This is a genomic window from Streptomyces capparidis (genome assembly GCF_054782095.1).
In genome coordinates, this window is the sequence record NZ_BAAGTD010000004.1 from 57349 (window position 1) to 114109 (window position 56761).

Genomic DNA, 56761 nt, shown 5'->3' on the forward strand with positions numbered 1-56761 from the left:
CGTCCACACCGCGCACCAGGAGTGGGAGGCCGCGGGGCAGCCCGCGACAGCGACGGACCGGCGCACCGGCCGCCCGCCCGGACCGCGTCCCGCGGCCGAGTGCGCCGTCAACGCGTGGTCGTGACGTACTGGTCCGACAACAACTCGAACACCCGTACCCGCCGACCGTAGGTGGGATTGACGGTCTCACGGACCGGACGCATCCCCAGTTTGGTCATGATCCGTTCGGAGGCGTCGTTGCCCACTTGAGCGATGCTGACGATCCGCTCCAGCCCTCGCTCCTCGAAGGCGAACCGCACGGCCGCCACGGCGGCCTCGGTGGCCAGGCCCTGCCCCCAGTGGGAGCGTCCGAGCCGCCAGCCGACCTCGACCGCCGGCATCACCTCCGGCAAGTAGTGGGGCACCGAGAGGCCGGTGAACCCGGCCAGCTCGCCGGTGGACCGGAGCTCCACGGCGAACAGGCCGAAGCCCTGTGACTCCCACTCGCTCTCCCATGCCTGGACCTTGCCGCGGGTCTGCTGTTCGTCGAGGACGCCGCCGTCCCGGATCCACCGCATGACCTCGGGGTCGGCATTGACGGCGGCCATGGGCGCGACGTCTTCCTCGCGCCAGCGACGCAGGATCAAACGGGGAGTCTCAAGCGTGACCATCCCATCATTCTCGATCACGCGTGGGCTCTCCGATCCCCCGGGTGGCAGCCGGCGCGGCAGCACCCCGCACCCCAGGACCCGGGTGGCGCGCGTCCACGCCCGGATGGCTTCAGGCTCGGCGCCGCGAGTCAGATGCGCGTGGGCACCTTCCCGGCTTCATCACCCGCCGCCTCCGTGACGGCCGTGCCGCTCCCCGCGGCGCCCTCGTCAGCCCCGGCAGCCGCCGACTCCCGCCGGGGCGCGGCGTCCGGCTTCGGCTTCGGCTTGGTGTACATCACCGACCCTTGCTGGGTGCTCTTCTCGATGCGACCCTTCTTCGCCAGCGCCTCCAGGGTGCTGCGGGTCACCTGGCCGGACTTCGCCCGCTCGGGATGAGACGCCTCCAGCTCGGCGTGGACCTCGCTGACCATGACGGGCTCGCCCGCGTGCCCGCTGAGGATGTCCTCGACCAACTGACGCAGCGTCGGTTCCGCGCGCTCCCTCCCCGTGGTGTCGGCGGCCGCCGCCGTCTTCGTGGGCGTCCTGCTCGTGCCGTCCGTGGCGGACGTCTTCCGGGACTTGGCGCCGGTGGCCCTCTTCGCGGCCGCCTTGTCGCCGGCGGGCTTGGACCTGCCCGGGTTCTGCCCCGCTCGCCGCTTCGCCGTCGACGCCCGGCGGCCGCTGCTCTCCTGCCGCGGCTGCGGAACACCCGTCTCGCCGGCCTCGGCGGCAATGGGGGAAGCCGCCGGCAGGGAATCCTTCATGCGGGACAGCCACTCCTCCTCGACCTTCAACTGCTCCAGCCGTCCCTGGAGCTCCGCCTGCTGCTGTCGGTTCCGTTGCAGGTCGTCGGCGAGCTGTTGGGCGTACCTGGTGTGGATGGGGGTGGCTTCGGACTCGTCGGCCATGGCTGCTCACGCTCCTGATCCCGAGTGTGTTGCTGGGCGGATGTTATCCAGCGCGCACGCGAAAAGCGGACAACTCGCCAGACTCCCGTCGCTGTCGGGTTCCCTCCCTCAACATCGAGCCCATGCGTCGCCGTCAGGATCGCCGTCGCAGGCGCACGCGGTGAGGCCCGCCACGAAGGTGGGGAAGCCACCGGCCGAGGCGAGTTCCGTGTCGAGCTTCGACCAGGTAAGGGGTGTCGTGTCGAGCAGAGAGGTCATCCGCTCACGTCGCCCGATGCCCATGAGATCGGGGAACGGCACGTGGTCCTCGCTCCACGAAGTGGACCGGTCGGTGGGATGGGTGTTGAGTCCAGCGGAGACGACACCACCGTTCCGGACACGAACAAGGTCGAGCATGGCGGACGGGAGCGCCGCACCGAGCGCCCGCTCCGCCTCCTGCACGGCTTCGTCGGTGAGGGGCGGCTGGACTGTCCGTCGAGGCCGACGAGCGCGGTACGGCCGCGGCGCGTTCGCGCAGTACCGCCCGTCTGCCCGTTCCGCTGCCTCCCGCGCCCGCCCGGTGCCCGTCCGCCGCGGCCGCGCCGTCCGGCTCCGCTCCGCCTTCGGGCAGCCGGGCCTTCCTCGGCCGGTCCGTACTCCTTGCCGCTCTCTGCCGTCCCTGCCACGGCTGGGCCGTGGTCCCAGCGCCACGAGGCCCGACCCGCGCGGTCGGAGCTGCCCTCGCCCACCCGTCGGACCCCACCGTCACTTCGACGATCTGCTCTCCACCCGCGATTCCCCGCTCGCGGCGATCGTTGGCCGATCGGACCGCTGGGGTTCCGCGCTCCGGTTGCGTCAGGGGTTGAGGGCGGGTGGAGTGCCGCCGACCGGGCGGGGGGTACTCGGGAGCTTGTGTCGGAGGTCGCCCGGTGCCGTGCCGTAGGCGGCGCGGAAGGCGCGGCTGAAGTCCGCGGGGTGGCGGAAGCCCCACCGCAGGGCGGTCTCGCTGATGGTTCGGTGCGTCAGCCGCGGATCGGCGAGGTCGGCCCGGCACCGTTCCAGACGTCGTCGCCGGATGGTGGCGGCGACCGTCTCCGGCTGCTGCCGGAACAGTTGGTGCAGGGTGCGCACGGAGATGTGGTGGTGGGCCGCGACGGTACCCGGCCGCAGGTCGGGGTCGCCCAGGTTGTGGTCGATGAACGCGTCGATGCGGGCCAGCAGTGCCCGCTCGCGGGTCTCGACGGGCAGGTGGTCGTCGCTGCCGGTCAGGATCGCGAGGAACGTGGCGGCCAGGTCGATGCCGATGGCGCCCATCCGGTGCAGCTCCGCGGGGTCGGCGTCGGCGGCGCTGTCCGGCAGGCCGGCCAGGAAGTGGCCGAGCAGCGCCCCGGCCGGGGAGCGGGCGGTGAGAGGGCGGCCCAGCAGGCGGTCGGTGCGGTCGGACGGCAGCGGCAGGGTGGCTCTGGGCAGCCGCAGCAGGGTCAACCGGGTCTGTCGGCCCTGGTCGACGAACTCGGCGGCCAGGGGGTGGGAGGTGTCGAACAGCGCCATGCCGCCGGCGGCGATGCAGGCGGTGCTCCGGGACTGCTCCACCTTGATCGGGGTGCCGCGAACCAGGACCAGGAAGTAGTCCTCCGGATCCTGGCGCCGGATGTGGGCGGGTCCCCGGCGGGCTGACAGCGGGGAGAACGCGAGCGCGGCGACCCTGGTCGCGGACAGCTCCACGGACTTGACCCGCCCGCGGAACCGGGCCGCGTGGGCGCTGGTCATCGCGGTCTGCATGACGTCGTGCTCCGTGAGCCCGCCCCACCAAGCGAAGCGGTCCCCTTCGGGCACCGCGTCCGTGGACACCGACACCACCGGGCCGTGCGCGCCGGTCCGCCGGTCCGGACGCGGGCGAGGGCCGCTCGAGATGGACACATGACCGATGATGCCCGCGGGCGGCGCCCGGGGACAGGCCATCCCCGGTCAACGAGCGGGCGGGCCGTGCCGCTGTCGCGCTGGATGTACAGGGACTCCGCGCTCTGCGCCAACGACAGCGAGGGGTCGCGCCCGGCACAGTCTCAGCAGTGCCGTCCGCGGCCTCGTGGATGCGGGCGGACCCCAGACATGAGAGGTGACTCGGTGACGAAACGCTCGGCACTCCTGTCGACAGCGCTGGGAAAGGTTGTCATCGCGCTGGTGACGACCCTCCTGGTGGGTGTGAACGCGGCGGCCGCGACGGCCGCCTCCTCCGGCGCCGGCAGCACTCGCCCCGGGTTCTCGGCACAGGCCGAAGCCCTCGGGCTGAGCGGCCCCGAGGCGGCGCGCCTCCAGCAGCGGGCCGACGCCTACCTCGCCAGGACACCCGGGATCCAAGTGGCCGTCAACGAAATCGCCCTCGAGGACGGGGGCGTGCTGCTGCTCGCGCTGCCCGGGGAGAAGCGGGCTCGCGACCTGTCCACGAGCGAGGTCGGAGGTGCGGCCCTGTCCTGCCCCTACACCTACGTGTGCGCGTACAGCGATCCGGACTTCACGGGCGACGCCCTGTTCCTGTTCACCTGCGATCGGCGGAATCCCATCATCTGGGCCGGAACGGGCTCGTGGATCAACAACCAGCGGTCCACCCTGTACGCCAGGTTCTACGACGTCAACGGCAACGTCGGCTGGACCTCGCCGGGCGGTTACAGCGAGGACCGGGCGGCGCCGTGGGGATGGGTCCACTGGCTCAGCCCCTGCTAGGGCCTGTCGTCAAATCCCCGTCTGCCCCGCGACGCCTGGCACGCACTCTCGCCGCACCGGGCGAAAGCCCGAGTACGACCCGGTACGAGGACTTCCGCCCGGCACGCCGAGAGCACGCACCAGACGCCGCGAGGCCGCCCTCCGGGCGACGACGGGGATGTGACGACAGCCCCTAGGGCCTGTCGTCAGGCGGCCGCCAGGGAGCGGCCTGCTCCGCCGCCGGGTTCCGGGCCGGCGTCCGGCCGCTGAAATTCCTTGACGGGTGGGGGGAGAGGACGGGACGGGGGCCGCCTCGCCCCTCTCGTCGAGTTGTCCGAAGTTGTGCGATGCCGGGGGAGGTGCGGGGTGGGAGCGATGAACGGCGCCTCGTGGGTGGGATTGGAGCATTCCGGTGGCCAGGGAGGCGGGACGCCCGCACCTCCGGCACCGGCTGGCTCCACAGGGCGGCGCATCGGCTCGGTGGCGGCTCCCCGTTCGGCCGGACGCCGGGAGGCGCACCGGGCCTCATCCGTGAGGCGTCCGCGACCACGTCGGAGGGCCGTACACCGCCGCCCGCCTCGTCCGCCCCGCCGACGCGCCCGCCGACCCCGCCGCCCGCCTCGACCGTGCAGGCGCCGCCCTCCGTGCCCGAAGGGTGGCGCCGGATCGCCGAGCCCGACCTCGCCGTGTCCTTCGCCGTCCCCGACGGCTGGTCGCGCAGGGTGAAGAACTCCATCCAGAGCACCTGGCGTTCCCCGGACGGCCGCCACGACCTCAGCGTCAAGCGCGACAACGCCTACGGGCCCACCCCGGCACAGGCGGCGGAAGGACAACTGGCCTGGTATCGCGACGCCGCGCAGTCCTCCATGGCCGACTTGGACGTGAGCGCCCACCCTGCCCGGCACCGTGGCGAGAAGGCGTTGTGGCTGGAGATCGACTACCACTACGAGGGCCAGAGCGCTCCCCGAAAACGCCTGGAGCTGTTCGTCGCCGGGCAGGCGGGATACGTCTACCAACTGCTGGTGGATACGGAGGCCACCCCGGAGCGGCTGGCACGGCAGCGACAACTGTTCACGACCGCCCGGGGGGAACTGCTGCCCGGCGCGGCTTGAGACCGGGCGCGCGACATCCACGGCGTCGGCCGTGCGCGGGCCCGGGTTTGGGCAGGCCCGGGCCGGCGCCGGCGTCCCCGGGCCGGTCCGACCGGGGCCGGGTGTTCCGTCGCGCCTGCTCCCGCTGTCCCAACGTCGTCACTCGCCCGACGTGCCCCCGAGCCCGGACCTGAGCACTCATCGGCCCGACCCGGCGCCGCGCCCACCGGCCCGCTCGCGGTCGCCGTTGTCCCGGAGCCGGGCCACGATCGGGCAACTCCCGCCGATAGCAGCCCTTCCCCTCTCACAAGAGTCATTCACCGGGATTCGCCGCATCCCTGCCTCCTCCGCGGTCTACTGTCGGGCACACCGCGCTGCCCCCCCGTGGTCAGGTCGAGAGAGAGGAACCCCCGTGCCATCACCCTGCGACCCCCGGCACGCTCCCGCCGGCGATGTGAGCGCGGCGCTCATGATGATCGATTCCCGGCTGAAAGCCGTCCACGACGGCAAGACCGCCCCCGACCCCGACCAGCAGGCGTTGAGCGACCAGGTCGCCGCCTCCCTGGGCCCCGGGGGAGTCGACGACGTGCTGGACGGCGTGTGCACCCTGATCTACATGTACGTGCAGTGGCTGCGCATGGCCTACGAGAGCCACGACAAGGACGTCATCGCGTGCGTGGTGCCCAACATCGTGGCCACGCTGCGCATGATGCCCAACAGCGTCCGCCCCGAGGCCGTCCCCACCATGGCCGGCCTGCTCGTCGCCGCGGGCACCGGCCTGAGTCCCGGCCTGTGGCGCAAGCAGTACGGTTACTGGACCGAGGACGAGATGACCCCCCTGGAAGCCACCGCCTTCCTGCTCGCCGAGCACATCAACCGCCTCACCGGCGACCCCGACTTCGCCACCCGCGTCATCACCGACGCGCTGTCCGGGGCGAGCGGGGACTGACGTCCCGCCTCCTCCGGGGAACCCACTCGGGCGGCGGCCGGCGCCGCCGGGCCGGTGGTCACTCCGTCCGCAGCGCCGTGGCCGTGCGGGTCCCGGCCGCCCAGCTTGCCGGGAGCAGCGCGCCCAGGAGCGCGATCGCCGTCCCGGCCACCGCGAGCAGCACCAGTTGCGGAGCGTCGTACACCTCCAGCACCGAGGGCGGCAGCTCGGTGCCCACCGCGTGCCCCATCTCGGGCAGCACACGGCCGTGCAGCGCGTACCCGGACGGTACGCCGATCAGCCCGCCGAGCACGCCGATCCCCGCCACCGAGGCGAGCACCAGGCCCACGGTCTGCCGTGGCGACATGCCGAGCGCCTTGCACACGCCCAGGTCGCGGACGCGTTCCCGGGTGTCGAGGACAACGGAGTTGAGCACGCCGAGGCCCGCCACGGAGACCAGCATGAGGGTGAGCAGCGCCGCCATCGCCTCCAGGATGAGGATGGTGTTCCCCGACTCCGAGGAGGAGTTCGCCATGACGTGGCCCCCCAGCGGCCGCACCGCGGCGGCGAGCCCTTCGGCGTACTCGGCGGGGGAGACGCCCGACTCCGGATCGATGAGGTAGACGCGGGGCTGCACCGCGGGGAAGTCGGCGAGGTCCGCGTGGATCTCCAGCTCGTCCGACGTGTCGAAGGCCTCGCCGACGATCCGCAGGGTCCTGGTGTCCCCGCGCAGGGCCACCCGCACCGTGTCACCGACCCTGGTGCCGGTCCTCTCCAGGAAGCGCGAGGGCACCACGACCTGGCCGGTGCCGTCGAGCCAGTGCCCGGAGATCATCGCGTAGCCGCCGGACCGTGAATCGCCCTGGTACAGGCTGGCCCGCACCGGGTCGGTGACCCCGGCCACGGTGGCGTCCTCCTGGGCCTTGCCGTAGTACGAGGCGGTGCCCGGCTGCGCCTCGACGGCGGCGCGCACCTTCGCCGGGTCGGCCGACGGGGGCCGCGGGGCGTTCCCCGGGGGGCGGGGTCCGGCGTTGACGTCCGGCGCGGCGACGGTGGCGGTGACGGCGGCGCGCTCCTCCGGGTCCTGCGCGTCGCCGACCGCGTTCAGGGACGAGGTGAGCCCCAGCGAGAAGGTCGCCGCGACCGTGCCGAAGACCACCGCCAGGAGCATCGCGAGCGCCCGGACCGGGTGCGCGAACGGGATCGCGAGGCCGTAGGTCACCGACCGCGGCAGCGGCAGCCGTCCCGCCGCCCGGTGCGCCCACTGGCCGCGCCCCGTGCGGGGTGCCCGGCCGACGGCGATGGCCTCGACGGTGCGCAGCCTGCCGGCCCGCAGCGCGGGGATCAGCGCCGCGGTCCCGACGGTGAGCAGCGCGCCGCCCGCCACCACGGCGTCCACCCACCAGGCCACCGAGAGCGAAGCGGTCCCGTACACCGACTCGGTGTCCGCCAGCAGCGGCGCCGCCAGCAGGTTGCCCAGCACCACCCCCAGCGCGACGCCGGCCGCGGCCGGGATCAGCGCCTGGGCCACATGGGCGCGTACGACCTCGCGCGGGGTGAAGCCGATGGCCTTGAGGATGCCGATCCTGCGCAGGCTGGTACCGACCGCGCCGCTGATCACACTGCCGACGATGATCACCGACATGACGATGCCGAGCACGCCGAACGCGAGCAGGAACGGGATCGTCGGCGCCGCGCCCTCGTCGGCGGCGCGCTTGGCGTCCAGCCAGGACTCGGTGCCCAGCAGCGCGCCGGACGGCACGGCGGCGGAGAGCTTCTCCCGGCCGGCGGTGATCCGCTCCTTCGTCCCCGCGGAGTCCAGGCGGTAGAGCATCTGGCTCGTGACCGGGCCGTCCTTCGACGCCAGCGCCGTGACCTGCCCGGGGGCCGCCCAGGCGTCGGCGGTCCCGGTGGCCGACGAGGCGAAGCCGACGACCGTCAGGCTCGGGCTGTCCGCGGCGTCCGAGACCTTCAGGGCGGAGCCGACCCGGAGGGCGGGTCCGGCGAACGACGCGGAGAGCACGACCTCGCCCGGCTTCGCCGCCCAGCGCCCGGACTTCAGGTCCAGGTCGTCCACCTCGCCCCGCGGAGCCGGCCGGCCGACCAGGGTCAGGCCCGGCAGGTGCCCGCCGTGCGGATCCACCGGGCGGATGATCGTCGAGGGGTACGGTCCCGCGCTCGCCGTGACGCCGGCCAGCCGCCCGGTGGCCTCGAGGTCCGCCGCGCTCGCCCTGGCCGGGTCGAACTGCGCCGTGATGTGGGCTCCGCGCTGCTCGGCGAAGGCGTGGTCGAACGGCGCGTCCGCGGCGACCATGAGCGATCCGGCGACCACGGCCGACGCCACGGCCATCATCGCGGCGAGGGCGATCACCACCGTCTGCACCCGTCGCCTGCCCACCCCGGAGCGCACGACCCGGCCGAGCGCGCCGGTGCCGAAGCGGCTCATCGGACGGCCTCCGCGTGGGTGTCGCGGGCGAGACGGCCGTCGACCAGGTGGATCCCGCGGCTCGCGCACGCCTCGGCCAGCGCCGGGTCATGCGTGACCAGCACGATGGTCTGCCCGCCGCGGTGCAGCTCCACCAGCAGGTCCCGTACGTCGTGGCCCGAGGCGGTGTCGAGGGCGCCGGTCGGCTCGTCGGCGAGCAGCAGCGCGGGCCGGTTGACCAGCGCCCGGGCGACGGCGACCCGCTGGCGTTCGCCGCCGGACAGCCGGCCCGGATACGCGCGGGCGTGCCGGGTGATGCCCAGCGCCTCCATGAGCTCCCCGGCGCGGGCCGCGGCCTTCCGCCGCGGGGTGCCGGTCAACTGGGCGGGCAGTTGGATGTTGTCGGCGACGGTGAGGTCGTCGAGCAGGTTGAAGAACTGGAAGACCATGCCGATCCGCTCGCGGCGGAACCGGGCCAGCGCGTGCTCGCTCAGCCGGTCGATCCGCTCCCCGGCCACGGTCACGGCGCCTTCGGCCGGCTTGTCCAGCCCGGCGACGAGGTTCAGCAGCGTGGACTTGCCGCTGCCGGAAGGGCCCGTCACGGCGAGCGCCTCGCCCTGCGGGACGGTGAGCGTGAGCGGTCCGAGCGCGGGCGCGGCGGCGCCGCCGTACCGCTTGGTCACGCCCTCCAGTTCGATCACCTGGGTCATGGGACGGTCCGTCCTTCGCTTGTCGGGAGGGGCCCGAGGGCCGACTGGCAGCGAACGTAAGCGCGGCCGCCGCCCGGGCACGTCCGCCCCGGCACCGACATCCGGCCCTTCCCGCGGAGGACCGGCCGCGGGGTCATCCCCGCGATGTACTCCCGGCGGACGGTGCCTCGGGTCGCGCAGGCTGATGCGGGCCGGGACGGGCGGACCGCACAATGAGCCGGTGGAAACGGATGACCTGCGCGTATGGCGTCAGCAACTGCGCGACGCGCTGCACCCGGAGGCGCGGCCCGCCCCGCTGTCGCGCACGGCGGTGCGCGCCGACGTGGTGCTGGCGGTGGTACTGACCGCCGTCGCGCTGATCGTGGCGGTGCACTACCCGGACAGCGGACCGGTCAACGTCAAGCACGACGCTCCCTTCCCGCCCCCGCCGCCGCCCCCGCCGGGCCCGGAGGTGTCGGAGGGCGAGGGATCGGCGGCGGCCTGGCCGCTCGTCGTGCTCTCGGCGCTGCCGCTGGCGGCCCGGCGCCGGTATCCGCTGGCGGCGTTCGCGGTGGTGATGGGCGCGACGCTGGCCATGGGCGACGACGCCACCTGGATGAGCGTGGTGACCTGCGTCATCGGTGCCTGCGGGGCCGTCGTCCACAGCCGTCACCAGATACGCGCGACGGCCGCGCTTGGCGTCGCCGCCGTGCTGGCCGGCCTGGCGTTCCGGGACACCGAACCCATCCTGCCGGGCTGGTCGAGCCCGGCCTTCGTGCTGCTGATCGCCGGGGTGCTGGCCAGCCTGCTCCGGATCTGGCGGCGGCAACTGGCCGCGGGCCGGGAGCGGTACGCCCGGCTGAAGCGGGCCCAGGAGGAGGCCACCCGCAGGGCCGTGGCGGAGGAGCGCTCCCGGATCGCCGCCGAACTGCACGACATCGTGACCCACAATGTGAGCGTGATGGTGATCCAGGCGGGCGCGGCGCGCAAGGTGATGGACGCGGCGCCCGAGCGGTCGAAGCAGGCGCTGCTCGCGGTCGAAGCGGGAGGACGCGCCGCCATGGCCGAACTGCGCCATGTGATGGGCCTGCTCGCCGCCCCGGACAACGAGCGTCCCGACGGCCTCGAGCCCCAGCCGGGACTCCGGCAGCTCGACACCCTGGTCGAGCGGGTGCGCGCCGCCGGGACACCGGTACGCGTCACGGTGGCGCTGCCGCCGGAGCCGCTGCCGCCCGGGGTGGACCTCGCGGCGTACCGCGTCGTCCAGGAGGCGCTGACCAACACGATCAAGCACGCGCCCGGCGCCGATGCCTCCGTCGCGGTCGGCTGCGCCGGTGACTGGCTGGCGATCGAGGTCACCGACACCGGCGGCGTGCGCGACGCCCCGGCGGCGGAGGGCAACGGCCGCGGCCTGATCGGCCTGCGCGAGCGGCTGGCGGTCTACGGCGGAGAGCTGACGGCCGGGCCCACCCTCTCCGGCGGCTACCGGATCACGGCCCGGATCCCCTGGCGGGCCGCGTGAGCCCGCCGCCGCTGCGCACCGTCGTCGCCGACGACCAGGCGCTGGTGCGGACGGGCTTCGGGATGATCCTCGCCGCCGACGGGATCGAGGTGGCGGCCGAGGCCGCCGACGGCGCCGAGGCCGTCGCCGCGGTCCGCCGCACGCGGCCCGACGTCGTGCTCATGGACATCCGGATGCCGCGGATGGACGGCATCGAGGCGACCAGGCGGATCCTCGCCGACGGCGGCCCGCACGGCACCCGGGTGATCATCCTGACCACCTACGACCTCGACCACTACGTCTACGCCGCGCTCACCGCGGGCGCCAGCGGCTTCCTGCTCAAGGACGTCAGCCCCGAACAACTGGTCGCCGCCGTGCGCCTGGTGCGGTCAGGCGACGCCCTGCTCGCGCCCGCGATCACCCGCCGCCTGATCGAGCGCTTCACCCACCGCGCCGAACCGCGGACGCCGACCTCGCACCGCGATCTGTCCGACCTGACCCCGCGGGAACTGGAGGTGCTCCGCCTGCTCGCGACGGGCCTCAGCAACGCCGAGCTCGCCGACCGCCTGTTCCTCAGCCCGACCACGGTCAAGACCCACATCAGCCGCATCCTGTCGAAACTGGACCTGCGCGACCGCGTCCAAGCCGTCGTACTCGCGTACGAGACGGGCCTGATGGCCCCGGGAGGCGGCGCCCCGCCCCACCCGCCGGAATGACCTCAGCAGCGAGGCGCGTATGCCACCCGCTCGAAGGGCCACTGGCGAGCCAGCCAGTCGCTGACCACGCGGTGGAGCTCGGCATCGAGGCAGGCGTGGTCCGCACGGACCCAGGAGCGCACGTCGACGACACCGGGCTCGTCGCGTGACCCGTAGATGTAGACGCAGCCGATGACGTCCCCCTCCGGCACCGAGAGGACGGTGTAGGTGAAGCCCACGCGTCGGTCGAAGTCCTCCGCGTGCTTGCGCAGGTCGTCGAGGTTGGCCTCCGGCGTCATGCCCTCCGGCGGCGGCCAGGAGCGGTCGGCGAAGCCGGGGGTGGCCCGGATGTGGTCGATGCTGGAGGTCCAGGCCGCGTGGTCGGCGGCATTGTGCCGAGGGCCGAGCGGCTCCAGGCGGAACCGGTCGGTGGCGGGCGGGGGCGGCACGTCGAAGTCAGGGGCGACAAGGGGCCGCTCGGGTGAGGTCACCGCGGGAGACTATCCCGTGGCCCCTGCCGATCGCTCGCAACATCAGTCCGAGCCGTACTCACCGGCCCCCGCCGCCTGCCGACCGCGGCCGCCATCGCACTGCGCCCTTCGGTGCGGTGGGGCAGCCGCCCCCCCGGCCGTGGTGCCGCGACCCGCGGCTCAGCACCGCCGATGTGTTGTGCGTCACTGTCCAGATGTTCCGGGTCGGGCATGCGCGATCATGACTTGATGGAAGCTCGTTTCCTCGGCATCGCTGAGCTGGTCGAAACCCCGTCCGTGGCCGTCGTGGTCGATGTCATGCGTGCCTTCACGGTGGCTGCCTGGGCCTTCGCCCAGGGGGCGGAGAAGATCGTCCTCGCTGAGTCGCTGGACGATGCCTTGGCGCTCAAGGCCCGCCACCCGGAGTGGGCGGCGCTCAAGGACGGTCCGCCCGCGCCCGGGTTCGACGCCGTCAACTCGCCGGGCCTGCTGCGGTCCGTCGACCTCGCCGGACGGACCGTCGTGCAGAAGACCACGGCGGGGACGGTCGGCGCCCTCGCGGTCAAGGAGGCGCCGCTGGTGCTGTGCGCCGGCTTCGTGGTGGCGGAGGCGACGGCCCGGCTGCTGCGGGCACGCGAGTGCGGCAGTGTCACGTTCGTGGTCACCGGCGAGGACGGGCAGGCCGAGGAGGATCTGGCGTGCGCTCAATACATTGCCCGGAGAGCCACCGGGGCCGCCACGGATGCGGCCGAGTTCCTCCGCCGTGCCGGCGAGTCTCGCGCCGCCGCCGAACTGGCGCAGGGAGTGCGTGAAGGAGCCCATCCCGACGACGTCCCACTCTGCCTCGAACTCGACCGGTTCCCCTTCGCCATGGTGGCGACCTCGGAGGACTCGCTGATGGTCCTCCGTCCGTGCGCCGTGCCCTCGCCGGCCGGCGAGGCCGCGACCTGATCGCCGGTGAGGTCCGGCTCTCGCCCCGGTGGTGACCCGCTCCTGCCCGTCGCCCGCGCAGCGGGGCCTCCCCGGGCCGAGCGCCGCGTCTACTCGGGCGGGGCGACCAGGGTGTCGGGCTGGTTCGCACGTCGGAGAGCGGCGGCGACGAAGCCGCCGGCCCTCAGCTCCTCCACGGTGTCCCGCAGGAACCGGACGGTCTCCGGCCGCCGGGCCCTGGTCGTGCCCACCGCCTGTCGTATCTGCATGAACCGACCCTCGACCAGCCGTACCCCGGGGTGCGCCGCGACGAACTCCGTCATCGGCTGCCTGATCCCGGCCGCCGCCTCCAGGCCCTGGGCGCGGAACTCGTCGACTCCTTCCTCTCCCCGCACGACCTCGGCGTGCCGAAGGGTGCGGGAGAGGAACAGGTCATACGCGGACCCGCGCTTCACACCGATCCGCACCCCGGGGCGGTCGACGTCGGCGACCGTGGTGAGGGACGAGTCGAGGGGCACCGCGAACACCCCTTCGATCACCACATACGGCGCGGTGAACGCGACCTCCGCCTCGCGCGCGGGCTCGACGGCCAGGAAGCAGATGTCCGCCCGGCCCACCGCCATCGCCTCGTAGGACTTGCGCGCCGCGTCGAAGCAGACGAACTCCACCGGAACGCCCAGTCGGACGGCGATCTCGCGCGCGATGTCCACCGTGACGCCGGTCGGCGCCGCCGCCGTGCCCTGCGCCAGCACCGGATTGCCCAGGTTGATCGAGGCCCGCAACACGCCGTGCGGTGCCAGATCCTCGATGACGTCGGCGGTCGCGATTCCCATGCGGCGGAGTGTAGGGCACCCCGCTGACCGGAGGGCTCACGGCGCCCGCTGGTCGTGCATGCCCGGCGGGGACGGCTCACCGCCGCCGATGCTCGTGACCAGCGTGATCACCGCCACAATCTGCGCGGCGAACAGCAGCACCTGCACCCACAGCGAGCGCATCTGATACACGGACAGCAGCAGCCCGGCGCGGGTGGGCCAGTACCGCTTCTCGGCACCGAACGTGTCCAGGTCCATCACCATGGCCGTCAGCGTCAGCACAACGAAGACCAGCAGGGCGCCCAGCAGGTCCTGGCCGGGTTCCTGCGCCACCGCCCGGTCTCCCAGCCAGTCCGCGGCCACCGGCAGCGCGTAGGCCGCGCTGAGCACCGACGCCCGGGTGACGCTCCTGCGGCCAGGCAGCAGGCGCCACAGCACACCCAGCGCAAACCCGGTCCCCACCCAGGAGACGTGCCAGTACACCGTGAACGCCACCAGGTCCACCAGCCCGTGGCGCTGGTGGAGCAGTTCCTCCCAGCCGCCGTCCCTCAAGTGCTCCATCCACAGCATCGCCGCGGTGGCGGGGACCCCGAAGGCCCCGGCGACACCCGCCGCCCGCACCCCGTTGTCCCACCAGTGCTCGCGGGGGCCCCAGGCCAGCGCGACGTCCACGGGGCTGAGGCGCTCCGGCAGCATGGCGTGGCGCCGCCCGGACGCGGCGGAGCCGGGCGGCCGCCAGCTCCAGCGGTGCACCTCGTCCAAGTGCCGTTCGAGCCGGTCCCGGCGCAGCACGCTGTCGTCGGAGTGGCCCTGCTCCAGGCGCTTGAGCTTGGCGTGCGCCTCGCGGTGCCGCCGGGCCATGCCGATCAGCCGCTCCCGGTCGCCCGGCCCGAGGGCGTCCGCCAGCGGGGTGCCGTCGGAGAGCCGGGCCGCGAGGACGCCGTGCCGCCCGCCCCACCGGATGAGCAGCCCGACGGCGGCGAGGTGCGCGGCCAGGAAGACCGCCTCCAGGTTGATGCCCGCGTACCAGCCGAGCGCCGGTGCCACGGCCACCGCGTAGAACACGGCGATCACCAGGCGCTCGGGCGCGCCGGGAGCCAAGGGGCCGCCCTGCGGGCGCCGGGCCCACACGCGCAGCGCGGCGAGGAGAGCCAGGGAGAGGAACCACCAAGCCGTCCAGGCGATCATGTCCTGCCACGACCAGGCGAACCAGACCAGGTCTTCGGCCAGCTCCGCCCGGTGACGTTCGCCGTACTCGGGGACGCCGCGGTCGCTGAGCCAGGACCGCATGTGCCAGTTGCGCTCCGCGGCGACCACCGCGGCGACCACCACGGCCGTCGCGATCACCGCGTGGACGCCTCCGCCGCGGCGAAGCGCCAAGCGGTCGGCCTCCCCCCGCCACCCGCCGATGATCCGTAACCGGTCGAACGCGGTGTGCAGGGCCAGCAGCCAGGCGAGGACCAGGGCCGCGCACGCCGCGCCGAGCAGCCACACCACGTGCGTGGCGGTGTGGCCCGACGCCCCGTCGTGGGCCAACGTGACCGCGGTGGCGACGCCGCCGCCGCCGACCGCCGCGCCGCAGACGGCCGCCAGCACCGTGCGCCTCGCCCGGGCGAGCCCGCACACCACCACGGCCCCGGCCGCGCACGCCAGCGCCAGGTGCCAGGCCTGGCCACCGGTCCACTCCGCCCCTCCGGCCACGTCCGACGCCGCGCTGTAGAGGGCGTCGTCGGGGACGGCGAGAACGATCACGCCCGCGTAGGTGTACGCCGTGACCCGCAGGGCGGTCAGCGCCCGACCCATGGACGGCGACAACGCCGCCCCCGCGAGGTTTTCCAACCGCCCGGCGACCACGAGGGTCAGCACCACCACGGCCAGGGACCAGGCCAGCCCCAGCAGGACCAGCGGGTGCGAGCCGGACGACGTCGCGGCGGCCAGCATGCGGGCCGCCGGCGGCCGGAACCGCACCCGGACCTCCCCCAGCGGGCGGTGGGCCGTCGACGTCCAGGTCAGTCGTGTTCCGTGGTGCCCCGTGGCGGTCCGGGGAGAGACCTCCACGGCGCCGGCGCGGCCGAGATCGACCCGGACCGAGGCCCATCGGGCCGACGCGAGGGCGGCGGGCTTGCGCAGCTCGAGGGTCCAACTGGTGGCCCCGGTGCGCACCAGCCACGGCCCGACCCGGGAGGCGCCCCGCTCGTCCAGCACCCGGAACGCCTCGTACGTCACCACGGCCTCGTCCCCGCTGACCGTCACCCGGGGCTGGCGGCTGCGCCACTCCCACCGGTACGGCTGGGTCTCGCCGCCGTCGAGCAGCAGGCAGCGCAGAGCCGCGCGATAGGGCTCCGAGTCCGGCCCGAGCAGCAGATCACCCGCCGCCGGCCACGATCGCGGCACCCGCACCCGCAACCGGACGTCCACCCGGCTGTAGTCGACCGACCGGTGACGGATCCGCACGGTGCTGTCCACCGTGGCCTGTCCGAGCCGATCGGCCCGGCAGACGTCCTCCCCACCGCCGACGGCCCCCGCCCGCGGCGCGACGAGCAGCAACACCGCACCGAGCACCCCGACAACGGCCGCTCCCCACCACACCGCTCTCCTGTGCATCGCGCGTTCGTTCTCCCCCCATGCCCGCGCGCTGGGCCTCGAGAGTAGCGCCGGCCGCGGACAGCGAGGAGTACTCGTGACGCAAGCGCCGTCGCCACAGCCGTGGTCGGCCACGGGGACCCGCCACGGGCTACCGGGCGCGGCCCGATCAGCGCCGGGGACGGCGGTGCTCCGACCACCGTCCCTCCACGCTGCCGGCCCACCGCACGCGAGTCCGGGCAACGTCGACAGGTGGAGGACCACCGTCGCGGCATGAATCCGAGGTTTTTCACCCCGGCAGGTTGTGGAGCGAGCCGAATGAGATGACCCGCATGGACGGGCTGAAGACGGTCAACGCGTGGAGGGCCCGCGGAGCGCCGAGTCGTGGAGCGTCTCCCGCGGCAGCACTCGCGTCCGCGGGGCGGTCCCCTTCGACGTCCCCCGGTTCGGCGGGCCGCGGTTCGAGGCCGCGCCGCGGTCGGTGCCGCCGCCGTGTGCCGGCGGGACACGGTGGTTCCGGGACCGATTGCCGCTCGCGTTCAGGGGCCGGGCGCGGCGCACCGACCACAGGGAAGAGACCACACGATCGTTCCTCGTGCCCGGGGTCGTACTCATTTCGACCTGCACGGCCGGGGAGGCGTCGCTTCCCCCGTGCCCGGGTGTCGGAGCGCCAGCGGATCACTCCGCTGGGGTGGCACCAGCCGCGGACGGCCGGTGTCTTCCCGCTTCGCCGACCCCTGCCGGGCACCTCCGAGGGTGCCTGGGCTCATGAGGTCTCCACGGGCGTTTAGCGTCTCCCGCTCATCGCAGGCGACGTTCCGATCAACCAGAGGTGCGTGCCGCTCGATGTTCCGGGCCGCGTTCACGCCCCGGTCCAACCGCAGCCCGCATCCGGCGTTGCCGCACACGAACATCCCGCCGTCCGGCGTGCGGCGTGGGCTCTGCCACCCGCAGTGCGAGCACGTCGTACTCGACGGCCACCCGCGGTCCAGCACCGCCAGTCTCGACCCGTACCACACCGTCTTGTAGCCGAGCTGCCGCCGCAGCTCGCCCGGCGATGCCGCCGGATCCGCCGGGTTCGGCCCGGCCGTCCGCCGCCCGCGCCGCCGCCCGACCTTGAGGGCGCCCCGCGTCGAGGCGGCCGCGGCCTGCGGATGCGGGTCCTTCACGGCGACCACGCAGAACGCGGTGGCGAGCCGCTTGGTGGTCTGGTGCAGTGCGCTCTCGCGCCGCACGGCGAGCTCATGGTGCAGCCGGGCCACGCGCCGCCTGGCCTTCTCCCGGCGCACCGAGCCCTTCTGCTTGCGGGACAGGGCCCGGTACGCCCGCTCCAGGCGCCGGACCGCCCGCCGCAGGTGCCGCGGGGCGTCCACCAGCTCCGAGGCGGGCACGTCCGGGTCCAAGGGCTTGGACAGCGCGGTGGGCACATGCCCACCGGCGTCGACCCCGACCGGGCCGCGCCGGCGCTGCCGCCGCGTGGGCAGGTCCGGGACCTCCATGGTGACCTCGCACAGCACGGAGGCGTACCAGCGGTGCCCGCCGCGTACGACCGTCACGGCCTTGATCCTGGCCTGCCCCCGGTCGATCAGCCGCGCCAGCCGCTTCGCCGACTCGTGCAACCGCACCTCGCCGATCTTCGGCAGGCGCAGCCGACGGTACCCGGCGAATCTGATCGTGCCGTACAGACGGAAAGCGTCCCGGCAGCGCCCCTTCTTCTTGAACCGCGGGTAGCCGACACCGCGCCCCGACCGCTTCCCGGTCAGGGAGTCCAGCCAGTTCTTCCACGCCGTGTCCGCGTCGATGAACGCCGACTGGAACGCGTAGGTGCTCACCTCGTGCCACCACGGGCACACCCCGTCCACGCCGTCCCGGGAGTCGCCCTTCGTCCGGTTCAGCGTCTTCTGGATGGCCGGCTTCGTCGGGATGGGCACACGGACCTTCCTGCGGGCCTCGTCCTCCGAGAAGCCCTGCTCGACCAGGGCGGCCACCTCGGCGCGCCACTGCTCGTGCGCCTCCACCTTGGCGGCCAGGGCGTGGTTGAACGCCCACCGTGCCGCACCGGCGTGCCGGGAGAAGTCAGCCACCTGGGAGGTGGTCGGATCCAAAGCGAACCGGAACGCCCGTAACTGCTCCACCCACATGTCCCTGCCTCCTGACGCCAAGCGGAAACGACCAGGCACGGCGCCTGACAGTGGCCCCGGCAGCCGATCTCGGGGCCTGCGACGGCGCGCGGACGTCCCTGTCCGGCCGACACACGGCCGCGGCAAGCGGTTTCCCCTTCGGACGCCCGTCGCGGACGCCGCCGGACCCGGCGGCCCGCGACCCACGGGCGGTGCTGAGGTGACCCTCCGCCCATCAGCGGGTACGGAAGGACGAGCGGGACGACGTGTCCACCACTCGTTGTGCCGGTCGGCGGGTCTCCGGGGAGGACCCCGCCCGGCCTCTCCAGGCCCTCACCTCACTCGCCGTCATCGACGAGTGCATCACCGAGCCGCCGGCGGGACACCACCACGGTGAGGTCTCGCATACGCCATCACGTCTCCCGAGGGCGCAGCCTCCGCGGCAGTGCTGGTTCTGGCGGCGCGCGCGGTCGTGACGGTCGCAGTCAATCCCGGCTTGGCCCGGTTCGGCCGTACAGACATGACTTGCTCCTGTGCGTGCGCGTCGGCCCGGTGGAGCGGCGCGGCATTTGCCGCTCCCTGTCGCTGAGCACAAGAATGCACTCTTCCGGCCACGATGTCGTTGACTGTCGCTGTCCAGTTCTTGACGATCCGTGCCCGCTGTCCCTCCGTCACACCGCGCTCCCAGGCCTGGCCGCCGCGTCTCGGCGAAGTCGCGGGAAGCCCGCGCCGGCACCCCGCGGTCGGTGATCCGCGCACCCGCGGGTGTCGGCGGCTGTCGTTGCGTCGGGTCTGTGTTCAGGCTCGGGTGTGCAGGGCGTGGTGGGTGGTGGGGTGGAGGGGGATGACGGTGTGCAGGCCGAGGATGTGGATGACGTCGGTGACGGGGGGTTGGGCGCAGCTCAGGCGGAGCCAGCCGCCGGCGTTGCGCAGGGTGTGGTGGGCGCGGATGAGGGCGTTGGCGCCGGCGCAGTCCATGAAGGAGGTGCGGGTGAGTTCCAGGACGACGCGTGGTGGGTGACCGGCCGGTGGGATCAGGGCGCGGTGCAGGAGGGCGGCGGCGTTGTGGTCGATCTCGCCGTCGGCGGTGACCACGACGACGCCCTCGGGTGTGATCGTGCGGTAGAGCCTGACGCGTGCGTGCGACATGCTGCTCACCTCCTTCCGGCGCTCTCCCAGGGATGCGGCTGACCGTCCCCCTGCTCGCTGCGGCGCATGAGCCCACCTGCCGAACGGTGCCCGCGGCCACGGGGGCCCGCGGCCGGGTTCGGCCGGCAATCCTTCGATCAGGCCAACCGGATCCAGGCCCGGACGGTCTTGCCCGGCCCGGTCTGCTCCGTCTCCACCCTCAGGCACAGCGCGTGGACGAGTTCCATGCCGTGCTGCCCGACCCGGCTCGGATCCTGCGGGCGCGCCCGCGGCCGCGCGGGTGAGGTGTCGGTGACCGCCACCCCCAGCAGCCCGGGCTCCGCTCGGAGGGTCAGCCGGCACGGACCGGGCGCGTGCCGCACCACGTTGGTGACCAGTTCGCTGACCACCAGCAACACCGCCGACCGCGCGGCGTCCCCCACCGCGGTCCCCAGGACACGCAGCCGATCGAGAAAGGAAGCTGCGAAGTCCCGCGCGGCCGGGATCATCGACGCATCGGCCTCCCACCGCGCGGTGACACGCAGCGGCACCGGATCGGCCACTCCGCGCTCACTGCCACGCCACTGCTCCTTATGCATACGTGTTCGCATGCCCGCAGACCGGCTCCTCACGCCGCACTCCGTCACGACGACGGACCTGTCGGTGCGGGCCGGACGCAGGGACCACGGCACCGCCGCGCCCTGCGACCGACGGCACCGCGGGGCCATGGACACGGACTCGGCCCGGCTTCCCCCACCTCCGCGGTGACCGCCCACCAGGCACGGAGCTTCCACCGCGCCGACCGTCTCCGCCCACCTGCCCGGTGACCCCGCGCCGCGCCGCTTCGTCCTCATGCGGGCATGGCGCCACGGCGGGCTCAGGGTGCGGCGCCGGCGCGGCGGCCCAGGAGGTAGGAGGCGGCGGCGATCGCGGCGAGGCCGGGCAGACAGGTGCGGCCCTGGCCGCCGTGGGAGCGGGGCGGGGGTGTCTGCTGGACGCGGAGGCGCAGGTCGCGGGTGGCGATGTCGGTGCCGAGGCTGCGCCACTGCTCGAGGGCCGCGGTGCTGCCGAGGAGTACGTCCAGCCAGGTCGCGGCGAGGTGCTGCGGTGAGGACTGCTCGCCGGTCATGTGCCGCAGGATGCGTCCGATCTCCTTGGTGAAGACGTCGCTGAGCACCATCTGCGGGTAGAGGTGGCGCACCGAGCCCTCGATGTTCCCGAAGGATTTGCCGAGCAGCGTCGAGCAGGGGGCGGACGCGATGCCCCGCCGACTGGCCTTCTCCAGCACGGAGGTCAAGGCGGCGCCGAAGTTCAGTTCGGAAAGGCTCGCTCCGGACAGCCGCGGGGTCAGCGCGGCCATGTCCGAGGCGAAGCCGGCCAGGTCCGCCCACGGGGTGGGATGGCCCATCGCCGTCCAGGCATGGGCCAGGCTGTGGCCGTCGCCGCGGGCCATGGCCATCAGCACCAGGGCCAGGTGCATGCTGGTGCGCCGGTCGATGCGGCCGACCATGCCCCAGTCGATGAGGGTGGCGCGGCCGTCGGGGTCGACGAAGATGTTGCCCGGGTGCGGGTCGGCGTGGAAGAACCGGTCGATGAAGTACCCGCGGTACATGAACGTCAGCAGGTCCCGGCAGATCGCCTCACGCTCGGAGTCGGACAGCGCCACCTGGTCGGCGTCGCGGATCGGGTGCCCTCGGGCGAGGGACTGCACGAGCACCCGGGGAGTGGCGTGCAGCACCTTGGGGACGCCGAGGGTGGGAAAGCGGCGGAGCGCGGTCCTGGCGCGGTCCATGTTCGCCGCTTCCGCGGTGAAGTCCAGTTCGGGCTCCATCGCGTCGAAGAGGCCGTTCAGCATGGCCTCCAGGTCCATCACCGCCGAGAAGCGCGGCGCGGCGCGGGCGACGAGCCGGGTGGCCCGCCGCATCAGCACCATGTCGGCGCGCACCGCGTCGCGTACCCCCGGGCGCTGGATCTTCACCACGGCGGTGCGGCCACCGGCCAGCGTGACCCGGTGCACTTGGGCGACGGAGGCGCTGCCGAGCGGCCGGACGGTGTCGATGTCGTCGAAGCGGCGCTTCCAGTCCGGTCCCAGATCGCCTTCGAGGATGGGCTCCAGCACGCAGAACGGCTCCGGTTCCACCTGGTCCTGGAGGTGTTCGAGTTCCGCGGCCATCGAGGGCGGCACCAGGTCCGGGCGGGTGGCGAGCATCTGCCCCGTCTTGACGTAGAGGGGCCCCAGGCGTTCGAGGGCCTGGCGGACGGCCACCGCGCGGCGCTGGTCGCTGTCGGGAGCGTGCCGCGCGGCGGCCCGGCCCTGTTCGGCGAGGATGCCGCCGAGGACCCGGGTGACGGTACGGAGGCGTGCGCCGGCGGTGACCGTCATGGAGGTGTGTTCTCACTCTCGTTCGGTGGCCGTCGGCACCCGGGAGGGGCCGACGGCGTGGCACCGGCTTCGGGGGATGCGGGGCTAGGGGGCTAACTGCTGCCTTTCCTGGCGGCGGGCGCGCCGACGGCCGACAGCGCGGACACCAGCTCGAGGAGCTTCTCCACCAGCGCGCTGAGCTGGGCGATCTGCCGGGGCAGGGCGGCCAGGCTCTCGGCGAGTGAGGTGGCGTTGCCCGCCGCGCCGGCGAGGCCGCCGAGAGCCGCCAGGGGTGCGCCGGCCGCCGCCAGCGGGTTGGCCGCCGCACCGCCGCCCAGCAGCGCCTGGAGGGGGTGGTTGCCGGCGCCGGCCGTGAACGCGGCCGGCTGGTGCGCGGCGCCCGCCGCGGTGATCAGGCCGGCCAGCGCCGGGGCGGCGGGACCGGCCTCGACCAGGGCCCGCACGGTGCCCAGCGGCAGCCCGGCCAGCGCGGGAATCGAGGCCAGCGCGGCGAGCGAGGAGGCGGGCAGGTCCTTCCCGGTGCTGTCGTCCTTGTCGTCGTCGCGGTCCAGCAGGTCGTCCAACGCCTTCTTGTAGTCGTCGGTGACGTCACCGATGAGGTCCTTGAACGTGTCGAAGGTGCCCATGCGGGTTCTCCCTGGGGTATGGCCGGGTCACAGGACGAGCCCGCCCGACATCTCGATGACCTGGCCGGTGATGTAGCGGGCGGAGTCCGAGGCGAGGAAGCAGATGAGCGCGGCGACGTCGTCGGCGGACCCGAACTCCCCACTGGGGATCAGCGTCTTGAGGCGCTCGGTCTGCGGTGCGGGGATGGCCGCCGTCATGTCGGTGCGGATGAAGCCGGGCGCGACCGCGTTGACGGTGACGCCCAGACCGCCGAGTTCCTTGGCCAGGGCCTTGGTGAAGCCGATGATCCCGGACTTGGAGGCCGCGTACGCGGTCTGGCCCGGCGCTCCGTGGATGCCGGCCACGGAGGTGACGTTGACGATGGTGCCGCGGCGCCGGCGCACCAGCGGCATCACCAGCGGCCGGGTCACGTTGTACATGCTGCCGAGGTTGGTGTCGACCACCTCCTGCCACTGCTCGGGGCTCATCCGGGCGAAGACCACGTCGTGGGTGACGCCCGCGTTGTTCACCAGGATGTCCAGTTCGCCGCCGAGGAGCCGCACCGCCTCGGCGGCGAACTGCTGCGCCTGGGCGGTGTCGGACACCCGGCCGGGCAGCGCCACGCAGCGGCGGTCCGGGTGGGCGGCGCCCAGCTCCTCGCACAGGGCCTTCGCGGAGGCGGCGCTGCGGTGGTAGCCGAACACGACGTCTGCGCCCTGCGCCACGGCCCGCCGGACGACGGCCGCTCCGATGCCGCGCGAGCCGCCGGTGACGACGCAGGTCCGGCCCGCCAGCGGCGCGGCGTCCTGTCCGGCGCGGGCGGCGCTCGCCCCGGTCCGCGCGCCGGCTGCCGTCTCGGCGGTCACGCGCCGGCCTGCGCGGCGTCGAGCAGCGGGAGCGTGGCCTGCTTGGCCCGCGCCTCGCGTTCACGCAGCACCGCGTAGCGCTCCTCGGCCAGCAGGGCGCAGATCGTGGGCGTGTAGAAGGGCCCGTCGCCGACGAGGGTGATGCGCTCCTCGGTGACCTGGGCCATGCCGCGCCGGACCAGGGCGTCCCACACGGTCGCGAACTCGTGGTACAGGTCCGTGCCCATCGCGGCCCGCAGTCCGGAGCGGTCCAGCTCCATGTTCAGCATCTGCCGGAAGACGGTCGCCAGCACCCAGTCCCGCGGTGTCTGGCGGAACGCCCGCTCGATCGGGAAGCGCCCTTCGTCGACGGCGCTCTTGTACAGCGACAGGTTGCGCTGGTTCATGTAGGACCAGCAGTGCCCGGCGTCGAGCGAGGCGGCGCCGAAGAAGGAGATGCCGGCGTACCCCAGGCCGACGGCGTCGGTGACGTCGTCGGCGTACGGACGGTAGCCCTCGCGGAAGTCCGGGACGATGTCGGGGGCCTTGCGGAAGCTGTAGGCGCCGTGCTGCTGGTAGCCCTCCGAGAGCAGGTAGTCCCGGCCCTCCCGGTACATCTCCAGGTTGCTCAGGGTGCTGGGCAGCTCGTGGTACCGGTTGAGCGCGAAGTCGGTGGGGCCGCCGACGTTCAGCTCGTAGTGGGTGATGTCGTGCACCCCCCAGGAGACCAGGGTCCGCAGGTCCTCCAGCATGGTCCGCACGGTCTGCTGCGGCCAGCCGAAGATCACGTCCACGTTGGCGGCCAGGCCGAGCTCCCGCGCCCACTCCAGGCTCTGGATGACGTGCCGGGTGGTCTGCTTGCGCCCGCTGAGCTTGTTCAGGCGCTCGTTGATCTGCTGGACGCCCATGCTGATGCGGTTCATCCCCGAGTCGTGGATGGCCTGCATCTTGTCCCGGGTGAAGAGCTGCGGGATGCCCTCGAGCGTGATGTCGGCGGACTGCTGGACATCGGGGAACAGGCGCCTGACCAGATCCATGATCCGGTGGTAGACCGGGGGGCGGTACAGGTTCGAGGTGCCGCCGCCGAAGTAGGCCGAGCCCAGGGTGGCGCCCTGAAGACCCTCCCGGTACAGCTCGGCCTCGCGCTCGACGTAGCCGTAGTAGTCCTCCAGCGCGTCGTTGCCGCGGAAGTCCTCGACCGGGAACAGGCAGTAGCCGCACTTGCCGGGGTCGGTCTTGATGCAGTAGGGCACGCCGATGTAGAGGAACACCGGGGTCCCCTTGCCGGCGGCGTTGAGGGCGCGGCGGTCCTCGACGACCTCCTCCATCGGCACGGAGGACTCGTTCCAGTAGCGCGGCGAGGGAAAACCGTGCTGGATCTTGTTGACCTGGCGTTGTCCGAGTTGCCGGTCGAGATAGTCCTCGACGAACGCGCGGTCGAGCATCAGCCGGACTCCTTCCTGTGGCGTGAGGGGGGCTCGGCGGAGACGTCCGAGCCCCGGTGGTGAGGCGTCGGAACCGCTCAGGCGGGGGTGCCGGCCGGGGCCGGCGTGCTGTCCGGGCCGAGGGTCAGCACCCGGTCGAGCAGGAAGTCGGCCAGCCCTTCGACGGTCTGGTAGTCGAGGGCCTCCATGGCCGCGAAGCGGAATTCGAGCTTCTCCTGGATGCGGCGTTGCAGGGCGGTCACCTTCAGGGAGTCCAGCCCGATCTCCAGCAGGGCGAGCGAGGGGTCGATGCCGCCGGCGACGTTCTCCATCTCGGCCGAGACCTTGCCCAGGGTCTCCTCCACCTCGACGGTGAGCCAGGCGACGACGGCCTGCCGGCGTCCCTCCCGGTCCAGCGGCAGGAGCTGATCGAGCAGTTCCCGCCGGGACAGGCCGCGCCCGCCGGTGACCGCCGCCTCGGCCGCCGAGCCGGACGGATCGGCCAGCGCGCCCGCGTGCCGGAACTCCACGCCCTCCAGGGCGGCGGCCACCGCGCCGTCGTCGTCCAGGGCCACCACGTCGACGAGGAAGGCGTTCGGCGCGTCGTGCGGCAGCCGGCGCACATGCGCCCAGATCCGGTCGGGCAGCGGCGAGGGCAGGAACAGGCGCCCGACGCGGACCGGGACGTATCCGCCGGGACGCAGGTCGCTGCCGGGGGTCAGGAACGGCGCCGCGGCCAGTTGGAGGCAGCCGTCGAGCACGGTGGCCGTGCGGTGCGGGTGGTCCTCGTCGGCCTCGTGGGGGGCGGCGGTGATCCGCGCCAGGGCCCCGTGCTCCCCGGGCGGGGCCAGCCACAGCTCCCGCACGGTGGCGAAGTGGAAGCCGTGCTCCAGGCCGCCGTCGCGCAGCATGCCGTACAGACGGGTCGGCGGGGTGGCCCCGGTGACGGTGGCGCGCAGCGCGTCCAGCGCGGGGCCGGCCGGCGCGGAGCCGGCCCGGGACACCGTGCCGTGGCAGTGCTCGGTCCACGAGCCGCCGCCCGTGTCCGCGGCGATGGTGAACCGGCGGCCGGCGCCGGGCTGCCCGCCGGGCACGGCGAGGGTGAGCCGGGCGACGGTGGTGGCGTCCTTGTGCAGCACGAGCGGGCGGGAGAAGTGCACGTCGCGCAGCTCGACGGCGCCGGTGCCGCCGGTGTCGGACCAGGCGCGCACGGCCAGCTCCAGGTAGCCGGTGCCGGGGAAGACGGTCGCGCCGTGCACGCGATGGTCCGACCACGGTGCGGTGGTGGTCAGCGGCCGGTCGTGGATGGTCGTCTCGGGACTGGGCGCGGGCACCGAGGGCGCGGGGGCGGAAACCGGCTCGGCGGTGGTGCGCACGCCGCTCGCCGCGGTGTCGGAGCGCCCGTCCCACCAGTACCGGTCCTTGCGGAAGGGGTACTGCGGCGCGGCCGGGCTGCGCCGGTAGCGCGGACCCTGGTACAGCCTCGGCAGATCGATCGGGACTCCGGCGGTGAACAGCGCGCCTGCCGTGTCGAGCAGGTGGCGCACGTCCCGCCCGTCCGGTTCCAGCGTGGGCACGACGGTGACGGGGGTGTCGTCGGCGGCGGTGACCGCGTCGGCGATGGCGCGCAGGTGCCGGGTCAGGGCGCTCTGCGGGCCGATCTCGACGAGCGCGGTGCAGCCGGACTCGATCATGGCCCGCACGGCGTCGTGCAGGCGGACCGCCTGCCGGGCCTGGCCGGTCCAGTGGTCGGCGCCCTCGTCGCCGGTGAGGGGGCGGCCGGTGAGGCAGGAGATGACCGGCGTGCCGGGAGCGGTGGGCGTCAGGGCGTCGGCGCGGGCGTGCAGGGCGGGCAGGACCTGGTCCACCAGCGGGGAGTGGAAGGCGTGCGAGGTGCGCAGCCATGCCGTGTCGACGCCGGCCCGCGCGGCGAGGTCGGCGATCTCCTCGACGGCCGCGGCGTCCCCGGACAGGACCACGCTGGCGGGGCCGTTGACGGCGGCCACCGCCACGATGTCCTGCCGGCCCTCCAGCCAGGGGCGGACGGTCCGCTCGCTCGCGGAGACGGTGAGCATCCGCCCCGTGCGCGGCATCTCGCTCATCAGCCGGCCGCGCGCGACGCTGAACCGGGCGGCCTGCTCCAGGGTGAGCATGCCGGCGGTGCACGCCGCAGTGATCTCGCCGATGCTGTGGCCGGCGACGGCCGCGGGCTCCACTCCCCAGGAGCGCAGCAACTCGGCGAGGGCGTACCCGACGGCGAACAGCGCGGGCTGGGCGAGGCGGGTGTCGTCGATGCCCGCGGCGCCTCGCGGCGCGTTGGGCGCCTCGCCGAACAGCACGTCGTGCAGGCGGAGGCCGAGCTCGTCGTCCATCGCCCGCGCGCAGCGGTCGATGGCGGCCGCGAAGACCGGTTCGCCGGCGTACAGCTCTCGGGCCATGCCGGTGTACTGCGTGCCCTGGCCGGTGAAGACGAAGCCCACCGCCGCGCGGGGGCGCGCCCGGCCGGTGCGCAGCGCCGCGGGGGTGCGGCCGGTGCGCCACTGCCGGAGGCTGTTGGCGAGGTCGGTACCGGAGCTGCCGGTCACCGCGAGCCGGTGGCGCAGCCGGGCCCGGCCGGCCGCGGCGGTGTAGACGGCGGCGGGAAGGTCGGCGGGGGCGGTGCGGGAGAGGTGGTCCGCCCAGCGGTCGGCGAGTTCGTGGAGGCTCTCGACGGACTTCGCCGACAGCACCAGCAGTTCGTCCGCGCGGGGGGCGGCGGCCTGGTCGCCGGTGTCCCCGCCGGTGGCGGGGCGGGGGGCCGGAGCCTCGCGGAGCAGCGCGTGGGCGTTGGTGCCGCTGTAGCCGAAGGAGTTGACCGCGGCCATACGGGGTGTGCCGTTCCGGGGCCAGGGCACCGGGGCGGTCGGGATCCGGACGGGGGTGCCGGTGAGGTCGATCTTCGGGTTGAGCCGTTGCAGATGGAGGCTGGGGTAGATGGTCTCCCGGTCCAGGGACAGGGCGGCCCGGACGACGCCGAGCAGGCCGGCGCCGGCCTCGATGTGGCCCATGTTGCTCTTGCCGGAGCTGACCCACAGGGGGTGGCCGTCCGGGCGTTCCGCGGTGCCGTAGGTCCGGGCGATGGCCTCCATCTCGATCGGGTCGCCGACCGGTGTGCCGGTGCCGTGGGCTTCCACGTAGCCGACGCGGGAGGGATCCACGCCGGCGCCCGCCAGAGCCTTGCGGATCACGCGGCGCTGACTCGCGCCGTCGGGGGCGGTGAGGGTGCGGGTGCGGCCGGTGTGGTTGACCGCGGTGCCCACGATGGTCGCCAGGATCGGGTCGCCCTGTTCCTCGGCCAGCGACTGGCGTTTGAGGACGGCGGCGATGCAGCCTTCGCTGCGCACGTAGCCGTCGGCGCCCGCGTCGAAGGAGCGGCACTGCCCGCCGCGGGAGAACAGGCCCATCTTGGAGAAGGAGATATGCACGTTGGGCGCGAGGATCAGGTTGGCGCCGGCGACGACTGCGGTGTCGCACTCACCGGTGAGGATGGACTGCCGGGCCAGGTGCAGGGCGACCAGCGAGCCGGAGCAGGCGGTGTCGACGGTGACGCAGGGGCCCTGCATGCCCAGGAAGTGGGCCACGCGGCCGGCGCTGATGCTGTCGGTGTCCATCGCCTCGTAGGCGGTGATGGCGGCCAGGCCGCCCTTGAGCTTGAGCGTGGTGTAGTCGTACGCCATCAGCGCCACGAACAGGCCGGTGTCGGTGCCGGACACCTCCTCGGGGTCGTGTCCGGCGTGCTCGAAGGCGTGCCACACGGTTTGCAGCAGCAGCCGCTGCTGCGGGTCCATGTGGGTGGCCTCCACGTCGGACATGCCGAAGAAGGCGGCGTCGAACCGGTCGACGTCGTCCACGAAGCCTCCGTGCCGCACGTAGGTGCGGCCGGCCTCCATCGGGTCGGGGTGGTAGAGGTCGTCGACCGCCCACCGGTCCGGCGGGATCTCGCGGATGCAGTCGCGGCCTTCTTCGAAGACGACGCGGGCCTGGTCGAGGTTGCGCACTCCTCCGGGGAGCGTGCAGCCGACACCGACGACGGCGAGAGGTTCATTGTCCAACGGACGCCTCCTTGCAGTGGCTGGGCGGGATGGCGCGGAGTGGATTCCCGGTTCGCGTGAATCGGCCGGCATTGCACGGCCGACCATGTGGGCACGTCGGCGCGGCCGTGCGTTCGGCGGCGTTGCGGAGTCAGAGCCGGGACATCGCTGGTGGGTGCTGGTGACGGACAGAGCCGAGGCTGCTCACCCGTCTGCCCTGGGCGGGGCGGACCGCACTGCGGCGGCCCGCTAGGGCGGAAGTACCGTATGAAAATCGTCGAGTGGCTTTCCCGTCGGAAGTCGCGCTCGGCCGACGGACGGGGGCATGCGCTTCCGTGTGAAGTAACGGGTCCAAGTGAAGCAAGGGGCTCCTCGCCGGGCCATGGCCGCAGGGGAATGTCAGTCGAAAGGTGGATTCTCGTCCCTCGATCGAGTCTTTGTCGACTTCCTCGGGTTTGAGCTGGAGAAAGGATTACCATCTGAAAAAGCTGGGTGCCGTTACTTTTCGGCGGCGTGTTTGGCAACGGCGCACCGCAGCGTGTTCCGCTCAATTCCTCGCACCGGCGGCTCCGATCTTCCCCTGTGTCCTTTCGGGGATTCCCTGGACGCCACGTGAAGTGTCCGCCTAGCGTTTTTCCTGCCGCCGGACAGCGATGATCCGGGGAAGAGCGGGAGAGCGATGACAACGGATGCAAAGGCCGACCGGGCGGTTTGCGCGGCCCGGGAGGAGAACCGGCGGCTGCTGGCCGACGTGGCCCGGTACGCGGTCGCCTTCCTGGACGACGACCGGCCCGTGCGCGCGTCCGAGCCCGAGGCGCTCGGCAGCCTGCTCGGCGGACCCCTGCCGGAAGAGGGCCACCCGCCGACGGCCACCGTCCGCAGGCTCGTGCGCGCCGGGGAGGCGGGCGCCCTGGCCTCCGGGGCGCCCCGCAGCTTCGGCTACGCCGTGGGCGGCGCCCTGCCCGTCGGTGTCGCGGCCGACTGGCTGACCGCGCTGTGGGACCAGTGCGCCGTCTTCCACGACCTCAGCCCGCTGGCCGCGGTGGCGGAGGAGGTGTGCGAAGGGTGGCTGACCGACCTGCTGGGACTGCCCACCGGCACCGTGATGGGCCTGACCTCCGGATGCACCACCGCCAACCTGGTCTGCCTGGCGGCGGCCCGCGAACACCAACTGCGCCGCGCGGGCTGGGCGGTGAACGAGCAGGGCATGACCGGCGCGCCACCGCTGACCGTACTGGTCGGCGCCGAGACGCACGTGTCGGTGCTGCGCTGCCTGCGGCTGCTCGGTCTCGGCGGCGCGATCCGCCAGGTGCTCGCCGACGCCGAGGGCCGTATGGACATCGCCGACCTGCGCCGCCAGGCCGCCGCCGCGCACGGCGGGCTGATCGTGTGCGGCCAGGTCGGGTCCATCAACTGCGGTTCGGTGGACCCGCTGCGCGAGGCCGCGGCGGTGGTGCGCGCCCACGACGGCTGGCTCCATCTGGACGGCGCCTTCGGCCTGTGGGCGGCGGCCTCTCCCAGCCGACGCCGGCTGCTGGAGGGGGTGGCCGACGCCGACTCGTGGTCGTGCGACGGTCACAAGTGGCTCAACACGCCGTACGACTGCGGGCTGGCGTTCTGTGCCCGCCCGGCTCCCTTCCGGCAGGCGGTGAACATCCACGCCGACTACATCCACTCCACCGCCCGGACCGGGCGGGACCCGATGGACTACCGGATGGAGATGTCGCAGCGGGCCCGCGCCCTGACGCTGTGGGCAGTGCTGCACCACCTCGGCCGCGACGGTGTCGCCGCCCTGGTCGACCGCACCTGCGATGCCGCACTCCACCTGGCCCGGCAACTGTCGGAGGAGCCGGGGATCGAGCTGCTGGCGCCCGTGCGGCTGAATCAGGTGCTGGTGCGGGTCGGCGACGAGGACCACACCCGCCGGGTGGTGCGCCGGCTGAACGCGGACGGCACCTGCTGGGTCACCCCGACCCAGTGGCAGGGCAGCAGCGCCGTGCGCCTGTCGGTGTGCAGTTGGCGCACCGATCCGCAGTCCACCGAACCGGCCGTGGCCGCGTTCCTGGCCACCCACCGCGCCGAGCAGCAGCTCGGCCGTCACCCACAGGAGACACGATGACAGCGACCCCGGCGCCCCGGCAGGTGCCGACCGGGTTCGTGCTGCCGGAACTCACCCCGGTCCACGACGTGAACTGCCCCGAGACCCTCGAACAGGCGGCGGGCGTCCTGACCGCGGCCTTCATGGATGACCCGGTCATCACCTGGATGGTGCCGCGGGACCTGGCCGAACGGCAGACGTACATCCACGGCTTCATGCGCGCCTGGACCCGGTTCATCGTCGACCACGAGGGCCGGGCGGTGATGACGGCCCGCGGGGACGCGGCGCTGGTCTGGGAGCCGTGGACGCGTACGGTCGCCCTCACCGGCGACGACGAGCGCGCCTTCCGCGCCGAGGTGGTCGCGATGACGGGACCGGCGGCCGAACGCTGCCTCCACCTGATCGACGTGCTCGACGCGCACTACCCGCCCGATCTGCCGCCGCACGTGCACGGCGCGATGGCCGCGGTGATGCCCGGCGCCCAGACCCGGGGCGCCATGCTGCGACTGGCCATCGAGATGCTGCGCTACGTCCACACCCGCAAGCTGGGCATCTACTGCGAGGCGTCGTCGGACTCCAGCGCGGCACTGTGGCAGCGCCTGGGCGCCACCCCGGTCGGGGAGCCGATCCCGCTCCCGGACAGCGAGGCGGTGCTGACCCCGCTGTTCATCAGGCCGGAGGAGATCGCCGCGCACCCGCGGCTCCCGCTCATTTTAGCGGCCCTGGACGAGGCCGGCGCGTGACAGCGCCGTGCTGCGCCCGTGGCTGACCGGGTGCCCGTACACGGCGCCCGCCGGCCCGTCGCGCCCGCCGCTCCGGACCACCCCGCGCCCGCCGAGCCGGCGGCGCCCGGCTCACGGGAGCGCGACCCCGCCCCGCCGGTGGACCCCGGCGGGGCGGGCGCGTCCCCCCGCCCGGGTCCTGCGCCGTCTCGGCGACCACGAGTAGGTGCCGCACGCGGGCGAGCCCGTCATCCGACCCTTCGCACCGCCCCTGTCCCCTCGTTCAGGGGCCGCACTGAAGGGTCATGTCGTCCAGCCGGACGAACTGCCCGTTCCCGTCGTGCTTGCCGAAGATCGCCTGGACGTACACGGTGTCCACGCCGCTCAGGTCCACCGGCCGGGTGGTGATGCCCTGGTAGCCCGAGCCGCCGAGCCAGGGCGCCGCATCGCCCGGGAGCAGCCGCCAGCCGTCGGGATCCCAGATCCGGAGGCCGACCTGGGCCCCGCCGGCCACAGGCTGGGCGAAGATGCGCGCGGCGCAGTTCTCCCGCTCCTCCCAACCGGCGACCGACACCGCCCTTCGCTCGGCGGCCCACCCGCTGACACATCGGCGGTGACGGCCAGTCCCGCGGCGGCGAGAGCGCATCCGGCAGCGCGCGTCGCGGTGGCCCATCGTCTCCGCCGGGAGGAAAGGAAGCTTCGCACAGCACGTCCTCTCGTTCGTATCCGCCACTGCCCGGCGCGGTCGTCGCGTACGGGCCCGACGGCAGTGAGACTGGCACGCGCAGCGGCATGCGGGACATCCCGAACATTGGGGATGCCGGACCGCCTTGGGGCGCGACCGCCAGGTGACGGACCCCGGCGCGGCGGGCGCGCGTCGCGGTCCGCCCGAGTCAGGAGATCGCGGCCAGCAACCCGTCGCGGCCGTCGGCACCGGTCTTGCGGAGGACCGCCTTGATGTGGTCGTTGACCGTGTGCCCGGACACGCCCAGACAGCGGGCGATCTGCTTGGGCGCGGTGCCCTCGCGCAGATGGCGAACCACCTCTCGCTCACGGGCCGTGATGCCGTACCAGTCGCAGAAGGACGGCAGCAGGTGCTCGCCGGCCGCCGCGTGCACCACGACTGCCGTGTCCCCGCGGCCGTCGCCGTCGAGAGGCTGCGCCTGGCACGCCACCCAGCGGCCGTACACCGCCGCGGGACCGATCAGCGTCGCAGGAGCGGCCGTCCGCGGACGGTGGCTTTGCCGGCGCGCGTACAGGGCCAGGCCGGTGAGGAACGATTCGCCGACCCACTGCGGCACCGGGACCCGGCCGCGGAACTGCTCGTCCCAGGGCTGCACCTGGGGCGTGCCCGCGCGGAACGCGCCGTCGGCGCCGAGGACGACCACGCCGGGCGGCAGAGCCGGAACGGTGGGGACGAGCGGGCCTTGGCGCACGTAACCGCGCAGGAAGGACACCAGCGCGGGCACCAACCGCGCCGCACGCCGCGCATCGGCTTCGCCGAACGGCCGAGCGCCTCGGGACCGCAGCAGGCCCAGCATGCCCCAGGGCCCGCGCGCGTCCCGCAGCAGCAGCCGCAGTTCGCCGCCGACGCCCAACGCCGCCAGCGTTCCCTCCGCCGGCCACTCCCGCGCTCCGGGTGCCGCGGCGTTCCCGGCCCCGAAGTGCGCGATGTCGACAGGCACCGGGCGCCGGGCGAGCGCCTGCGGCGGGCAGAGGCCCTCACCGGCGTAGAAACGGTGCATCAGGGCCCGGCCGATGTCGGGTTCGACGCCGTGCCAGAAGCTGAAGGCCGGGACGCCGAAACCCACGGCGGGGCTCGTGGCGACCAGGGTCACCGCGTCGTGCGGCACCGACGGCGCGACAGCCCGTGACACGGCCTCGCCCAACTCGTCCCCGTTCGCCCCCTGCCCCAGCACCGCGGACAGTTCTCGTCCCACCCGATCCGCCGCCTCGGTCACCCGCCCAGTGTCGGGTGCGCCGCCCGGCCGCGGCAACCGGGCGGGTGACGGCTCAGGGAGCCCGCACCGCCCCGGACCGCGGTGGACACGCCGCCCGCCGGCCGGCGGGTCCCGGCCCGCGGCGGAGCGGCCGGCCACGCCGCGGACCTCACCGTCGCCCCCCTCGTCCCCGTCACCGCGCGGGGACGTCCGGCCGTCCGCGAGTACGGCCCCGAGCCGTGCCGGCACCGACACCTGCCGGGCGTCCGTGGCAGCGTCGTCCAGACCGACGTGAGTGACCGTGCGGGTCACCGCGGCCATCCCCCTCGTCCCCGCCGGCGCCCGGCTCGGCTCCCGGCTCCGGGCCACCGCACCACGCGTCCGGCGGCCGCCGAGCCGGCCGCCGGTCGAAAGTACGGCCGCCGAAAACGGAACCGTGCTTTGGGCCGATGCCGGCCAGAACCCGGAAATCCCAGGCTGAGCGCATGCCGAATGCGCAATCCCCTCCGGTTTTCCACGCGGCGGGCCTGACGAAGAAGTACCGCCGCCGCGGCAGGCCTGCCCTGAGCGACGTGAACCTCACCATCCCCTCCGGCCGTGTCATCGGCCTGGTCGGCCCGAACGGGGCCGGCAAATCGACCCTGCTGCACCTGGCCTGCGGGCTGAGCGAGCCGACGTCCGGCTCGCTGACCGTGCTGGGCACACGCCCGGCGGCGAACGCCTCGCACCTGGCCAGGGTCGGGTTCGTCGCGCAGAACACCCCGGTGTACCGCTCGTTCACCGTGGCCGAGCACATGAGGCTCGGCGCGAGGATGAACCCGGCGTGGGACCAGGCCCTGGCCGAGCGGCGGATCCGCCAGGTGGGTCTGGACCCCGCGCAGAGGGCGGGCCGGCTCTCGGGCGGCCAGCGGGCGCAGTTGGCGCTGGCCGTCGCGGCGGCCAAACGGCCCGAGCTGCTGATCCTCGACGAGCCGGCGGCGGCGCTCGACCCCCTGGCGCGCAGGGGCTTCCTGCGGAACCTGATGGAGTTCGTGCTGGAGCTCGGCGCCAGCGCCGTGCTGTCCTCACACCTGCTCGGCGACATCGAGCAGGTGTGCGACTACCTCATCGTGCTGTGCGACTCCCGGGTGCAGCTCGCCGGCGACACCCGGGACCTGCTGGCCCGGCACGCCCGACTGGCCGCGCCCCGCGGCGGGTTCGGCCCGCTGCCCGCCGGGGTCGAGGTGATCGCGACGGAGCCCGGCGGCGCGGTCGTGCGCACCGGCGCCCCGCCCGCGTCGCTGCCGTACCCGGTCGAGCCCGTCTCGCTCGAGGAGCTCGTCCTCGGTTACCTGACCCGGGCGGCCGCCGTGCCCGCCGCGGGAGTCGAGACCCCGGGGCGGGGGATCCCGCGATGATGTGGCTGACCTGGCGGCAGTTCCGCGTTCAGGCACTGGCCGGCGCCTGCGCGCTGGCCGTCGCCGCCGTCTACCTGCTGTACCTCGGCGCGGACATCCGCGACGGCTACGAGCTCTACCAGGCCCATTGCCGGGGTGTGGCCGACTGCGCCCGGGCGAGGAGCCGGTTCCGCGGCGCCCACCAGAACACGCTGCTGTTCCTCGCGGCCGGGCTCGGCCTGCTCCCCGCCGTCATCGGCGCGTTCTGGGGCGCGCCGCTGGTCGCCCGGGAGCTGGAGAACGGCACCCACCGGCTGGTGTGGAACCAGAGCGTCACCCGGCCGCGCTGGCTGCTGAGCAAGGTCGCGCTCGTCGGCCTGGCCGCGATCGCCCTCACGGGCGCGTCCGCGGCCCTGCTCACCTGGGCGGCCCACCCGTTCGACGAGGTCGTCGGGGAGGAGTTCAGCACCTTCGTGTTCGGCGCGCGCAACATCGCCCCCCTCGGGTACGCCGCGCTGGCCTTCACCTTCGGCACCGTCGTCGGGCTCCTGCTGCGCCGGACCCTGCCCGCGATGGCGGTGACGCTCGTCGTCTTCCTCGCCTTCCAGTTCTTCTTCCCCAACGTGGTGCGGCCCGGCCTGATGCCCCCGGAGAAGGCCACGCTGCCGATGACGGCCGAGACCATCAACGAGGCGCAGAGCCTGGGGGACATCCGCGGCGGCCCCGTCATCGGGGGCGTGCACGTGCCGGGTGCGCCCGGCGCGTGGATCGCCGACACCAGCCCGCTGCGCACCGCGGACGGGAGGACCCTCGACGGGGCCCGGTTCAACGCCTGCCTCGACAGCCCGCCCAGGACCGGCGCGGGCGGCACATTCGGCGACACGGCGGTGTGCCTGGCCGAGCTGGACCTCCATGTGGATGTCCGCTACCACCCCAGGAGCCGCTACTGGGCGTTCCAGTGGCTGGAGACCGGGATCTATCTGGCGCTGAGCGGAGTGCTCACCGCGTTCGGCCTGTGGCGGATCCGGCGCCGGGCGGGCTGACCCCCGCCCCGCCCCGGGCCGTCCGGGCGCCGCCGGGAGTTCCCCGGCGGCGCCCCTTCCCTTCCCGTGGGAGCCGGAGGGCTCACTCGGAGCCGCTCTCGACGATGCCGTTCTCCCAGGCCCAGACGGCGATCTCGGTCCGGTTGCGCGCCCCGAGCTTGGTCTGGATCGCCGACAGGTGGCTCTTGACCGTGCTGAGGGAGATGAACAGCTCGGCGGCGATCTCCTGGTTGGTGCGACCGCGCGCGATGGCCCGCACGACCTCCAGCGCGCGTGCGGACAGCCGCGGCGACTGCCCGGCCCGGCCGCGGGGCGCCGCCCCGGTCCCGTTCAGGTGCTTCAGCAGCCGCAGGGTGACCGAGGGCGAGACCAGCGCCTCGCCGTTGTGCGCGGCGCGGACGGCCTCGATGAGCAGGGCGGGCCCCGCGTCCTTGAGGACGAACCCCGCCGCCCCGCCGCGCAGCGCCCCGTACACGTACTCGTCGAGGTCGAACGTGGTGACCACGACGACCCGCAGGGGATCGGCCACCTGCCGGCCGGCCAGCGCGCGGGTGACCTCGATGCCGTCGAGCTTGGGCATCCTGATGTCCACCAGGCACACGTCCGGCCGCAGCCGCCGGGCCATCGCGATCGCCTCGGCGCCGTCCTCGGCCTCCCCGACGACGGCGATGTCGGGCTGGTCCTCCAGGATCAGCCGCAGACCGCGGCGGATCAGCGCCTGGTCGTCGGCGAGCAGGACGTTGATGGCCATCACAGCTCCCTGGGGGGGACGGGCAGGGTCGCCCGCACGGACCAGCCGGCGCCGGGCCGGGGACCCGCGCTCAGCGACCCGCCGAGCGTCTCGACGCGTTCGCGCATGCCGATCAGACCGTAGCCCCCGCGGTGAGGGGACCCCGCGGGGTTCGGCGGGGCGTCGTCGGCGACCTCGACGGTGACGGCGTCGGCGCGGCGGCCGACGGTGACCTCGACGCGGCGGGCGCGCCGCCCGTGCCGCAGGACGTTCGTCAGCGCCTCCTGGACGATGCGGTACACGGTGCTGGTCACCTCCGGCGGCCACTGCGTGTCGTCGTCGGGCATGCTCAGGCGCACCTTCGGGCCCCGGCGGCTGAAGCGCTCGACCAGCGCGCTCAGGCCCTCAGGGCCGGGCGAGGCGGGCGCCGCGTCGTCGGTGTCGCGCAGCAGCCCGACGACGCGGCGCATCGCGGCCATGGCCTCGGTGCCGGCGGCCTCGATCTCGGTCAGCGAGTCCGGCACCTGCTCCGGGGCCCGCCGCGCGACCACCTGGGCGGCCTGCGCCTGGATCAGCATCCCCGTGAGGTGGTGGGCCACGATGTCGTGCAGTTCCCGGGCGAGCTCCAGCCGCTCGGCCCGGCGCACCCGTTCGGCGGTGGCCCTCGCCCGGCCGTCGAGCATGCGGAGCGACAGCCCGACCCCGAGGGCGGCCAGCCAGGCCGCCGCGGCGATGACCAGGACCGCCGACATCGGCCGGGCCGCGAACTGGACGGCTACCACCAGCAGCCCGGCGCCCGCGACGGCCCCGGCCCGTACCGCCGGCAGAGCCCGGACCGCGGATCCGATGAGCACCGCGAGGCCCAGGGCCATGGCGGGGCCGAGCCCGGCGGGAAGCCGGGTGCCGGGCAGCAGCGGGACGAGGACCGCCAGCAGGGCCACGACGAGACCCGCGACCGCCGTCCAGGTCCGCTCCCGATGGCGGATCAGCGCCAGCCCGCACACCACCGAGGCGGCGGCGCCACCGGGGACCCAGGACGCCGCGCCCCAGGTCTGCGCGAGGGCGAGGGCCTGGACGGCGATCGCCGAGAGGAACGCCGTGCCGAGCCCGACGGTGGAGACGACCCCGACCCATCGGTCCGACCTGGTCACGTTGATCACATCACCCACTCCGCGCCCGTGCTCCGCGCCGTCCGGCAAGGCCGCGGGCACTACGACCGCGGCAGGCCGGCCCGGGACGCCCGCGGCGCCGGGGCGTCGGGGCGCCGGTCGCGGTCGAGGCCGCGCAGCACCGGGCCCGCCACGAGGGCGGCGGCCATCCCCATCGTGGCCAGGCCCGTCACGCCGGTCCATCCTTCGAGCCAGGTGACCCCGGTCACCACGGCCCCGCCCGCGGCGATCCCGGCGGCCGACGCCCTCGGCAGCCCTCTGATCGCGGAGCCCACCAGCACCGACAGCGCCAGCGCCGTGACGGGCGCGGGCTCCTGCGGCAGCCTGTCCCCGGCGACCACGGACACCGTGACCGCGACGGCCGACACGGCCAGGCCCGCGACCGCGGCCGGCGCCCTGCACCGCTCACGCGCCAGCGCGAGACCGCCCACGACGACCGACACGGCGGAGCCGAACGCCCAGGAGGCGCCGCCCCAACTCACCGCGAGCATGCACGCCGTGAAGACGATCCCCAGGGCGAACACGACACCGAGCCCGATGTTCAACGCCACCCCAGCCGGCCCTGCCGGCCGATCCCCGGTATCCATGCCGCCCAGGCTAGAAAGCGCAAGCGCGCCGCGTACCGGCCGAAAGTACGGAACAGCGCCGACGGAGCCGCACTCCGGACCGGTTCGCGGGAACCTACGAGTCCGCGTCCTGCCGGCGGAGACCGTCGAGGATCACGTGCATCAAAGGCCGTGCCGTTGACTCCCACTGATCCCGGTCCAGCCGGCCGAGGTAGGCGATGAGCAGGAGGACCCCGTCGGCGTCCACGTCCGTACGGATGGAACCGGCCGCCTTCCCGGCGTCCAGCAGATGACCGAGGGCGCCTTCGATGGGGTTCCGGCTGTCGGCGACGAGGTCCTGCCACGCCGCCGGCTCGAGCGCCGCCAGGACGCCGCGCTTGATCTCGGCGTAGTCGATCACTCGGTCGAGCCAGCGGCGCAGGGCTTCCACGGGTTCGTGCTCCGCCAGCAGAGCGGAGGCGGCGCTCACGAGTTCCTCGACGTCGCGCCGGTAGACCTCGGCCAGGAGCGCCTCGCGGTTGGGAAAGTGCCGGTAGAGCGTTCCCTGTCCCACGCCGGCGCGCTTGGCGATCTCGTTGAGGTGGACGTGCTGGGACTCGGCGAGGGCCGAGCGGGCGGCCTCCACGATGCGGGTCCGGTTCTGCACCGCGTCCGAACGGCGTGCCGACGCGCTCATGGGCCTCTCCTGACGTTCCGCCTACAACAAGTGGACACGTGTCCGGTAGGGTGGGCCAGGCATCCGGACACGTGTCCACTTTACTTGGAGGCAGCAGTGCTCTCTCTCCACCCCAAGGCCGTCGCCATCACCGGAGCCAGTGGCGGCATCGGCGAAGCCACGGCCCGCCTGCTCGCCCGGCGCGGCGCCGCGGTCGTCCTCGCGGCGCGCCGCGGCGAGCGCATCGACGCCATAGCGCAGGACATCCGGGAGGCGGGGGGCCGTGCCGCCACCTGCGTTGTGGACGTCACCAAGGCCGAGGACCTGCGGCGCTTGGTCTCCACCACCACCGACCGGTACGGCCGCATCGACGTCCTGGTGAACAACGCCGGCATCGCCCCCATCAGCCCCCTGGCCGACCTCGACACCGAAAGCTGGTCGGCCATGATCGATGTCAACCTCCGCGGCGTGCTCAACGGCGTCGCCGCCGCGCTGCCCGTCTTCCGCGAGCAAGGGGCGGGCCACCTGGTCAGCATCGTCTCCGTGGCCGGCCTGTCCGTGTCCCCCTCGATGGCTGTCTACGCCGCGACCAAGAACGCGGTGCGCACCGTCCACGAGGGGCTGCGCACGGAGTCCACCGACGGGGTGGTGCGCACGACGGCCATCTCGCCGGGATACGTCCGCACCGACCTCGCCGACTCCATGACGGACCCGCGCATCCGCGAGCGGACGCGCACGGCCATGGACGCGATGGGCATCCCTCCGGCGGCGGTCGCCCGCGCGGTGGCCTTCGCCATCGAGCAGCCCGGCGACGTCGAGATCGGCGAGATCAACGTCCGCCCCACCGTCCAGGCATGACAGCCCCAGCCGTCCGCCGCCACCCGCCGCCGCGCCGTCAGGACCCCTCCACCACCGCGGAGGTGCGGCGTGACGCGTGGCGACCTCGGAGCCTGCCCGGCACGTCGGGTGAACGCGGAGTGGCCGCGGTCGGTCCGTGAGCTGAACGGCGTCCAACGGACGAAAAGGTGGCTGCCGCGGACATGCGATGTATAGCATGCGAGCCGGTCGCGTCGATCGTGACCAACCAACGGGGTGAAGGGCTACACATGCGTTTTGTACCGCGTTTCATGAGGCGGTTGAGCCTGCTGGCGGGTGTGACGGCGGCAGTGATCTTCGGAGCCGCCCCGCCGGCGGCCGCCGCGCCTCCGGAGAACGTCGGCTGGCTGTACACGGAGACCCGCACCGGCGCGGTGTTCTTCGACGCCGACCTCGAGGGATACCCGTCGTACGAGAAGATCACCGTGTGTGACAACTGGACCGACGGCCGCGGAATCGAGGCGTACCTCCAGGGATCCCCGCCGAGCAATCCGGACGGCCTCGTCGACTACACCTTCCAGGACCCGTCCAACGACGGCAAGTGCCGTTCCTGGGCCACCAACTACTTCGCCGACGGGACGCGCGTGTACGTCGAGGTCTGCGAGTACTGGGGCGAGAACCGCGAGAACTGCCGCTGGGCCGCGGGCGTGGCGTAGGGTCCGTCGTCGAACGCGGGTTGAGCAGGGGGCGGGAGGGAGCCGGCGGCATGCCCGCCGGGCGGCTCGGATGCGCTGCGCATCCGGCGTCTCGGACATTCTCCGGAGTGCCCTCCCGCCCCCGGCCCCCCCGGGGCGGAGGCGCGACGCGAGGCTGTGTGCCGGCGCACCGGCATTCAGCGGGGGCAACTGCCGACGCGTGAGAGGATCCCGCACCCGAACCGAAACCCGGCTCGAACGACGGAGCCCGCCAGGGTTGTGCGCCCGCTGACCGGCGGAAACCGGGCGCAGGACGGACGGCGTCGCCGCGATGCCGGGCCAGTGCGCGCACACCTCTGCCCCGCCTGCGAATGGGGGTCAGGTGCTTTTCCGGGTGTAGTGGTCGCGTATGTGCCGGTCGTACTCCGCGGCCGGCCCAGACCCATCCGGGCGCGCCGGGCGTCGAGCCGGTCGGGGTCGGTGACGGGGTGTCGGCGCAGGTTCGCGCCGTCCGGGTCGCTGGTGTACTGGGTTCCGTACACCTGCGGCTCACCGCTTCGGACCAGGACCCGGTCGGTGAGGTAGGCGAGGTGGCGTGGCAGGGCGTCCCCGGCTTCGACAGCGTCCCGGAGGAGGTCGAGCACCTGGCGCTGGAATGCCGGGTCGTGGACGGCGTGCTGGGCGAGGAGCCACGCCTCGCCGGCCCCCTGTTCGCCGACCAGCGCGATCCCCGGCCATCCGTGCTCCGCGACGACCTGTTTGAGCCAGGTGGTGTTGTCGGTGTCGATCCGGCTGAGATCGCCTCCGTCGCCGGTCTTGAGCATGCGGTGACGGGCGGCCTGGTCTGCTTCCGCGCGGCGGTGAAGCTCGGCGGCGAGGTCACGGTCCATCGTCACTCCTTGGTCGTGCTTCGGTGCGCTGCTGCGCGGCACGGCACGGGACCGGCCGGGGACGCTTCGGCGATGCCGGCCGCGCTACTGGACGACGACCAGCGCGCGCGAACCCAGGTCTCGCCTCGAGCGAATCACGCGACGCAGCACCACGCCAGCCTGTGCTCGATGCCGAGCGGTCCGAGCCGCTGGACCGGCCGGACCCGGCCGCCCGCGAGGCCGGTGAGAGCTGGGTGGCAGCCAGCCGCCGCACGGGCCTGCCCCCTGGCAGTGGGGGGCCGGGCCCGAGGCCGTCGGGCCTGCGCGTCCGCGGTGCCCGGTCGACGACGGGGGCACAGGTATCGCAATCCACCTGCCACCGAGCGGCTGACAGAGCGCGGCCATCTCACCACAGGAACTGGGCCACAGCCCGAAGAGCAACAAACAGATGTCCACCACTTGCCGGTGGTCAGTGGTACGCGGCTGTCGCGATCTCGGTGAAGGATCGGATCAACGGATTGGTGTCACCCTCGTTCCACACCGCCACCACTCGGCTCGGCGGCATGTCGATCAGCGGCACCACGGCCAGCTCCGCGGGCAGGTCGTGTCCGAGCGGGGCCAGGCCGACCGTGCCGTTCCACAGCACGGCCTGCACGCATTCCTGGACGGCGCGCACCACCGGGCCCTCGCGCGGCCTGCCGCCGTTCCAGTACGACTGCCAGATGGGGTCGGTGCCCTGCGGGAACTGGAACCAGCGGCGGTCGCTCAGCTCGGCCAGCCGCAGTCCGTCGCGGCGGGCCAGCGGATCGTCGGCGCGCAGGACCACGCCGACCGGATCGGTCCGCAGCGCACGCACCGTCAGGGCGGTCTCGTCGAACGGCGACCGAGTCAGCGCGACGTCGACCAGTCCGGCGCGCAGCCCGCACGTCGGGTCGGTCAGATCGGTGTCGCGGACGCGGATGTCGATGCCGGGGTGTCTGCTGCGGTAGGCCGCGGCCAGCCTGGCCACTCCCGGGTCGGTGCCGTCGCCCAGGATGCCGATGGTGATGGTCGTGACGCCGGCCGCCGCGCTCACGCGTTCCCGGACGCGGTCGGCGTGGGCGAGCAGGGTCCGTGCCTCGTCGAGCAGCACTGAGCCCACCGGAGTGAGCGTGACCCCCGTGGGCGAGCGGACGAGCAGCGCGGCCCCGACCTCGGCCTCCAACTGCTTGATCGCCCGGCTCAGCGGCGGCTGACTCATGTGCAGTCGGGTGGCGGCCCGGCCGAAGTGGAGTTCCTCGGCGACCGCCACGAAGTAGCGCAGGCTCCGTAGCTCCACGCTGCAACAATACCCATGAGGTATCGGCGCGGCGGGATGGGTCTTGGACACTGGCAGAGCCCCGGCGGTGCACTGGTGAGCATGACCGAAGAAGCGAGGACCAGCGAGCCGCGGACCGCCCCCGCCGTATCGGTGGTGGGTCCCGGCGACATCGACGCGATGAGCCGCTACGCGACCGAGCCCGCCGCCGACCTCTCCTGAAGCCGACGGCACGCCCACGGCCCGGCCACCCTCCTTTCGACCGGCAGGGCGATGACGCTGCCGCCTTTCGGAGTCCGGGTCCCTCGGACGACGGACCGATCCTTCGCCACGGCTCTTCCGGCAAGCGACGCAATCGAGGGGCCGCCGTGAACCTCTGGCCCATGAACGGGGAACCATGAACATCGCCTATTGGATCGTCGCGGGACTGCTCGCGCTTTTCTACTTCTACGCGGGCACGCTGAAGGTGCTCCGCGGCCGCGACGAACTCCGACCGATGATGGCCTGGGTCGACCGGGTACCCATGCCTGCCACCAGGGCGCTGGGGACGGTCGAGATACTCGGCGCGGCCGGCCTGATCCTGCCCCCGCTGACCGGCATCGCTCCCTCGCTGGCACTGGCCGCGGCCATCGGCTTCGTACTCCTACAGGCCGGCGCGATCGCCGTCCACCTGATCGGCGAGGACCGCCGGATCGCCCTCAACGCCGGGCTCACCGTTACCGCGGCCGTGACCATCTGGCTGGCCACCGGGCTGTGATCGAGCAGCCGGGAACGGCCGGCGGGGGCCGGCGGGCGCCGGGGGCGTCCAGCAGAGCCGGCTGCCGCGGACCGCGCGCGGCAAGTTCCGCGGCAGATCATCACTAAATCGGGTGTCATATTCGTTGTTCGATATTCCCTCGGATGGTTCTGCTTCAGGCTGGTCGGGCCGCGAGAGACACATCACGGGAGGATTCGCCATGGCCATTCCGGTGCAGGATGTCATCACCGCCAAGCTCGAGCGGAAGTTCGACACCATGGACGCCAACCACGACGGCTACCTGGACTGGACGGACTACCAGAAGCTCGCCGACCGCTATGTCGAGGCCTACCGGCTGGAGAAGGACGACCGCCGGGCCAGGGCGCTGCACACCTTCTGCCAGATCTACTGGCTGGAGCTGCTGCGGCACGCGGGCGCGGAGGGGGACCGGCTCACCAAGGAGCAGTTCGTCACCGCCGCCCGCCTGGCGGCCATCGACACCAGCCGGCTGAACGTGGCCGAGGGCGGCGGCCATGTGATCTTCGACGTCATCGACGTCGACGGCGACAACGAGATCAGCAGGGACGAGTTCGCCCGCTGCCTGAGGGACGTGTGGAGGGTTCAGGCGCCCGACGCGATGGACTCCTTCACCAAGCTGGACACCGACGGGGACGGCGCGATCTCGCGGCAGGAGTTCATCCGCGCGGTGCGTGAGCACTTCCTGTCCAACGACCCGGACGCGCCCGGCAGCCTGTTCCTCGGACACCTCTGACCCCACCCGTTCCCAGGTCGCCGGAGTCCTCGACGACCGCGCGCCTTCCACGGCCGCCCCTGGAGTTCGCTCCAGCGGGCGGCCGTCGCCGTTGAAGCTGCCTGGTCTGGGCCTGCGAACGTTTCGCTCGCGAATCCTGCGCGAGGTATTGACGCCGTTCACCGGGTCTCTATGATCCATTTGGTCGAAACTCCGACTATTGTTCGATATCCCGAACGCTCCAGGACCGCACCGCAACGAAAGTCCGGACAGCACTCCGATCGGTCAACCTGAACCGCTTGCTCAAGGATTACGAGGTCCCCATGCGCAGAACACCTTTCGGCCGCAGCCGTCCATCCGCGGCGCTCGCGGCCGCCGTCGCGGCCCTGGCCGCGTTGGCGGCGATGCTCGTCGCCACCCCGGCTCAGGCGGCTACCAGTGGCGCCGTGCGCGGTGTCGGTTCCGGCCGGTGTCTCGATGTGCCGAACGCCAGCCGGACCGACGGCACGAACGTGCAGGTCTGGGACTGCCACGGCGGGACCAACCAGCAGTGGACGCTGACGGACAACAACCAGCTCACCGTGTACGGCGACAAGTGCCTGGATGTTCCGGGCCACGCGAACACGGCCGGTACCCGGCCGGTGATCTGGGCCTGCAACGGCGGTACGAACCAGCAGTGGCGGGTGAACGCCGACGGCACGATCGTCGCCGTGGAGTCCGGGCTGTGCCTGGACGTCAGTGGCGGCGCCACGGCCAACGGCTCGGCGGTGCAGCTCTGGGCGTGCAACGGCGGCAGCAACCAGAAGTGGACCGGCCCGTCCGGGACGGGCGGCACGTGTGCTCTTCCGTCGACATACCGGTGGAGCTCGACCGGTCCGCTGGCGCAGCCGTCGAACGGCTGGGTCGCGCTGAAGGACTTCACCGCCGTGACGCACAACGGCAAGCGCCTGGTCTACGCGACCACCTCTGACGGGACGTCGTGGGGCACGATGGCCTTCAATCCCTTCACGAACTGGTCGGACATGGCGACGGCCACCCAGACCGGGATGAACCAGGGCTTGGCGGTGGCGCCCAAACTGTTCTACTTCGCGCCCAAGAACATCTGGGTGCTGGCCTCGAACGGGTGGGGTACCGCCTGGCCCTTCACCTACCGCACGTCCAGCGACCCCACCAACCCCAACGGCTGGTCCGCCCCGCAGCCGCTGTTCACCGGCAGCCTCCCCGAAGGCGGCCCGATCGACCCGACCCTGATCGCCGACGACCAGAACATGTACCTGTTCTTCGCCGATGACCTCGGCAAGATCTACAAGTCGACCATGCCGATCGGTAACTTCCCCAGCAGCTTCGGCTCGTCGTACACCACGGTCATGAGCGACACGAAGGAGAAACTGTTCGAGGCTCCGGAGGTCTACCGGGTCCAGGGCCAGAACCAGTACCTCATGATCGTCGAGGCCATGGGCGCGAACGGGCGCTACTTCCGCTCGTTCACCGCCTCCAGCCTGAACGGTCCGTGGACCCTCCAGGCCGGCAGCGAGAGCAGCCCCTTCGCGGGCAAGGCCAACAGCGGTGCCACCTGGACCAACGACATCAGCCACGGTGACCTGGTCCGCAACAACCCCGACCAGACCATGACCATCGACCCCTGCAACCTCCAGTTCCTCTACCAGGGCAGGACCCCCTCATCGGATGGCGCCCCCTACATACAACTGCCGTACCGGCCGGGCGTGCTCACCCTGCAACGCTGACCCGCCCGACCCTCGGTGACCGCGATGTGGTGCGGTCCGCCGACGCGTGGACCAGCGGTTCACGGCGCCGGCCACTCCACCCGCTGACCGACACTCACCGCCTCGAGGAACCCCAGCCGCGCGCCGGCTGGGGTTCCTCTCTTTCACGCACTCGCATCGTGGGCATGGATCGAAGCCCCGATGACCCCACCGGAGATCCGCTCGCCGGCTCTGGGCGTACGGTCGCGGCGTACTTCAGGAGTGACCCGGCCCGGATGAGGTCACCTCCTGACGAGCGCCACGAGCTCCTCACGACCGCAGGCCCCGGCGGGGTGGCGCCACCGCCACTCGCCGGGCGGCTGCCGGGCCGCGAGCGCCACCTCGTCCGCGAACGCCTGCGTCATCCCCCGGAAGTCGCAGTGCGCCGTCATCATCCTCAGGCTGCGGATCCACGCGTCCGCCTCGGGGGTGCCCCCCGCACCCGGTGGTCCGCCCCCACCGTGATGACGCCGGGCGGCAGGGCCGCCGACGGCTCCCGCAGCGGCACGGACGTGACGTAGGCGCGTAACGCGCGCAGCAGCATCCGCAGCTCGCTGTGCAGGCCCCACGCCGACTGCACCTCCGCGGCCCGCCGGCCGATGCCGTCCTCGGCGTTGCTTCCGGGCGAGGGCGGTCCGATGACGCTCAGCGGCGGGCACCGCCGGGCCAGGTCCACGGCAAAAAAACGCCGGCATCCGGGAGCCGGCTCGCCCATGAGACATACGGGAATAGGGGAGCGCAATCAGCGATACACGGAACGGCGAAAAACGCGATTCGCGATACGGCCGGCCGCCATGCATTCAGTCGTGAGGACATGACCTCGCCGGGCAAGTCAAGACTTATCTTCGGGGAACCTTGACCGTATGGTGTGGCTCGAATCGAAGGAGCCCCCTGTTGTCGAAAATGAATGATCCCGCTGTGCGTGCGGTTGCATCGGAGCAGGATTATGTGTCCTCCTTGTACGAGTTGCTCGCCGAGCGGCTTTCCGAGGCGCGAGTACACCGAGCGAGTGTGCTGGAGGCCCCGGCGGACAGCGCCGGTGAGGCACACGAGAGAGAAATCGCCGCCGAGCGTCTGGCCAAGGAAATAAGCCGGCTGGAGGGCGCCGAGAAAGGTCTGGTCTTCGGGCGCATCGACCGGACGGATGGCACGGCCCTGCGCATCGGGCGGATCGGACTGCACACGGAGGAGGACGACCTGCCTCTGCTCGTGGACTGGCGCGCGAACGCGGCGCGGCCCTTCTACGAGGCGACACCGGTCCACCCGATGGGCCTGCGGCGGCGCCGGCACCTGCGCCTCGAGGAGCGCACGGTCGTCTCGGTGAGCGACGAACTGCTGGACGGGACCGCTCCGACCGACGAGGACGTCGTGGGGGACGGCCCGTTGACCGAGGCTCTGTCGGCACGGCGTACGGGCCGGATGCGCGCGGCCGTCGCGACGTTGCAGGCCGAGCAGGACGCGATCGTCCGCTCCGCCCACCGCGGGGTGACCGTGGTGCAGGGCGGGCCCGGCACCGGCAAGACGGTGGTCGCCCTGCACCGGGCGGCCTATGTCCTGTACGCGTTCCCCCGCGCCGCGGAGGAGGGTGTCCTGGTGGTGGGCCCGAACGCCCGGTTCCTCGACTACATCTCCCGGGTCCTTCCCTCGCTCGGGGAGAACGACGTCGTTCTGGCGACCTGCCGGGAACTGGCCGGAGTTCCCACGGACACGGTGGACCCGTTCGATACGGCGCGCCTCAAGGGCGGCTCCGACCTCGCCGACGCCTTGGCCGGCCTGCTGCGCGTCCACCAAGCCCCCGCCGGTGACTTCACCGTGCGGGTCGGACAGGAACTGGTTCACCTGTCCGGCGAGGAAGTCGCCACGGCACGCGACGCCGCCGTGGCGGCCGCGCCGGGACACAACCCCGCGCGCCGGGTGTTCAAAGAGCTCTTGGTCGACGCCGTCACCGACGCGATGCGACGAGACATGGGCGACCTCTTGGAGCGGATCGACGCCGATGCCGAAAGGATGACGGGCATCGACCTCGACCGGTTCACCGGAGCCGACCGGCGCCGTGCCGAAGGTGCGGCCGACCCGGGTCCGGTCCACGAGCTGGACCTGGACGCCATCCGAGCCGATCTCCTCGACGACGCCGGAGTCGACCGAGCGGTCGAGGTGTTGTGGCCGCGGCTGCTACCCGATGACCTCGTGAGGGCGCTCCTGACGAACGCCGGCGCCCTCGCCGAGCACCTGCCCCGCCTGACCGCGCAGGAGCGGTCCCTTCTGCTGCGCGGTCCGGACGACCCGTGGACCGATGCCGACGCGCCGCTGCTGGACGAGGCGGCGAGCCTGGTCGACGGCCCTCCCGAGCGGACGTACGGGCACGTCGTCGTCGACGAGGCGCAGGAACTGACCGCCATGCAGTGGCGGATGATCGTCCGCCGCTGCCCGGCGAGGGCGATGACGCTGGTGGGTGACTTCGCCCAGGCAGGTCCGGTCGCGACAGCACGCGACTGGAAGGAAGCACTGAGCCCGCACGTCGGACCGCGGTTCAAGCTGCACAATCTGACCGTCAGCTACCGCACCACGCGGGAGATCCTGGAGAGCGTCCGGGACCTGCTCACGCGGATCGCCCCGGACCAGCAGCCCACCCGGTCACTGCGGAGCGGTGACAGCCCTCGCACCGTGACCACGCCCCCGGACGGGTTGGTCACCGCGGTCGTCCAGGAACTCCGCGCCCAGAGCGCCGCGCACCCGGGTGAGCTTGTGGGAGTGATCTGCGCGGACACCAGGGTCAGCGAGCTGACGGCCCAGGGCGTCGCTCACCACGCGCGCATCGTGCCGGCGTCCGAAGCGCGCGGCCTGGAATTCGACGGAGTCGTCGTCATGGACCCCGAAGAAATCGTCACGGCCCGCCCCGGTGGGAAAAGGGACCTGTACGTAGCCCTGACCCGGGCCACCAAGCGCCTCTGCACCATCACCGCCCAGCCCGCCTGACGACTCGGCGCCCGCGTCGTCGCCGGGACGCACCCGGCGCGGTACACACACCGGCCCGGGAAGGCGGTGCCCCTCGGGTGCAATCCGGAATTCCCGGTTCGGCCCGGTGCAGGGCGATCTGCGAACGCCACAGGCTGTGGTCGGACGACGGCGAACTCGGTCAGCCTGTCGTTCATTGGACAGCCGGTCGTTCAGTCGATCGGACACGTCGCCCGGATCGCGGCGGGACTTGGGTGAGGATGCCTTCCGCTGACTTTCCTAGGAACCCTAGGTTATAACTAGAGGTACTAGGAAGCTCCAGGAGCACGGGAGAGCGCATGCCGCGGGCAGGGCTGACGGTGGAGCGGGTGACGGTCGCGGGGGCCGAGCTGGCGGACGAGATCGGGTTCGAGCAGGTGACCATGTCGCAGGTGGCGCGGCGGCTCGGTGTGAAGGACGCGAGCCTGTACGGGCACCTCAGCGGCCTGGAGGAGCTGCGCGGACGGATCGCGCTGCTGGCGGCGGACGAGAAGACCATCCGTATCGCGGAGGCGACCGCCGGGCGGGCCGGCAAGGAAGCGCTGGTCGCGTTCGCCAACGCCTGGCGGGGGTACGCCCACGCCCATCCGGGCCGCTACACGGCGACACAGACCCCGATCCGCATCGACCCCGAGCTGGCCGCGCGGGCGCCCGGTCCGCGGCGGGCGGTCGAGCTGACCTACGGCATGCTGCACGGCTACGGGCTGACCGAGCCCGACCTGACCGACGCGGTCCGGGTGCTGCGCAGCACGTTCCACGGGTTCGTCGCTCTGGAGGCCGCCGGCGGGTTCGCGCACGAGCGCTCGTCGCAGCAGTCCTGGGTCCGCGCCCTCGACGCCCTGCACAGCCTCCTGGAGCACTGGCCCCCGTCCCGAGAAGGAGACTCGTCATGACGGCCCCGACCCTCGGCAGCCTGCGGGTGCACGGCGCGACCCTGCACTACGAAGTGCGCGGTCAGGGCCCGCTCCTGCTGCTGATTTCCGGCGGAGCGGGCGACGCGGCCTCCTTCGACGGCTTCGCCGACGACCTCGCCGCCGAATACACCGTCGCGACCTACGACCCGCGCGGCATGTCCCGCAGCACACTGGACGACCCCGGCGCCGAGCAGACCGTGGCCGAGCACGCCGACGACGCGTTCCGCATGCTGGAACTGCTGGCGCCCGGTGAGCCCGCCCGGGTGTTCGGCGCGAGTTCGGGCGCGATCACCGCCCTGCACCTGCTCGTCGCCCACCCCGAACGCCTCGAACGCGTCGTGGCGCACGAGCCGCCGGTCGTGGAGGTCCTGCCGGACGCCCCCCGGCATCGCGCGCTCATCGGGCGTGTGCAGGAGACGCTCCGCGCACAGGGGCTCATGCCGGCGATGGCCGTGTTCGCCGCCGGGCTGAGGAAGGACGGCGACACCGCCGAGTCGGCCGCCGAGGTGTCGCTGCCGCCGCAGGCGGCGGCGCGCGCCGAGCGGACCATGGCCAACCTGCCGTACTTCGTGGGGCGCATCGTACCGAGCTTCATGGCCTACGCCCCGGACGTCCAGCGGCTCAGGGCGCTGTCGGACCGGCTCGTGCTCGCCTGCGGCCAGGACTCCCGAGGCGAGCTGCCCCACCGCTCGGCCGCCGCCCTCGGCGAGCGTCTCGGCACGAAACTCCGGCACTTCCCCGGCGGCCACACCGGCTCGACCACCCACCCCGCCGAGTTCGGAGAACTCCTCCGGAAGACCCTCCGCGCCTAGGGCCCGTCGTCGAACCCCCGTCCGACGGCCGACCTACCGCGGGGGCGTGCCGTCGGCTCGGGCGCGGCCGTACTCCGCGAGCGCGTGGAAGGCGGCTTTCGGTTCCCAGGGCAGGCCCGGGTACGCGGTGCCGGCGCGGCCGCCGTCGAGGACCTTGACGATGCCGAAGGACGCCTTGTCGAAGTCGCGGTCGTCGTCGTCCGAGTGCGGGAGGTCGTAGCGGGCGAAGGTGTTGACGAAGGCCGCGTCGATGTCGGACCGGTCGAAGGTGTCGAGGAGTGCGCGCAGGTAGTCGGCCTGCTCCTGTTCGTCGCGGGTGACGGGGGCGGTGAACCGCGCGGGACGGGCGCGGTCGTCCCACGCGACGACCGCCTCGCCCCGGCCGCCCGCGTCGGCGGCCCCGCGGTAGGTGGTGCAGCCGAACTCCGTGACGGCGGCCGGCTTGCCGTGTGCGGTCAGCGCCCGGAGGCCGTCGGGCAGTCGGTCGGCGGTCTGCGCGTCGCGGTAGCCGGCGTCGGTGGCGACGATGTCGAACGGCGCCCAGTCGACGCCCTCGAACGGGAGTGAGGCGTACCCGATCCGGCCGCCGAACCGGGCCCGCACCGCGGCGACCGCCTCGTCGAGGAAGGTGTTGATCCGGGCGGGCAGGCCGGGGAGGGCGGCCCTCAGCCGCTGCGGGTCGGCGAGGACGGCGGTGCGCTCCTGCGGGGTGTCGCCGGGAAGGAAGCCGGTGGTGAAGAGGGAGATCTCCGAGCCGGTGAGGAAGACGACCTCGGCGCCCGCACGGCGCAGCCGTTCGGCGCGTTCGGCGCTGTCGGTGAGGAAGTCGAGGAGTTCCCGCTGGGTGAGGCCGTTGGTGAACGGCGAGTACCAGACCTCCAGTCCGGCGTCGGCCGCGTGCCGCGCGGCCGTCTCCAGCCGGTCGCGGTCGCCCCCGGTGACGCGGACGGCGTCGCAGTGCAGTGCGTCGCGGATGACGTGCATCTCGCGGCGGACGGCGGCGGGGTCGAAGGGTTCGCGGGTGGTGGTTCCCGCGGAGGTGAAGCCGGTGTCGTAGGTGATGCCGAGGACGCGCACGGTAGGTCCCATCTTCTCAAGCCATACGGTACTGACCGTACCGTAACACTGAAATGGTGCAGGGCCCGCACGTGTCCGAGGCGTACGATGCGTACCGTGGTTCTCGGTGCGCGGAGCGAGAGGGGACGGGCGGTGGCACAGGCCGGTCAGGAGCGGCGGCAGGCCGCGGCGACGCGGCGGCGCGGAGCGGTGCTGGAGGAGGCGATCCTGCGAGCGGCGGCCGAGGTGTTGCAGGAGTCCGGCGTCGCGGGCCTGACCATGGAGGAGGTGGCCCGGCGGGCGGGGACGAACAAGAACGCGCTCTACCGGCGCTGGCCGAACCGCCTCGCGCTCGGCGTCGCGGCGTACCGCCGCCTGGCCGCCGCCCGGACCGTGCCGCCGGACACCGGCTCGCTGCGCGGCGACGCCCTGGAGATGCTGCGGCGCGCGAACAGCACCTGGTCATCGCCGTACGGGGAGATCCTGCGCGGCCTGATCGCGGCGGCCGACGGCACTCCGGAGTTCCTGGCCGAGCTGCGGCGCGACCCGGCGGCGGGCGGCGACGCGTGCCAGGCGGCGTGGCTGACGCTGCTCGGCCGGGCCGTGGCCCGCGGCGAGGCCGCACCCGAGGCGCTGCACCCCCGGGTCGCCGCCACGCCGACGGCGCTGCTGCGCAACGAGTACCTGGCGCGCGGCGCCCCGTCCGTGCCGGACGCCGTCCTCGCCGAGATCGTCGACGAGGTGTTCCTGCCGCTGGTCCACGGCCGGGGTCCGGCGGGCGGCCCGTCAGCCCAGTAGGGACCTGCTCCGGTCGTCGCGACCGGGACCGCGACCGCGACCGGGACCGGTCCCGGACCGGGCGGGGTTGACTGAGCGCATGACCCGCCTGCCGTCCGCCGCCCCCGCCCGTTCCCGCCGCCTCGCCCGCGCCGCGCTGTCCGCAGCCGTGGCCGCCGTCCTCGTGTCGTGCGGGGCCGACGGGGCCGACGGCTCCGACAGCTCCGACGGCGCGCGCTCCGACGGCGCGGACCGGTCGCCGTCGGCGTCCGCGTCCCGCACGCCCTCGGCCGTCCCCACGTCCCCCAGCCCGTCGCCCGAGCCGACGCTGCCCACCCCGGCGGACGGCGCGAAGACGGAGCTGTGCCGGGACGGCCGCTGTGAGGTCCGGGTCACCCAGGGGGCCACGGTGCCGGTGCCGGAGCGGTCCGGCGTCGGGCACCTCCAGGTGACCGGGGTCGAGGACCGGACGGTCACCCTGATCGCACCGCTGATCCAGTCGCAGTACTCCTCCGACGGCGGGTGCGAGATGGGCATCGTCGGCCCGTCGGCGGACTCTCCCGGCTTCATGAACCTGACCTGCGAGGCGGGCTCGAAGGGAACCGTCAACAAGCTGCGCCTGCACGTGGTCGGCGTCGTGGGCGAGGCCGCCGTCCTCCGCATCGGCCCCGCGGCCTCGGACGCCGACGCGTAGAGCACCGGACGAACCCAGGCCGGCACCGGGTGGTCGTCAGCCGGCGGCAGCCTCGATGAGGGAGAACGGTGCGGCGTCCGCGAGCGGGGTGACCGACGTCAGCACCAGGCCCGCGCGGTGGCACACCTCCTCGAAGTCCCCGCGGGTGCGCTCCCTGCCGCCCACGTTCACCAGCATGTTGAGGTCGCTCAGGTAGGTGATGCCGTCGTCGGCGGCGTGGGCCTCGGCGCCGGTGTCGACGACTTCCGGCAGGACCGGCTCCACGATCAGGACACGGCCGCCGGGCGCCAGCGCCTCGCGGCAGTGGCGCAGGATGGTGACCGCCTGGTCGTCCGTCCAGTCGTGCAGGACACTCTTGATCAGGTGGAGGTCCGAGCCGGCGGGAACCGAGCGGAAGAAGTCACCGGCGATCAGCGAGCAGCGTTCCGCGAGTTCGTGCCGCCGCAACGTCTCGGGCGCCTGGGCCAGGCCCTCCGCCGTGTCGTAGACGACCCCGGTGAGACCCGGATGCGCGTCGAGCACGCCGGCCAGGACGGTGCCGTCTCCGCCCCCGATGTCCGTGACCGCGGTGAACCGGCCGAAGTCGAAGGCGTGCGGCAGCGCGGCGGCGGTCTCCCCGGCGGCTTGGCTCATCGCCGCGTTGAAGTCCGCGGAGAGCTCGGGATGCTCGGCGAGGTGGCTGAAGAAGTCCGTGCCGAAGACGGTGTCGAAGGCGATGCCGCCGGTGCGGACGCTGTCGTCCAGGTGCTCCCAGGCGCGCACGACCACCGGATCGGTGAACACCCGCACGAACGAGGTGAGCGAGTCGGGTCGGCGGGGGTCGAGGAGCGCCCCCGCGCCGGTCACCGAGAAGGAGCCGGGTGTGTCCTCCGCCAGCAGGCCGAGACCCGTGAGGGCGCGCAGCAGCCGGGTCATGGGCTGGGGCTCGGCTCCCGCAGCGGCGGCCACCTCGGCGGCCCCGCGCCGCCCGTCGCCGATCAGCTCGACCACCCTCAACCGGACTGCCGCGCGCAGGGTCTGCGCGGCCATGCTTCCGAAGACGAGCCGCACGACCAGGCCTTGGTCGGCCATGCCCGCTGCCGGGACATCGGTGTTCATCACAGGTGTCTTCCTTCCTTCGTTCGATGGGCAGGTGACGGTGACCGGCGCGGGTGCCGCGCCGGTGGAGGGTCTCCTCGGTGGGTGCGCGGACTAACCCGCGGACGTCGCCCGGCAGGCCAGGGCGCCGGGCGTGCACCCGGCGAAGACCAGCACGTCCCGATGGAGATGGGACTGGTCGACGTATCCGCACGCCAGGGCGACGTCCGCGGCGTTCCGGCCCGCGCTGAGCGCTCGGGCGGCGCGGTCGAAGCGGACCAGCATGGCGGCGCGCTTGGGAGTGAGGCCGATCTGGGCCCTGAACCTGGACCACAGCCGCTTGCGGCTCCATCCGCAGGACGCGGCGAGGTCACCGACCCGCACCCGGCCTCGATGGGCGACGATGCTGTCCCAGACGGCGGCGACCTCGGGGGACAGCGACGGTGCTCGCGCGGCCCGCTCCGCGAGGAACCCCTCCACCAGCGTGAGGCGCTCCTGCCACGCCGCGGCGCCGGCCAACCGCTCGCGCAGGCGCCGCTCGTGCCGCCCCCACAGCTCCTCAAGACCGGTGACCGACCCGTCCAGCTCGTGCGGGGCGACGCCCAGCAGCGCATAGGCGGCCCGGGGGGACAAGCGCAGTTCGACGCACTCGACACGCTCGCCGCGGATGCGCGCCGGACCGGGCGACAGCCCGGCGACGAGGCCGCTCAGGGACTCGTGCCCCGTGGCGCCCTCGACCGTGAACGGGTCGTCCCCGAGCCCGATGACGACGATCACGGCAGGCTGGGGGAGCACCTGCATGTCCAGCCCGGCGCCGGTGCGGTCGCGGTAACCGGCCATCCGCACGCCGTCGACGGACGTGCCGCCCAGCGGACGGACGACCTCCCAGCCGTTCGCGGCGTCGCGATCCACGGGATCGGCCCCCGCGTCGTGGTTGCGCATGCCCCCACCCTCGCCGACTCCGGCGGCCCTGTCTTGGACGAAAGTTCCTCGCCTCCGCGACCCCGCCGCAACCCGGGCGCTGCCGGTCCGGTCGGCGGAGCACAGGACCATTGCCCCGGGGACCGGCCGCGTCACCACCCGCACCACCATCGGCACCTCCGCCACCACCCTGGCCGGCGAAATGCAGGGCGTCTCGGCCGTGCCGGAGGCGCGGCAGGACAGCCCGCCCGCGGTCCGCGGCGGCACCGGAGCCGCCGACCCGGGTGCGGCGCTGGAGGCGGCCGTCTGGCTGAGCGACCGGGCTGGTGTGCGGGTCCGCTGCGTGAGCTGGGTCGGGGAGACCATGATGCCGCTGCGGGTGTTGCAGGACAGGCGGGGCCCGCCTGCGGTGGTGCTGCTGACCTCGCGCACCGGCCACGAGGACACCGCAGTGGGCCGTGAGACGGCGAAGTGGCTCCAGCACGTGCTCGACTCCCCGGTGGCGGACCGGCACCCGTTCCACTGCGAGACGTTCGGACTGCCGCCGCTGCACCCGCGCGGCTCCGAGGTCTTCACCGCCACCGTCGAACGCCCGGCCCTTCCGGGGGCAGCGCCGTCTCCCCGCCCCCGCGTTCCCCGAGCAGGTGGGGGACCACCTCATCGCCCGGGGCGGCCCGGCCGGATCCCTGCTGGAACACGCCCTGAGCCGGGCGGACGGCCCGCGGCTCGCCGACGCGCCGGGCTGCTGATGGGCACCCCGATCGACAACGGCGCGATCCCGGCCATCGGTCCTCCCGCCACCTCGCACCGGATCCGCCTTACTGGAGTAAGGTGGCGCTATGGCAACGAGGAAGGTCACCATCACGCTGGACGAGGACGTCGTGGCCGCGGTGGACAAGCTGACGGGCGGGCTCGGCAGCAGGTCGGCGTTCATCGAGGCGGCCGTGGCCGACCGGCTTGAGCGCGCCGAGCGCGCGCAACGCGCCGTGGACTGGTTCGCCGAACGCGCCCGCCGGGAGGACCCCGACGCGTGGGAGCAGGCGCTCGAGGCGGTGCTGGCCGCCGACAGTTGCCGCGGCTACCCCACCCAGGCGCCGCGGCAGGCGCAGCAGGAGGACCAGGAGCAGCAGCCCGGGGATCGGGCGGCGTGAGCACCGGCTACATCCTGGACCACACCGCCGTGCGGTCCCTGGCGCTGGGCCGCGCCTACCTGGCGGCCCGCGTCATGGTCTCGGTGCGGGCCGCCCAGCCCCTGTACGTCCCGGCCGCGTGCTTCGCCCAGGGCCTGGCCGAATCCGTGCCCGGTGAAAACCTCGAACGCCTCCAGCAGGCACTCGCCGCGCCCAGCTTCGTCTTCCGGCCCCTGGACGAGGC

General features: G+C 73.3%; 53 protein-coding genes (2 of these 53 running past the window's edge). 23 read left to right on the plus strand and 30 right to left on the minus strand.

Features of this window, described 5'->3' with window-relative positions:
- A protein-coding gene (locus ACYVO2_RS05005; RefSeq protein ID WP_461006351.1) for an arylamine N-acetyltransferase family protein crosses the window boundary here: on the plus strand, window positions 1-124 show its 3' end. It extends 794 nt beyond the left edge of the window; 124 of the gene's 918 nt are visible here — the last part of the coding sequence; its start codon lies off the left edge, out of view; the stop codon is at window positions 122-124.
- Here the strand turns inward: ACYVO2_RS05005 and ACYVO2_RS05010 are convergent.
- The 4 genes from ACYVO2_RS05010 to ACYVO2_RS05025 all read right to left on the minus strand — a co-directional run bounded on the left by ACYVO2_RS05010 (window position 108) and on the right by ACYVO2_RS05025 (window position 3436).
- Entirely contained in the window at window positions 108-650 is a 543-nt protein-coding gene (locus ACYVO2_RS05010) for a GNAT family N-acetyltransferase (RefSeq protein ID WP_461006522.1), read from the minus strand. The genes ACYVO2_RS05005 and ACYVO2_RS05010 overlap by 17 nt on opposite strands.
- Before the next feature lie 128 nt (window positions 651-778).
- Window positions 779-1537, minus strand: coding sequence for a hypothetical protein (locus tag ACYVO2_RS05015; protein WP_461006352.1), 759 nt, complete (start codon window positions 1535-1537; stop codon window positions 779-781).
- A gap of 108 nt (window positions 1538-1645) precedes the next feature.
- Window positions 1646-1978, minus strand: a complete 333-nt coding sequence (locus ACYVO2_RS05020; RefSeq protein ID WP_461006353.1) for a hypothetical protein — start codon at window positions 1976-1978, stop codon at window positions 1646-1648.
- 393 nt (window positions 1979-2371) lie between these two features.
- Entirely contained in the window at window positions 2372-3436 is a 1065-nt protein-coding gene (locus tag ACYVO2_RS05025) for a helix-turn-helix domain-containing protein (protein ID WP_461006354.1), read from the minus strand.
- A 261-nt stretch (window positions 3437-3697) separates the two neighbouring features.
- On the opposite strand from ACYVO2_RS05025, the gene ACYVO2_RS05030 reads away from it, so the two are divergent.
- From ACYVO2_RS05030 to ACYVO2_RS05040, 3 genes are all read left to right on the plus strand, one after another.
- On the plus strand, window positions 3698-4237 hold the full coding sequence (locus ACYVO2_RS05030) for a peptidase inhibitor family I36 protein (protein WP_461006355.1): 540 nt from the start codon (window positions 3698-3700) through the stop codon (window positions 4235-4237).
- Between the two features lie 623 nt (window positions 4238-4860).
- Window positions 4861-5328, plus strand: a complete 468-nt coding sequence (locus ACYVO2_RS05035) for a hypothetical protein (RefSeq protein WP_461006356.1) — start codon at window positions 4861-4863, stop codon at window positions 5326-5328.
- Window positions 5329-5776: 448 nt separating this feature from the next.
- Window positions 5777-6256, plus strand: coding sequence for a hypothetical protein (locus ACYVO2_RS05040; RefSeq protein WP_461006357.1), 480 nt, complete (start codon window positions 5777-5779; stop codon window positions 6254-6256).
- Window positions 6257-6314: 58 nt separating this feature from the next.
- Here the strand turns inward: ACYVO2_RS05040 and ACYVO2_RS05045 are convergent, their stop codons facing one another.
- Together ACYVO2_RS05045 and ACYVO2_RS05050 are read right to left on the minus strand one after the other, a co-directional pair.
- Complete coding sequence (locus ACYVO2_RS05045) at window positions 6315-8681, minus strand: ABC transporter permease (protein ID WP_461006358.1); 2367 nt, start codon at window positions 8679-8681, stop codon at window positions 6315-6317.
- Complete coding sequence (locus tag ACYVO2_RS05050; RefSeq protein ID WP_461006359.1) at window positions 8678-9370, minus strand: ABC transporter ATP-binding protein; 693 nt, start codon at window positions 9368-9370, stop codon at window positions 8678-8680. Before ACYVO2_RS05050 ends, ACYVO2_RS05045 begins: the two co-directional genes overlap by 4 nt.
- A gap of 220 nt (window positions 9371-9590) precedes the next feature.
- Here ACYVO2_RS05050 and ACYVO2_RS05055 point away from each other — a divergent pair, with 220 nt between their 5' ends.
- A complete protein-coding gene (locus ACYVO2_RS05055; RefSeq protein ID WP_461006360.1) occupies window positions 9591-10871 on the plus strand; it encodes a sensor histidine kinase in 1281 nt (426 codons plus the stop codon).
- On the plus strand, window positions 10868-11566 hold the full coding sequence (locus ACYVO2_RS05060) for a response regulator (protein ID WP_461006361.1): 699 nt from the start codon (window positions 10868-10870) through the stop codon (window positions 11564-11566). Before ACYVO2_RS05055 ends, ACYVO2_RS05060 begins: the two co-directional genes overlap by 4 nt.
- Before the next feature lie 2 nt (window positions 11567-11568).
- Here ACYVO2_RS05060 and ACYVO2_RS05065 read toward each other — a convergent pair whose 3' ends face one another.
- On the minus strand, window positions 11569-12036 hold the full coding sequence (locus tag ACYVO2_RS05065) for a GNAT family N-acetyltransferase (RefSeq protein WP_461006362.1): 468 nt from the start codon (window positions 12034-12036) through the stop codon (window positions 11569-11571).
- A 228-nt stretch (window positions 12037-12264) separates the two neighbouring features.
- Here ACYVO2_RS05065 and ACYVO2_RS05070 point away from each other — a divergent pair, with 228 nt between their 5' ends.
- The gene (locus ACYVO2_RS05070) at window positions 12265-12966 is read left to right on the plus strand and encodes a 2-phosphosulfolactate phosphatase (RefSeq protein ID WP_461006523.1); all 702 of its coding nucleotides are present in this window, start codon (window positions 12265-12267) and stop codon (window positions 12964-12966) included.
- Between the two features lie 89 nt (window positions 12967-13055).
- Here the strand turns inward: ACYVO2_RS05070 and ACYVO2_RS05075 are convergent, their stop codons facing one another.
- From ACYVO2_RS05075 to ACYVO2_RS05120, 10 genes are all read right to left on the minus strand, one after another.
- Entirely contained in the window at window positions 13056-13778 is a 723-nt protein-coding gene (locus ACYVO2_RS05075; protein ID WP_461006363.1) for a transporter substrate-binding domain-containing protein, read from the minus strand.
- A gap of 36 nt (window positions 13779-13814) precedes the next feature.
- Entirely contained in the window at window positions 13815-16361 is a 2547-nt protein-coding gene (locus ACYVO2_RS05080; RefSeq protein WP_461006364.1) for a DUF6185 family protein, read from the minus strand.
- A gap of 590 nt (window positions 16362-16951) precedes the next feature.
- A complete protein-coding gene (locus ACYVO2_RS05085; RefSeq protein WP_461006365.1) occupies window positions 16952-18424 on the minus strand; it encodes an RNA-guided endonuclease InsQ/TnpB family protein in 1473 nt (490 codons plus the stop codon).
- 834 nt (window positions 18425-19258) lie between these two features.
- On the minus strand, window positions 19259-19609 hold the full coding sequence (locus tag ACYVO2_RS05090; protein ID WP_461006366.1) for an STAS domain-containing protein: 351 nt from the start codon (window positions 19607-19609) through the stop codon (window positions 19259-19261).
- Between the two features lie 137 nt (window positions 19610-19746).
- The gene (locus ACYVO2_RS05095; protein WP_461006367.1) at window positions 19747-20151 is read right to left on the minus strand and encodes an ATP-binding protein; all 405 of its coding nucleotides are present in this window, start codon (window positions 20149-20151) and stop codon (window positions 19747-19749) included.
- Between the two features lie 314 nt (window positions 20152-20465).
- Window positions 20466-21971: an ABC1 kinase family protein gene (locus ACYVO2_RS05100; protein WP_461006368.1), complete on the minus strand. Its 1506-nt coding sequence runs from the start codon at window positions 21969-21971 to the stop codon at window positions 20466-20468.
- A 92-nt stretch (window positions 21972-22063) separates the two neighbouring features.
- Window positions 22064-22597 carry a hypothetical protein gene (locus ACYVO2_RS05105; RefSeq protein WP_461006369.1) on the minus strand — a complete coding sequence of 178 codons (534 nt, stop codon included), beginning with the start codon at window positions 22595-22597 and terminating at the stop codon, window positions 22064-22066.
- 27 nt (window positions 22598-22624) lie between these two features.
- Entirely contained in the window at window positions 22625-23443 is an 819-nt protein-coding gene (locus tag ACYVO2_RS05110) for an SDR family oxidoreductase (protein ID WP_461006370.1), read from the minus strand.
- Window positions 23440-24867 (minus strand): coproporphyrinogen-III oxidase family protein, encoded by a 1428-nt coding sequence (locus tag ACYVO2_RS05115; RefSeq protein ID WP_461006371.1) that lies wholly within the window; start codon window positions 24865-24867, stop codon window positions 23440-23442. Before ACYVO2_RS05115 ends, ACYVO2_RS05110 begins: the two co-directional genes overlap by 4 nt.
- 77 nt (window positions 24868-24944) lie before the next feature.
- Window positions 24945-28937, minus strand: coding sequence for a type I polyketide synthase (locus ACYVO2_RS05120; protein WP_461006372.1), 3993 nt, complete (start codon window positions 28935-28937; stop codon window positions 24945-24947).
- A gap of 658 nt (window positions 28938-29595) precedes the next feature.
- On the opposite strand from ACYVO2_RS05120, the gene ACYVO2_RS05125 reads away from it, so the two are divergent.
- Both ACYVO2_RS05125 and ACYVO2_RS05130 read left to right on the plus strand, forming a co-directional pair.
- Window positions 29596-31035, plus strand: coding sequence for a pyridoxal phosphate-dependent decarboxylase family protein (locus ACYVO2_RS05125; protein ID WP_461006373.1), 1440 nt, complete (start codon window positions 29596-29598; stop codon window positions 31033-31035).
- The gene (locus ACYVO2_RS05130) at window positions 31032-31757 is read left to right on the plus strand and encodes an N-acetyltransferase (RefSeq protein ID WP_461006374.1); all 726 of its coding nucleotides are present in this window, start codon (window positions 31032-31034) and stop codon (window positions 31755-31757) included. The genes ACYVO2_RS05125 and ACYVO2_RS05130 overlap by 4 nt, the downstream gene beginning before the upstream one ends.
- A gap of 262 nt (window positions 31758-32019) precedes the next feature.
- Here the strand turns inward: ACYVO2_RS05130 and ACYVO2_RS05135 are convergent, their stop codons facing one another.
- Together ACYVO2_RS05135 and ACYVO2_RS05140 are read right to left on the minus strand one after the other, a co-directional pair.
- Complete coding sequence (locus ACYVO2_RS05135) at window positions 32020-32310, minus strand: hypothetical protein (RefSeq protein ID WP_461006375.1); 291 nt, start codon at window positions 32308-32310, stop codon at window positions 32020-32022.
- 319 nt (window positions 32311-32629) lie between these two features.
- Window positions 32630-33697 (minus strand): helix-turn-helix transcriptional regulator, encoded by a 1068-nt coding sequence (locus ACYVO2_RS05140; RefSeq protein WP_461006376.1) that lies wholly within the window; start codon window positions 33695-33697, stop codon window positions 32630-32632.
- Window positions 33698-34161: 464 nt separating this feature from the next.
- Between ACYVO2_RS05140 and ACYVO2_RS05145 the strand changes: the two genes are divergently transcribed.
- Window positions 34162-35073, plus strand: a complete 912-nt coding sequence (locus ACYVO2_RS05145) for an ABC transporter ATP-binding protein (protein WP_461006377.1) — start codon at window positions 34162-34164, stop codon at window positions 35071-35073.
- Window positions 35070-36095 (plus strand): ABC transporter permease subunit, encoded by a 1026-nt coding sequence (locus ACYVO2_RS05150; RefSeq protein WP_461006378.1) that lies wholly within the window; start codon window positions 35070-35072, stop codon window positions 36093-36095. Before ACYVO2_RS05145 ends, ACYVO2_RS05150 begins: the two co-directional genes overlap by 4 nt.
- Before the next feature lie 82 nt (window positions 36096-36177).
- Here the strand turns inward: ACYVO2_RS05150 and ACYVO2_RS05155 are convergent, their stop codons facing one another.
- The 4 genes from ACYVO2_RS05155 to ACYVO2_RS05170 all read right to left on the minus strand — a co-directional run bounded on the left by ACYVO2_RS05155 (window position 36178) and on the right by ACYVO2_RS05170 (window position 39236).
- Window positions 36178-36846, minus strand: coding sequence for a response regulator transcription factor (locus ACYVO2_RS05155; RefSeq protein WP_461006379.1), 669 nt, complete (start codon window positions 36844-36846; stop codon window positions 36178-36180).
- Entirely contained in the window at window positions 36846-37976 is a 1131-nt protein-coding gene (locus ACYVO2_RS05160) for a sensor histidine kinase (protein ID WP_461006380.1), read from the minus strand. Before ACYVO2_RS05160 ends, ACYVO2_RS05155 begins: the two co-directional genes overlap by 1 nt.
- Window positions 37977-38035: 59 nt before the next feature.
- Window positions 38036-38545, minus strand: a complete 510-nt coding sequence (locus ACYVO2_RS05165; protein ID WP_461006381.1) for a metal transporter — start codon at window positions 38543-38545, stop codon at window positions 38036-38038.
- Window positions 38546-38675: 130 nt separating this feature from the next.
- Window positions 38676-39236, minus strand: coding sequence for a TetR/AcrR family transcriptional regulator (locus ACYVO2_RS05170; protein ID WP_461006382.1), 561 nt, complete (start codon window positions 39234-39236; stop codon window positions 38676-38678).
- Between the two features lie 96 nt (window positions 39237-39332).
- Here ACYVO2_RS05170 and ACYVO2_RS05175 point away from each other — a divergent pair, with 96 nt between their 5' ends.
- Both ACYVO2_RS05175 and ACYVO2_RS05180 read left to right on the plus strand, forming a co-directional pair.
- On the plus strand, window positions 39333-40073 hold the full coding sequence (locus tag ACYVO2_RS05175) for an SDR family oxidoreductase (RefSeq protein WP_461006383.1): 741 nt from the start codon (window positions 39333-39335) through the stop codon (window positions 40071-40073).
- A gap of 269 nt (window positions 40074-40342) precedes the next feature.
- Window positions 40343-40747, plus strand: a complete 405-nt coding sequence (locus ACYVO2_RS05180; protein ID WP_461006384.1) for a hypothetical protein — start codon at window positions 40343-40345, stop codon at window positions 40745-40747.
- A gap of 176 nt (window positions 40748-40923) precedes the next feature.
- Here ACYVO2_RS05180 and ACYVO2_RS05185 read toward each other — a convergent pair whose 3' ends face one another.
- Both ACYVO2_RS05185 and ACYVO2_RS05190 read right to left on the minus strand, forming a co-directional pair.
- On the minus strand, window positions 40924-41616 hold the full coding sequence (locus ACYVO2_RS05185; RefSeq protein ID WP_461006385.1) for a DUF6624 domain-containing protein: 693 nt from the start codon (window positions 41614-41616) through the stop codon (window positions 40924-40926).
- A gap of 448 nt (window positions 41617-42064) precedes the next feature.
- A complete protein-coding gene (locus ACYVO2_RS05190) occupies window positions 42065-42913 on the minus strand; it encodes a LysR family transcriptional regulator (protein ID WP_461006386.1) in 849 nt (282 codons plus the stop codon).
- 376 nt (window positions 42914-43289) lie between these two features.
- Here ACYVO2_RS05190 and ACYVO2_RS05195 point away from each other — a divergent pair, with 376 nt between their 5' ends.
- The 3 genes from ACYVO2_RS05195 (at window position 43290) to ACYVO2_RS05205 (ending at window position 46124) form a co-directional block, all read left to right on the plus strand.
- Window positions 43290-43649 carry a DoxX family protein gene (locus tag ACYVO2_RS05195; RefSeq protein WP_461006387.1) on the plus strand — a complete coding sequence of 120 codons (360 nt, stop codon included), beginning with the start codon at window positions 43290-43292 and terminating at the stop codon, window positions 43647-43649.
- A gap of 199 nt (window positions 43650-43848) precedes the next feature.
- On the plus strand, window positions 43849-44400 hold the full coding sequence (locus ACYVO2_RS05200; protein WP_461006388.1) for an EF-hand domain-containing protein: 552 nt from the start codon (window positions 43849-43851) through the stop codon (window positions 44398-44400).
- A 302-nt stretch (window positions 44401-44702) separates the two neighbouring features.
- Window positions 44703-46124 carry a non-reducing end alpha-L-arabinofuranosidase family hydrolase gene (locus ACYVO2_RS05205; RefSeq protein WP_461006389.1) on the plus strand — a complete coding sequence of 474 codons (1422 nt, stop codon included), beginning with the start codon at window positions 44703-44705 and terminating at the stop codon, window positions 46122-46124.
- A 260-nt stretch (window positions 46125-46384) separates the two neighbouring features.
- On the opposite strand, the gene ACYVO2_RS05210 is transcribed toward ACYVO2_RS05205, so the two are convergent.
- Window positions 46385-46534, minus strand: coding sequence for a hypothetical protein (locus tag ACYVO2_RS05210; RefSeq protein WP_461006390.1), 150 nt, complete (start codon window positions 46532-46534; stop codon window positions 46385-46387).
- 5 nt (window positions 46535-46539) lie between these two features.
- A complete protein-coding gene (locus tag ACYVO2_RS05215; RefSeq protein ID WP_461006391.1) occupies window positions 46540-46818 on the minus strand; it encodes a hypothetical protein in 279 nt (92 codons plus the stop codon).
- A gap of 272 nt (window positions 46819-47090) precedes the next feature.
- On the opposite strand from ACYVO2_RS05215, the gene ACYVO2_RS05220 reads away from it, so the two are divergent.
- The 3 genes from ACYVO2_RS05220 to ACYVO2_RS05230 all read left to right on the plus strand — a co-directional run bounded on the left by ACYVO2_RS05220 (window position 47091) and on the right by ACYVO2_RS05230 (window position 50862).
- Complete coding sequence (locus ACYVO2_RS05220; RefSeq protein WP_461006524.1) at window positions 47091-49118, plus strand: HelD family protein; 2028 nt, start codon at window positions 47091-47093, stop codon at window positions 49116-49118.
- 317 nt (window positions 49119-49435) lie between these two features.
- Complete coding sequence (locus ACYVO2_RS05225; protein WP_461006392.1) at window positions 49436-50029, plus strand: TetR/AcrR family transcriptional regulator; 594 nt, start codon at window positions 49436-49438, stop codon at window positions 50027-50029.
- Window positions 50026-50862, plus strand: a complete 837-nt coding sequence (locus tag ACYVO2_RS05230; RefSeq protein ID WP_461006393.1) for an alpha/beta fold hydrolase — start codon at window positions 50026-50028, stop codon at window positions 50860-50862. Before ACYVO2_RS05225 ends, ACYVO2_RS05230 begins: the two co-directional genes overlap by 4 nt.
- A 33-nt stretch (window positions 50863-50895) precedes the next feature.
- On the opposite strand, the gene ACYVO2_RS05235 is transcribed toward ACYVO2_RS05230, so the two are convergent.
- Entirely contained in the window at window positions 50896-51939 is a 1044-nt protein-coding gene (locus ACYVO2_RS05235; protein WP_461006525.1) for a hypothetical protein, read from the minus strand.
- Between the two features lie 132 nt (window positions 51940-52071).
- Between ACYVO2_RS05235 and ACYVO2_RS05240 the strand changes: the two genes are divergently transcribed.
- Both ACYVO2_RS05240 and ACYVO2_RS05245 read left to right on the plus strand, forming a co-directional pair.
- On the plus strand, window positions 52072-52716 hold the full coding sequence (locus ACYVO2_RS05240) for a TetR/AcrR family transcriptional regulator (RefSeq protein ID WP_461006394.1): 645 nt from the start codon (window positions 52072-52074) through the stop codon (window positions 52714-52716).
- Window positions 52717-52795: 79 nt separating this feature from the next.
- Window positions 52796-53389, plus strand: a complete 594-nt coding sequence (locus ACYVO2_RS05245; protein ID WP_461006395.1) for a hypothetical protein — start codon at window positions 52796-52798, stop codon at window positions 53387-53389.
- A 36-nt stretch (window positions 53390-53425) separates the two neighbouring features.
- Here the strand turns inward: ACYVO2_RS05245 and ACYVO2_RS05250 are convergent, their stop codons facing one another.
- Both ACYVO2_RS05250 and ACYVO2_RS05255 read right to left on the minus strand, forming a co-directional pair.
- Window positions 53426-54490 (minus strand): methyltransferase, encoded by a 1065-nt coding sequence (locus ACYVO2_RS05250; protein WP_461006396.1) that lies wholly within the window; start codon window positions 54488-54490, stop codon window positions 53426-53428.
- Window positions 54491-54580: 90 nt separating this feature from the next.
- Window positions 54581-55408: a helix-turn-helix domain-containing protein gene (locus tag ACYVO2_RS05255; RefSeq protein ID WP_461006397.1), complete on the minus strand. Its 828-nt coding sequence runs from the start codon at window positions 55406-55408 to the stop codon at window positions 54581-54583.
- A gap of 818 nt (window positions 55409-56226) precedes the next feature.
- Between ACYVO2_RS05255 and ACYVO2_RS05260 the strand changes: the two genes are divergently transcribed.
- Both ACYVO2_RS05260 and ACYVO2_RS05265 read left to right on the plus strand, forming a co-directional pair.
- The gene (locus tag ACYVO2_RS05260; protein WP_461006398.1) at window positions 56227-56538 is read left to right on the plus strand and encodes a ribbon-helix-helix domain-containing protein; all 312 of its coding nucleotides are present in this window, start codon (window positions 56227-56229) and stop codon (window positions 56536-56538) included.
- Window positions 56535-56761, plus strand: the 5' portion of a protein-coding gene (locus ACYVO2_RS05265) for a hypothetical protein (protein ID WP_461006399.1). It continues 163 nt past the right edge of the window; only the first 227 of its 390 coding nucleotides appear in the window; it begins with the start codon at window positions 56535-56537; its stop codon lies off the right edge, out of view. Before ACYVO2_RS05260 ends, ACYVO2_RS05265 begins: the two co-directional genes overlap by 4 nt.

Bases quoted from the DNA above. Each gene is read 5' to 3' on its own strand.
- ACYVO2_RS05150 (WP_461006378.1), top strand. From the start codon at position 35,070: ATGATGTGGCTGACCTGGCGGCAGTTCCGCGTTCAGGCACTGGCCGGC.
- ACYVO2_RS05045 (WP_461006358.1), bottom strand. From the start codon at position 8,681: ATGAGCCGCTTCGGCACCGGCGCGCTCGGCCGGGTCGTGCGCTCCGGG.
- ACYVO2_RS05115 (WP_461006371.1), bottom strand. From the start codon at position 24,867: ATGCTCGACCGCGCGTTCGTCGAGGACTATCTCGACCGGCAACTCGGA.
- ACYVO2_RS05180 (WP_461006384.1), top strand. From the start codon at position 40,343: ATGAGGCGGTTGAGCCTGCTGGCGGGTGTGACGGCGGCAGTGATCTTC.
- ACYVO2_RS05105 (WP_461006369.1), bottom strand. From the start codon at position 22,597: ATGGGCACCTTCGACACGTTCAAGGACCTCATCGGTGACGTCACCGAC.
- ACYVO2_RS05090 (WP_461006366.1), bottom strand. From the start codon at position 19,609: ATGTCGCACGCACGCGTCAGGCTCTACCGCACGATCACACCCGAGGGC.
- ACYVO2_RS05040 (WP_461006357.1), top strand. From the start codon at position 5,777: ATGATGATCGATTCCCGGCTGAAAGCCGTCCACGACGGCAAGACCGCC.
- ACYVO2_RS05100 (WP_461006368.1), bottom strand. From the start codon at position 21,971: ATGACGGTCACCGCCGGCGCACGCCTCCGTACCGTCACCCGGGTCCTC.
- ACYVO2_RS05185 (WP_461006385.1), bottom strand. From the start codon at position 41,616: ATGGACCGTGACCTCGCCGCCGAGCTTCACCGCCGCGCGGAAGCAGAC.
- ACYVO2_RS05205 (WP_461006389.1), top strand. From the start codon at position 44,703: ATGCGCAGAACACCTTTCGGCCGCAGCCGTCCATCCGCGGCGCTCGCG.
- ACYVO2_RS05145 (WP_461006377.1), top strand. From the start codon at position 34,162: ATGCCGAATGCGCAATCCCCTCCGGTTTTCCACGCGGCGGGCCTGACG.
- ACYVO2_RS05125 (WP_461006373.1), top strand. From the start codon at position 29,596: ATGACAACGGATGCAAAGGCCGACCGGGCGGTTTGCGCGGCCCGGGAG.
- ACYVO2_RS05200 (WP_461006388.1), top strand. From the start codon at position 43,849: ATGGCCATTCCGGTGCAGGATGTCATCACCGCCAAGCTCGAGCGGAAG.
- ACYVO2_RS05075 (WP_461006363.1), bottom strand. From the start codon at position 13,778: ATGGGAATCGCGACCGCCGACGTCATCGAGGATCTGGCACCGCACGGC.
- ACYVO2_RS05260 (WP_461006398.1), top strand. From the start codon at position 56,227: ATGGCAACGAGGAAGGTCACCATCACGCTGGACGAGGACGTCGTGGCC.
- ACYVO2_RS05255 (WP_461006397.1), bottom strand. From the start codon at position 55,408: ATGCGCAACCACGACGCGGGGGCCGATCCCGTGGATCGCGACGCCGCG.
- ACYVO2_RS05010 (WP_461006522.1), bottom strand. From the start codon at position 650: ATGGTCACGCTTGAGACTCCCCGTTTGATCCTGCGTCGCTGGCGCGAG.
- ACYVO2_RS05230 (WP_461006393.1), top strand. From the start codon at position 50,026: ATGACGGCCCCGACCCTCGGCAGCCTGCGGGTGCACGGCGCGACCCTG.
- ACYVO2_RS05155 (WP_461006379.1), bottom strand. From the start codon at position 36,846: ATGGCCATCAACGTCCTGCTCGCCGACGACCAGGCGCTGATCCGCCGC.
- ACYVO2_RS05245 (WP_461006395.1), top strand. From the start codon at position 52,796: ATGACCCGCCTGCCGTCCGCCGCCCCCGCCCGTTCCCGCCGCCTCGCC.
- ACYVO2_RS05015 (WP_461006352.1), bottom strand. From the start codon at position 1,537: ATGGCCGACGAGTCCGAAGCCACCCCCATCCACACCAGGTACGCCCAA.
- ACYVO2_RS05080 (WP_461006364.1), bottom strand. From the start codon at position 16,361: ATGCACAGGAGAGCGGTGTGGTGGGGAGCGGCCGTTGTCGGGGTGCTC.
- ACYVO2_RS05130 (WP_461006374.1), top strand. From the start codon at position 31,032: ATGACAGCGACCCCGGCGCCCCGGCAGGTGCCGACCGGGTTCGTGCTG.
- ACYVO2_RS05050 (WP_461006359.1), bottom strand. From the start codon at position 9,370: ATGACCCAGGTGATCGAACTGGAGGGCGTGACCAAGCGGTACGGCGGC.
- ACYVO2_RS05225 (WP_461006392.1), top strand. From the start codon at position 49,436: ATGCCGCGGGCAGGGCTGACGGTGGAGCGGGTGACGGTCGCGGGGGCC.
- ACYVO2_RS05170 (WP_461006382.1), bottom strand. From the start codon at position 39,236: ATGAGCGCGTCGGCACGCCGTTCGGACGCGGTGCAGAACCGGACCCGC.
- ACYVO2_RS05070 (WP_461006523.1), top strand. From the start codon at position 12,265: ATGGAAGCTCGTTTCCTCGGCATCGCTGAGCTGGTCGAAACCCCGTCC.
- ACYVO2_RS05210 (WP_461006390.1), bottom strand. From the start codon at position 46,534: ATGACGGCGCACTGCGACTTCCGGGGGATGACGCAGGCGTTCGCGGAC.
- ACYVO2_RS05195 (WP_461006387.1), top strand. From the start codon at position 43,290: ATGAACATCGCCTATTGGATCGTCGCGGGACTGCTCGCGCTTTTCTAC.